42 protein-coding genes, 14 tRNA genes and 1 rRNA gene are annotated in these 50,084 nt (G+C 42.2%); 50 read left to right on the top strand and 7 right to left on the bottom strand.

Annotated elements, in window-relative coordinates:
- The 19 genes from rrf to EP57_RS02910 all read left to right on the top strand — a co-directional run.
- A 5S ribosomal RNA gene (gene rrf / locus EP57_RS16345) occupies positions 1-76 on the top strand; the annotation flags it as partial.
- A gap of 9 nt (positions 77-85) precedes the next feature.
- Positions 86-161, top strand: a tRNA-Asn gene (locus tag EP57_RS02825).
- Positions 162-165: 4 nt separating this feature from the next.
- Positions 166-254 (top strand) — tRNA-Ser (locus EP57_RS02830).
- Positions 255-278: 24 nt separating this feature from the next.
- A tRNA-Glu gene (locus EP57_RS02835) sits at positions 279-350 on the top strand.
- A gap of 19 nt (positions 351-369) precedes the next feature.
- A tRNA-Val gene (locus EP57_RS02840) sits at positions 370-445 on the top strand.
- 12 nt (positions 446-457) lie between these two features.
- Positions 458-531: transfer RNA gene (locus EP57_RS02845), tRNA-Met, on the top strand.
- 23 nt (positions 532-554) lie between these two features.
- Positions 555-630 (top strand) — tRNA-Asp (locus EP57_RS02850).
- Between the two features lie 7 nt (positions 631-637).
- A tRNA-Phe gene (locus EP57_RS02855) sits at positions 638-710 on the top strand.
- Between the two features lie 14 nt (positions 711-724).
- Positions 725-808 (top strand) — tRNA-Tyr (locus EP57_RS02860).
- A gap of 10 nt (positions 809-818) precedes the next feature.
- Positions 819-892, top strand: a tRNA-Trp gene (locus EP57_RS02865).
- A gap of 25 nt (positions 893-917) precedes the next feature.
- Positions 918-993, top strand: a tRNA-His gene (locus tag EP57_RS02870).
- A 12-nt stretch (positions 994-1,005) separates the two neighbouring features.
- Positions 1,006-1,077 (top strand) — tRNA-Gln (locus EP57_RS02875).
- A 7-nt stretch (positions 1,078-1,084) separates the two neighbouring features.
- A tRNA-Gly gene (locus EP57_RS02880) sits at positions 1,085-1,156 on the top strand.
- Positions 1,157-1,170: 14 nt separating this feature from the next.
- A tRNA-Cys gene (locus tag EP57_RS02885) sits at positions 1,171-1,244 on the top strand.
- A 40-nt stretch (positions 1,245-1,284) separates the two neighbouring features.
- Positions 1,285-1,368, top strand: a tRNA-Leu gene (locus tag EP57_RS02890).
- Positions 1,369-1,580: 212 nt separating this feature from the next.
- Positions 1,581-2,333, top strand: coding sequence for a DeoR/GlpR family DNA-binding transcription regulator (locus EP57_RS02895; protein WP_036084051.1), 753 nt, complete (start codon positions 1,581-1,583; stop codon positions 2,331-2,333).
- Positions 2,330-3,241, top strand: a complete 912-nt coding sequence (gene pfkB, locus EP57_RS02900) for a 1-phosphofructokinase (RefSeq protein WP_036084053.1) — start codon at positions 2,330-2,332, stop codon at positions 3,239-3,241. Before EP57_RS02895 ends, pfkB begins: the two co-directional genes overlap by 4 nt.
- A 15-nt stretch (positions 3,242-3,256) precedes the next feature.
- Entirely contained in the window at positions 3,257-5,128 is a 1,872-nt protein-coding gene (locus tag EP57_RS02905) for a PTS fructose transporter subunit IIABC (RefSeq protein WP_036084054.1), read from the top strand.
- A 106-nt stretch (positions 5,129-5,234) separates the two neighbouring features.
- A complete protein-coding gene (locus EP57_RS02910; protein ID WP_036084055.1) occupies positions 5,235-5,585 on the top strand; it encodes a helix-turn-helix domain-containing protein in 351 nt (116 codons plus the stop codon).
- A 56-nt stretch (positions 5,586-5,641) separates the two neighbouring features.
- Here EP57_RS02910 and EP57_RS02915 read toward each other — a convergent pair whose 3' ends face one another.
- Positions 5,642-6,277, bottom strand: a complete 636-nt coding sequence (locus tag EP57_RS02915; protein ID WP_052167506.1) for a competence protein ComK — start codon at positions 6,275-6,277, stop codon at positions 5,642-5,644.
- 274 nt (positions 6,278-6,551) lie between these two features.
- Here EP57_RS02915 and EP57_RS02920 point away from each other — a divergent pair, with 274 nt between their 5' ends.
- The 6 genes from EP57_RS02920 (at position 6,552) to EP57_RS02945 (ending at position 16,314) form a co-directional block, all read left to right on the top strand.
- Entirely contained in the window at positions 6,552-6,785 is a 234-nt protein-coding gene (locus EP57_RS02920) for an IDEAL domain-containing protein (protein WP_036084056.1), read from the top strand.
- A gap of 162 nt (positions 6,786-6,947) precedes the next feature.
- Complete coding sequence (gene addB, locus EP57_RS02925) at positions 6,948-10,412, top strand: helicase-exonuclease AddAB subunit AddB (RefSeq protein ID WP_036084058.1); 3,465 nt, start codon at positions 6,948-6,950, stop codon at positions 10,410-10,412.
- On the top strand, positions 10,409-14,128 hold the full coding sequence (gene addA / locus EP57_RS02930) for a helicase-exonuclease AddAB subunit AddA (RefSeq protein ID WP_036084059.1): 3,720 nt from the start codon (positions 10,409-10,411) through the stop codon (positions 14,126-14,128). The genes addB and addA overlap by 4 nt, the downstream gene beginning before the upstream one ends.
- Before the next feature lies 1 nt (position 14,129).
- Positions 14,130-14,990, top strand: coding sequence for a fumarylacetoacetate hydrolase family protein (locus EP57_RS02935; RefSeq protein ID WP_036084060.1), 861 nt, complete (start codon positions 14,130-14,132; stop codon positions 14,988-14,990).
- Positions 14,991-15,014: 24 nt separating this feature from the next.
- Positions 15,015-15,374, top strand: a complete 360-nt coding sequence (locus tag EP57_RS02940; protein WP_036084062.1) for a YisL family protein — start codon at positions 15,015-15,017, stop codon at positions 15,372-15,374.
- A gap of 34 nt (positions 15,375-15,408) precedes the next feature.
- Positions 15,409-16,314, top strand: a complete 906-nt coding sequence (locus tag EP57_RS02945; protein WP_036084128.1) for a YitT family protein — start codon at positions 15,409-15,411, stop codon at positions 16,312-16,314.
- A 159-nt stretch (positions 16,315-16,473) separates the two neighbouring features.
- On the opposite strand, the gene EP57_RS02950 is transcribed toward EP57_RS02945, so the two are convergent.
- A complete protein-coding gene (locus EP57_RS02950; RefSeq protein WP_036084065.1) occupies positions 16,474-17,283 on the bottom strand; it encodes a Cof-type HAD-IIB family hydrolase in 810 nt (269 codons plus the stop codon).
- A 174-nt stretch (positions 17,284-17,457) separates the two neighbouring features.
- On the opposite strand from EP57_RS02950, the gene yjfP reads away from it, so the two are divergent.
- A complete protein-coding gene (gene yjfP, locus EP57_RS02955; RefSeq protein WP_036084068.1) occupies positions 17,458-18,210 on the top strand; it encodes an esterase in 753 nt (250 codons plus the stop codon).
- A gap of 61 nt (positions 18,211-18,271) precedes the next feature.
- The gene (locus EP57_RS02960; RefSeq protein ID WP_036084071.1) at positions 18,272-18,580 is read left to right on the top strand and encodes a metal-sulfur cluster assembly factor; all 309 of its coding nucleotides are present in this window, start codon (positions 18,272-18,274) and stop codon (positions 18,578-18,580) included.
- A gap of 66 nt (positions 18,581-18,646) precedes the next feature.
- Here the strand turns inward: EP57_RS02960 and EP57_RS02965 are convergent, their stop codons facing one another.
- A complete protein-coding gene (locus EP57_RS02965) occupies positions 18,647-19,000 on the bottom strand; it encodes a PTS lactose/cellobiose transporter subunit IIA (RefSeq protein ID WP_036084074.1) in 354 nt (117 codons plus the stop codon).
- Between the two features lie 152 nt (positions 19,001-19,152).
- On the opposite strand from EP57_RS02965, the gene EP57_RS02970 reads away from it, so the two are divergent.
- Positions 19,153-19,350, top strand: a complete 198-nt coding sequence (locus EP57_RS02970; protein WP_036084077.1) for a hypothetical protein — start codon at positions 19,153-19,155, stop codon at positions 19,348-19,350.
- A 1,009-nt stretch (positions 19,351-20,359) separates the two neighbouring features.
- Positions 20,360-20,881, top strand: a complete 522-nt coding sequence (locus EP57_RS02975) for a type 1 glutamine amidotransferase domain-containing protein (protein ID WP_036084080.1) — start codon at positions 20,360-20,362, stop codon at positions 20,879-20,881.
- A gap of 44 nt (positions 20,882-20,925) precedes the next feature.
- Here the strand turns inward: EP57_RS02975 and EP57_RS02980 are convergent, their stop codons facing one another.
- The 3 genes from EP57_RS02980 to EP57_RS02990 form a co-directional block, all read right to left on the bottom strand.
- Positions 20,926-21,189 carry a hypothetical protein gene (locus EP57_RS02980; RefSeq protein WP_036084083.1) on the bottom strand — a complete coding sequence of 88 codons (264 nt, stop codon included), beginning with the start codon at positions 21,187-21,189 and terminating at the stop codon, positions 20,926-20,928.
- Between the two features lie 127 nt (positions 21,190-21,316).
- On the bottom strand, positions 21,317-21,736 hold the full coding sequence (locus EP57_RS02985; protein ID WP_036084086.1) for a DUF805 domain-containing protein: 420 nt from the start codon (positions 21,734-21,736) through the stop codon (positions 21,317-21,319).
- A gap of 129 nt (positions 21,737-21,865) precedes the next feature.
- Positions 21,866-23,155, bottom strand: a complete 1,290-nt coding sequence (locus EP57_RS02990) for an NCS2 family permease (RefSeq protein WP_036084089.1) — start codon at positions 23,153-23,155, stop codon at positions 21,866-21,868.
- 188 nt (positions 23,156-23,343) lie between these two features.
- Here EP57_RS02990 and EP57_RS02995 point away from each other — a divergent pair, with 188 nt between their 5' ends.
- On the top strand, positions 23,344-23,991 hold the full coding sequence (locus tag EP57_RS02995; protein ID WP_036084092.1) for an HAD family hydrolase: 648 nt from the start codon (positions 23,344-23,346) through the stop codon (positions 23,989-23,991).
- A gap of 27 nt (positions 23,992-24,018) precedes the next feature.
- Complete coding sequence (locus EP57_RS03000; RefSeq protein ID WP_036084095.1) at positions 24,019-24,324, top strand: hypothetical protein; 306 nt, start codon at positions 24,019-24,021, stop codon at positions 24,322-24,324.
- Positions 24,325-24,394: 70 nt separating this feature from the next.
- Here EP57_RS03000 and EP57_RS03005 read toward each other — a convergent pair whose 3' ends face one another.
- Positions 24,395-25,888, bottom strand: a complete 1,494-nt coding sequence (locus tag EP57_RS03005) for an AcpB/EbpR/MafR family transcriptional regulator (RefSeq protein WP_036084098.1) — start codon at positions 25,886-25,888, stop codon at positions 24,395-24,397.
- A 477-nt stretch (positions 25,889-26,365) separates the two neighbouring features.
- Between EP57_RS03005 and EP57_RS03010 the strand changes: the two genes are divergently transcribed.
- The 19 genes from EP57_RS03010 to EP57_RS03100 all read left to right on the top strand — a co-directional run.
- Positions 26,366-27,061 (top strand): Crp/Fnr family transcriptional regulator, encoded by a 696-nt coding sequence (locus EP57_RS03010; RefSeq protein ID WP_036084101.1) that lies wholly within the window; start codon positions 26,366-26,368, stop codon positions 27,059-27,061.
- 78 nt (positions 27,062-27,139) lie between these two features.
- A complete protein-coding gene (locus EP57_RS16350) occupies positions 27,140-32,719 on the top strand; it encodes a toxin Cry1Ac domain D-VI-related protein (protein ID WP_052167508.1) in 5,580 nt (1,859 codons plus the stop codon).
- A 71-nt stretch (positions 32,720-32,790) separates the two neighbouring features.
- Positions 32,791-33,417, top strand: a complete 627-nt coding sequence (locus tag EP57_RS03020; RefSeq protein ID WP_036084104.1) for a sugar transferase — start codon at positions 32,791-32,793, stop codon at positions 33,415-33,417.
- Between the two features lie 10 nt (positions 33,418-33,427).
- Positions 33,428-33,898 carry a hypothetical protein gene (locus EP57_RS03025; RefSeq protein WP_036084107.1) on the top strand — a complete coding sequence of 157 codons (471 nt, stop codon included), beginning with the start codon at positions 33,428-33,430 and terminating at the stop codon, positions 33,896-33,898.
- A gap of 11 nt (positions 33,899-33,909) precedes the next feature.
- Positions 33,910-34,560, top strand: a complete 651-nt coding sequence (locus tag EP57_RS03030) for a CpsD/CapB family tyrosine-protein kinase (RefSeq protein WP_052167510.1) — start codon at positions 33,910-33,912, stop codon at positions 34,558-34,560.
- 21 nt (positions 34,561-34,581) lie between these two features.
- Entirely contained in the window at positions 34,582-35,841 is a 1,260-nt protein-coding gene (locus EP57_RS03035) for an O-antigen ligase family protein (RefSeq protein ID WP_036084110.1), read from the top strand.
- Positions 35,838-36,503 carry a YveK family protein gene (locus EP57_RS03040; RefSeq protein ID WP_052167512.1) on the top strand — a complete coding sequence of 222 codons (666 nt, stop codon included), beginning with the start codon at positions 35,838-35,840 and terminating at the stop codon, positions 36,501-36,503. Before EP57_RS03035 ends, EP57_RS03040 begins: the two co-directional genes overlap by 4 nt.
- 24 nt (positions 36,504-36,527) lie before the next feature.
- Positions 36,528-36,761 carry a helix-turn-helix domain-containing protein gene (locus EP57_RS03045; RefSeq protein ID WP_036084136.1) on the top strand — a complete coding sequence of 78 codons (234 nt, stop codon included), beginning with the start codon at positions 36,528-36,530 and terminating at the stop codon, positions 36,759-36,761.
- A gap of 12 nt (positions 36,762-36,773) precedes the next feature.
- Positions 36,774-37,547, top strand: coding sequence for a glycosyltransferase family 2 protein (locus EP57_RS03050; protein ID WP_036084113.1), 774 nt, complete (start codon positions 36,774-36,776; stop codon positions 37,545-37,547).
- Entirely contained in the window at positions 37,544-38,866 is a 1,323-nt protein-coding gene (locus EP57_RS03055; RefSeq protein WP_114982954.1) for a UDP-glucose dehydrogenase family protein, read from the top strand. Before EP57_RS03050 ends, EP57_RS03055 begins: the two co-directional genes overlap by 4 nt.
- Positions 38,863-39,675 (top strand): glycosyltransferase family 2 protein, encoded by an 813-nt coding sequence (locus EP57_RS03060; RefSeq protein WP_052167516.1) that lies wholly within the window; start codon positions 38,863-38,865, stop codon positions 39,673-39,675. Before EP57_RS03055 ends, EP57_RS03060 begins: the two co-directional genes overlap by 4 nt.
- A gap of 1 nt (position 39,676) precedes the next feature.
- Positions 39,677-40,957: a phenylacetate--CoA ligase family protein gene (locus EP57_RS03065; RefSeq protein WP_036084115.1), complete on the top strand. Its 1,281-nt coding sequence runs from the start codon at positions 39,677-39,679 to the stop codon at positions 40,955-40,957.
- Positions 40,958-40,970: 13 nt separating this feature from the next.
- Positions 40,971-41,948, top strand: a complete 978-nt coding sequence (locus EP57_RS16355; protein WP_052167518.1) for a glycosyltransferase family 2 protein — start codon at positions 40,971-40,973, stop codon at positions 41,946-41,948.
- Entirely contained in the window at positions 41,945-43,099 is a 1,155-nt protein-coding gene (locus tag EP57_RS03075; protein ID WP_036084116.1) for a CDP-glycerol glycerophosphotransferase family protein, read from the top strand. Before EP57_RS16355 ends, EP57_RS03075 begins: the two co-directional genes overlap by 4 nt.
- Complete coding sequence (locus EP57_RS03080; protein ID WP_036084118.1) at positions 43,096-43,527, top strand: FAD synthase family protein; 432 nt, start codon at positions 43,096-43,098, stop codon at positions 43,525-43,527. The genes EP57_RS03075 and EP57_RS03080 overlap by 4 nt, the downstream gene beginning before the upstream one ends.
- A 21-nt stretch (positions 43,528-43,548) precedes the next feature.
- On the top strand, positions 43,549-44,967 hold the full coding sequence (locus tag EP57_RS03085; RefSeq protein ID WP_052167519.1) for a lipopolysaccharide biosynthesis protein: 1,419 nt from the start codon (positions 43,549-43,551) through the stop codon (positions 44,965-44,967).
- A complete protein-coding gene (locus EP57_RS03090) occupies positions 44,964-45,905 on the top strand; it encodes an NAD-dependent epimerase/dehydratase family protein (RefSeq protein ID WP_036084121.1) in 942 nt (313 codons plus the stop codon). The genes EP57_RS03085 and EP57_RS03090 overlap by 4 nt, the downstream gene beginning before the upstream one ends.
- Before the next feature lie 286 nt (positions 45,906-46,191).
- Complete coding sequence (locus tag EP57_RS16360; protein ID WP_052167520.1) at positions 46,192-48,330, top strand: MucBP domain-containing protein; 2,139 nt, start codon at positions 46,192-46,194, stop codon at positions 48,328-48,330.
- Positions 48,331-48,334: 4 nt separating this feature from the next.
- Positions 48,335-50,084 (top strand): leucine-rich repeat domain-containing protein (locus tag EP57_RS03100; protein WP_036084123.1); only part of this gene is annotated, 1,750 nt, incomplete at its 3' end.

Below are 50,084 nucleotides of genomic sequence, written 5' to 3' on the forward strand. Positions count from 1 at the left end.
CGAACACGGAAGTTAAGCTTTTCAGCGCCGATGGTAGTAGGGGGCTTCCCCCTGTGAGAGTAGGTCGTCGCCGGGCAAGGATTATTCCACAGTAGCTCAGTTGGTAGAGCAATCGGCTGTTAACCGATCGGTCGCAAGTTCGAGTCTTGCCTGTGGAGCCATTATGGAGAGCTGTCCGAGTGGCCGAAGGAGCACGATTGGAAATCGTGTAGGCGGTGAAAGCTGTCTCAAGGGTTCAAATCCCTTGCTCTCCGTTCTCTATGATGTGTTATTTTTATGGCCCGTTGGTCAAGCGGTTAAGACACCGCCCTTTCACGGCGGTAACACGGGTTCGAATCCCGTACGGGTCACTTTTTATTTGAAATATGTGGGGGCTTAGCTCAGCTGGGAGAGCATCTGCCTTACAAGCAGAGGGTCAGCGGTTCGATCCCGTTAGCCCCCACCATTATATTATTGTCGCGGGGTGGAGCAGTCTGGTAGCTCGTCGGGCTCATAACCCGAAGGTCGCAGGTTCAAATCCTGTCCCCGCAATTGTGACTTTTTATTATTTTTGTGGTTCCGTGGTGTAGGGGTTAACATGCCTGCCTGTCACGCAGGAGATCGCGGGTTCAAATCCCGTCGGGACCGCCATTTTTAAGGCTTGGTAGCTCAGTTGGTAGAGCACTTGATTGAAGCTCAAGGTGTCGGCAGTTCGATTCTGTCCCAAGCCACCTTAAGTTTATATGGAGGGGTAGCGAAGTGGCTAAACGCGGCGGACTGTAAATCCGCTCCTTCGGGTTCGGCAGTTCGAATCTGCCCCCCTCCACCATTTTTATTATAGGGGCATAGTTTAAAGGTAGAACTAAGGTCTCCAAAACCTTCAGTGTGGGTTCGATTCCTACTGCCCCTGCCAAGAAAAACAGGGAAATTAAATAATGGCGGATGTGGCGAAGTGGTTAACGCACCTGATTGTGGTTCAGGCATTCGTGGGTTCGATTCCCATCATCCGCCCCATTTTTTATACGGTGGGCTATCGCCAAGCGGTAAGGCAACGGATTTTGATTCCGTCATGCGTTGGTTCGAATCCAGCTAGCCCAGTTTTTTTGCGGAAGTAGTTCAGTGGTAGAACATCACCTTGCCAAGGTGGGGGTCGCGGGTTCGAACCCCGTCTTCCGCTTCTTTATTAAATGTGGCGCCATAGCCAAGTGGTAAGGCAGAGGTCTGCAAAACCTTTATCACCGGTTCAAATCCGGTTGGCGCCTCCATTGAAATTTATTAAAGAATGCATTATAATAATTATATTATGCCGGCGTGGCGGAATTGGCAGACGCGCTGGACTCAAAATCCAGTGATCTCACGATCGTGCCGGTTCGACCCCGGCCGCCGGTATCCAAGTAATCTCAACACTTTTTGATTGTGTTGGGATTTTTTTGTGCGCTTAGAAATGAAGAAAAGCTTCCAGAACGTTTTCATTTTTATGAGTTTCTGATTTCTGGATAGTCTTGTGTGCATATTTGTTTATGTTATAATTTTTTTTGAAAGAAAATGATTGATTTTGGCTGAAAATGATGTTATTATATCATTGTATAGGAGGGAACAATATGTTGAATGCGGACAGACATAACTTAATAATCGATCTTTTGAAACGCCGTGGTAGTGTTAAGTTGAAAGATTTAACGGAGCTAGCAGATTCTTCAGAGTCAACAATACGACGTGATTTAGCAGAGTTAGAAGAGAATGGTTTATTAAAACGTGTTCATGGTGGCGCAATATTAACGCAAGCGCGGACGATTGAAATGAGCATGGTAGAAAAATCAGTCAAAAACGTTCGAGAAAAGAAGGATATTGCGAAATTGGCGGCTTCTTTGGTTAAGGATGGAGATTGTATTTATTTGGATGCTGGGTCAACTACATTTGAGATGATTGATTTCTTAATCGGACGAGATGTGACGGTGGTTACGAATGGTTTGATGCATGTAGAGGAATTAGTTAGCTTAGATCTGAACGCGTATATATTAGGTGGGAAAATGAAAGCGAAAACAAAAGCGGTGATTGGCGGAATTGCAATGGAGAATATTGCGAATTACCGATTTGATAAAGCCTTTATTGGTGCTAATGGAATACATCTGAATGATGGTTATACGACACCAGATATGGAAGAGGCTTTATTGAAACGTAAAGCTGCAGAGCTGGCAGATGAGACGTTTGTTTTAGCGGATAATTCAAAGATGCATCACAGCCATTTTGCTAAAATGTTTGATTTGGAAGAAGCCACATTGATTACGGATTATATAAATGTTGAGGAAAAAGAGATATGGATGAAAAAAATTGATATTATGGAGGCGGAAAAATGATTTATACAATAACGTTAAATCCGTCCGTAGACTATATTGTAGAATTGGATAGTCTTGAGCTAGGTGCACTGAATAGGATGGAAAACAGTGTGAAATTGCCAGGTGGAAAAGGTGTGAATGTTTCACGTATTTTGAACCAGTTGCAATCTGATAATTGTGCGCTGGGCTTTCTAGGTGGGTTCACAGGAGGATTCATTCAAGATTGGCTTGGAGATGAAGGCAGTAAGAGTGCATTTACACAGATTGCTGATGATACGCGAATCAATATTAAATTGAAACACGGAGAAGAAACAGAGATTAATAGTATGGGCCCCAACATAACTCCCGTAGAGATTGCTCTTTTTTTTGAGAGTTTTGATGTAATGAAGGCAGGGGATATTGCGATTCTTTCTGGTAGTATTCCGCCGTCATTGGGAAGTGATTTCTACAATCGGATTATTGCAAAATGTGAATCTTTGGGCGTGGAGTTTATTATTGATACGACGGGAGCGAGTTTGCTTGATACGCTTGCTAGAAAGCCGTTTTTGATAAAACCGAATCATCATGAGCTTGCAGATTTGTTTGAGACAAGCTTTTCTAGTGTGGAGGATATTATTCCTTACGGGAAGAAATGCCTGGAACTAGGAGCGAAACATGTGATTGTCTCAATGGCTGGTGATGGTGCGCTGTTATTCGTCGGGGACAAAGTTTATCAATCGAATACACCTAAAGGTTCTGTAAAAAATTCAGTTGGTGCGGGTGATTCAATGGTTGCTGGTTTCGTTGGGACTTATGAAAAAAATAATGATGTGCTAGAAGCGTTTCGAGTGGCTGTGGCTACAGGTAGTGCGACGGCATTTTCAACGGATTTAGCGACATATGATGCTATTCAGAAATTGATTCCAGAAGTGGAAATCACAGAATTATAATTGGAGGGTTACATGATGAAAATCACAGATATTTTAAGTCAAGAGACAATGATTCTCTCGCTTAAGGCAACGTCAAAAGAAGCAGCTATTGATGAAATGATTGCTAAACTTGCCGATGAAGGTAAGATCAATGATGTCTCGCTTTTTAAATCAGAAATTATGAAACGTGAACAAGAAAGTTCGACGGGGATTGGTGATGGAATTGCGATGCCTCATGCGAAGACGAAAGCAGTAAATACACCAACTGTTGTTTTTGCGAAAAGTGAAGCGGGCTTAGATTATGATTCTTTAGATGGTCAACCGGCTCATTTATTCTTCATGATTGCAGCAACGGACGGCGCGAATCAGACGCATTTAGAGACGCTTGCGGCACTTTCTCGATTATTGATTCATCCTGACTTTGTTGCCAAATTGCGTAATGCCAAAACGACGCAAGAAGTGGTTGATTTATTTGATCAAGAGCAAGGAGCAGCGGAAGCTGAGCAAGGTGTTACTTCGCAGAATAACGAGGCGCCATTTGTTGTTGCGGTTACTGCTTGTCCAACTGGAATTGCGCACACGTACATGGCTGAGGACGCGTTGAAAAACAAAGCAAAAGAAATGGGCGTGGATATTCGAGTAGAAACAAATGGCTCGGATGGTGCTAAAAATAAACTAACGGCTGATGAGATTGAACGAGCTAGTGGTGTCATCGTTGCGGCGGATAAGAAAGTTGAAATGGCTCGTTTTGATGGTAAGCACGTTCTAGAAACACCTGTAAGTGATGGCATTAGAAAGCCAGAGGAGCTTATTAATAAGGCGATTGCGCAAGAGGCACCTGTTTATCATCATAGTGGTGAAAAAGATAGTGATGCATCGGACGGTAAGCGTGTCTCTATTGGTAGTCGTATTTATAAAGATTTAATGAATGGTATTTCTCATATGTTGCCGTTTGTTGTCGGTGGTGGTATTTTACTTGCCTTTTCATTCCTTTTAGAGCAATACTTCCCACAAGCTAAAACGCTGACTGATATGCTTGGAGCCATTAGTGGCGGGCAAACTGGGGCATTTATGTTCCTTATCCCTATTCTTTCTGGTTTCATTGCGATGAGTATTGCTGATCGTCCTGGTTTAATGCCTGGTATGGTCGGTGGTTTACTTGCTGCGACGTCCAACGCTGGGTTCTTGGGCGGCTTACTTGCTGGTTTCTTAGCAGGTTATGTGGTTCTTGGATTAAAAGTATTATTCTCAAAAATGCCAAAAACGTTAGAGGGCTTGAAGCCAATTCTAATTTATCCAGTGTTAGGTTTGCTTATTACTGGGGGATTGATGTACTTAATATTCGATCCGATATTTGCTAATATTAATACATTCTTAGTAGATCAATTACAATCGCTTGGAACGGCTAATGCTGTTATTCTGGGAACTGTACTTGGTGGTATGATGGCGATTGATATGGGTGGTCCATTCAATAAAGCTGCTTATACGTTTGCGATTGGTGTATTCACGACAACAGGGAACACAGATGGTGCGTTTATGGCTGCAGTTATGGCAGGTGGTATGGTGCCGCCTCTAGCAATTGCGATGGCAACATCCATTTTTAAAAAGAAATTTACGCCGGATGAACGTCAAGCTGGGTTAACGAACTACGTATTAGGACTTTCCTTTATAACAGAAGGGGCGATTCCTTTCGCGGCGGCTGATCCATTACGTGTTATTACGTCGTGTGTACTAGGTTCAGCAATTGCTGGTGGACTAACACAATTCTGGCACATCAATGTTCCGGCGCCTCATGGTGGTATTTTCGTAGTCGGATTGGCGAACCATGCAATTCTATTCTTATTGGCTATTTTAATCGGAACGGTTATTTCAGGACTTTTATACGGATTCTGGAAAAAAGAAATATAAAGCAAGATGCTGCTCTAGTGATAGGGCAGTTTTTTGCGTTGCGGGTCGAAATAATTGCGATTCATTGCTATAATGAAAGTAGCAGAAAAATGAGAGGGGTGCAGGTATGAATTTTGGAGAGAAATTAGTATCATTACGAAAAAAGCATCGATTAACGCAAAAGCAGTTAGCTGAAAAGATTGGTGTAACACCTTCGACGGTTAGTAAGTATGAGAACGATAACCACAAACCACCTATATTTATCCTTGCAAAGTTGGCTGATGAGCTAGGTACTACAACGGATTTCTTATTGGATGATGTTGCAGGACTTCGCGAGAAAAATTCAGTAAATGCCTTCCCCCTAATCGGAAATCCAGAGTTAGAGAAATGGTATTTAGAATTGCCATACTCCTATTCGGAAGAAGAACTCTTGCTCTTAAAAAGAATTTCAGAGGCATTGGGGAATAAAAATGTGTAAATAAAAGTTTAGAAGAGGACAGTCACTAACCGGAGAAATGGTGACTGTCCTTTGTTTTATTTATCTTTCTTATTTCGTGGGTCCTTCTCGATTTGACTGAAATCTAGTAAATCATCGTCTGACTCCTCCACTTCACCAATGTTATATGGTGCTCTATTCTCAGCGGCCAGCGGAGTGGGTGGAAATAGAAGATTAGAATATGGGTATTCTGTCTCCATACTGCGCATTTTTTGTGAGAATTTCATATGTAGCATCGAAACTCTAGCCATCTGATTATTAAATGTAGAGAAAGAAACGGATATTTTTATTTTTTGTTTATTATTAAAACGGATGGTTGTGCAGTTATAATGCGAATCATAGTACTCCGAAATGTGCTGTGGGAAAATCCAAATACAGTCATCTCTTCCGGCTGATGTTGTTGGAAAAGCATACATAGTACTAGCTGGGTCTACCATGATTGGTGGCTTGTGAGTAACACCTGTTAGGTATCGTGTACCTTCTCGTCTACCGTCATAACTTGAACCAAAATATTGGCAACTTGTTTTAATTAGAAATAATGGGGTAAAACTAGATATACGATGATCGTTTAATTCAAAAATCTCTGAGTGAACTCCCGTTTTGGTCTTTAAAGGTAAGATTATCATGGTATGAGGGTTGACCTCATACACTGGTGTTTTCATTTTCTTAGACATTTCTACAACTCCCTTATATATGTGTATAAGTAACCGCATCTTAGCTAAAAGTGATGAATTCTCCGGTTTAATTTTATTGAAAGCCAAGGTACAAGTTACAAAAGTAAAGCCGCCTGTCAGTTATTTGTAATATTTTCTACCTAGATTATAGCATAGCTAGTTCTTGAAGTCACTATTTTTTCTAAAAATTCTATTTTTATTAGGTTTGTAACTTTTTAACCCCTTATTTCTTGTTTTTAAGTAGTTATAAAAAATTATGAAGGAGTGAGCAGTCATGGAAATGCGAGATTTTTCAAGTTCATTAGTTAATCAAGTTGGAGTTCTTAAGGGAGAAAAAGAGTTAATGAATACTTTCATTGAATGCTACATGACAATGCTCCTTGACGAACATCGAATTCAGCAACTAAAAGATGAAATTGATGTTGCTTTAGATAATCAGGACAAAGAACAATTTTATCTTCTAACAGAGAAATTGAACGATATGCAGCTAGCGATGTTGCATCTATAAAATAGCTTCGATTAGGAAACTAGGGTCTTTTGGGCTCTAGTTTTTTATTTGTGGTTTGTTTGGTGTGAACGTGATAGACTGAAAAAGAGATATAATAGTGGTCGATTTGAAAATTATGTGTTATGATATTAAAAATAGAAACGTATGTTCGGTGGTGTAGAGATGGCTTTACAATTTATTTTAGGTCGCGCGGGTACTGGAAAAACGGCGCGGGTCATGGATTTATTAGAGGAACGGATACACGATGGGGCGAATTGTATTTTGTTAGTGCCTGATCAGATGACGTTGCAGGCGGAGACGGTATTTTTTGAACGTGAGCGTGTTGCGGGTTTATTAGAGACGCAGATTTTTAGTTTCAGCAGGTTAGCATGGCGGGTTTTGCAGGAAAGTGGTGGGTTGGCTCGGACTTTTTTGACGGATTCGGGATTGGAAATGATTATTCGCAAAATCTTAATTGAAAAGCAAGGGGATTTGCGTTTATTTGGCAGGACTGCTTCTAAGAAAGGCTTTATTAAGGAGCTGGAACAGGTTTTTAAAGAGATGAAACAGTGTTGCATTGAGCCGGAGAATTTACGTGGATTTGAGGGGCAAGGTAATATTGATTTGGATCATAAGATGGCGGATATTTCGTTGTTGCTTGATGCGTATGAAGACATGTTGTGCGGTAAGTATTTGGAGACGGAGGATTATTTGCGTTTATTGGTAGATGCGATTAAGTCGAGTTCGTTTCTGAAGGAGAGCGAGATTTTTATTGATGGTTTTTATGAATTTTCACCGCAGGAATATGCAGTTCTTGGTGAGTTGGTTGGGGTCTGTAGGAAAGTGACGATTGCGCTGACTGTGGATCGGGCTTATCAGATTGGTGAGCTGCATGAGTATCGCTTGTTTCAGATGACTGGGATGACGTATGCGAAATTGAAGGAGTTGGCGACAGATAGGTGTGATGTGTTGCCTGATATTATATTGGAGGATAGCAAGCGATTTCAACAGGAGGAATTGGCTTATTTGGAGCGGACTTGGTCGACGCTTTCTAATGATACCTTTGATGGGGAAGTAGATCATTTTGCGATTGATGAGGCGAGTAATCGGCGAGCTGAGATGGATGGGATTGCACGGCGGATTCGGCAGTTGGCTGCGGAGGGGTATCGTTATCGGGATATGGCAGTTTTGATTCGAAATATCGATACGTATGAGACGATTTTGCGGGCTTCTTTTGAGGCGAATGATGTGCCTTATTTCCTTGATGTAAAGCGAACGATGGCGAATCATCCGATGGTTGAATTTATTCGTTCTAGCCTGGATATTATTCGGACGAACTGGCAATATGAAGCGGTTTTTCAGGCGATTCGGACGGAGTTTTTCTTTCCAATGGATGTTCGGAGTAATGTGTATCGTGGGAAAGTCGATGTTTTTGAGAATTATGTTTTGGAAAATGGTATTTATAATAAGCGTCGCTGGATGGATAAGAAGCCGTGGATGTATCGGAAAATTCGTGGGTTGGATTTGAATCAAGGTGTGCAGACGGATGAGGAAAAAGAAGTTGAGACGGTTGTTAATGAAGTGAGAGAGCAGATTAAGCGTCCGTTAGTGCGTCTTGAGAAAGGCTTGAAGGGTGCGAAGACGGGGCTTGATTTAGCAGGTGTTTTATTCCAATTTATAGTGGATACGCGTGTGGATGAGCGATTGGATTTGTGGCGTCAAAATGCGGAAGATGCTGGGGAATTGGAGCTTGCAAGGGAGCATGAACAGGCTTGGAAGTCTGTGATTGGTTTGTTGGATGAGTTTGTGGAAGTGATGGGTGACGATGAGGTGACGTTGGACGTTTTCTTTGATGTGGTAAATACGGGTCTCGATGCGCTGGATTTCTCATTATTGCCACCTTCGCTTGACCAATTAGTTGTAACGGATATGGAGAATTCGCGTTTGCTGAATCGGAAGGTGATTTTTGCGGCGGGAATTAATGATGGTGTTTTACCGATGAGGAAGCAGGATTCTGGCATTTTGTCTGATGAGGATCGGGAACGGTTGAATCAGTCGGGATTTGCTGTGAGACCTAGTGGGAAGCAGATGCTTTCTAGTGAGGAATTTTTGGCCTATCGTTTATTTACGCTGGCTTCAGATAAATTATTTATTAGTTTTCCGAATGCGGATGAGAATGGGAAGGAATTGTCGGAGTCGAGCTATATTAGGCGGTTGGAAGCTGGTTTTCCGAAGCTTGCGCGGGGGCTTTATTTGAGTGATCCTTCGTTGTTAGCGGATGAGGAGCAGGCGATGTATATTTCGGCACCTAAGGCTTCGATTGGTTATTTGACGGCGCAATTGCAAATGAAGAAGAAGGGGTATGTGATGTCGCCGGTTTGGTGGGATGCATATACGTTCTTTCTTTCGAATGGTGAGTGGAAAGGGAAGGCTTCGCGTATATTAGAGAGTTTATTTTATCAAAATAAAGCGCAAAATATTTCAGGAGAGGCTGCTACAGCTTTGTTTGGTGAGGATGTACATGCGAGTGTATCGCGGATGGAGCGTTTTTATAGTTGCCACTTCCAGCATTTCGCGCAACATGGCTTGAAATTGGAGGAGCGGGCTCATTTTAAATTGCAGTCGGTGGATATTGGCGAGATTTTTCATGGTGCGATGGAATGGATTTCAGCGGAGTTGCGCCAACGTGATTTGGAGTGGGGCAATCTTTCGGTGGAACAGTGTATGGAGATGGCTGGTCTTGCGATGGAATATTTGGCGCCAAAATTACAACATGAGATTTTACTTAGTACGAAACGGCTAGAGTATATTAGGTACAAGTTGCTTAATATTATTATTCGTGCGACGCGGGTGTTGAATGAACAGGCGAAAATTAGCCAGTTTAAGCCGGTTGGATTGGAAGTCGATTTTGGTTTGAAAGGGGAAATTCCACCTTTGACGTTGCCGCTAAATGGTGGGCGTGAGCTTGTTTTGCAGGGACGGATTGACAGAATTGATGAAGCCGAGAAGGATGCGCGGACGTTTTTGCGGATTATTGATTACAAGTCGAGTGCGCATGATTTGCCGATGACGGAAGTGTATTATGGCTTGGCTTTGCAAATGTTGACGTATTTGGATATTGTGGTTGAGAATTCGGCTAAGTTGATTGGTAAGACGGCGGAACCTGCGGGTGTGCTTTATTTCCATATGCATAATCCACTTGTGAATGCGGAGAAGGAAATGACGGATGCGGAGCTTGAGAAGGAACTTTTGAAGAGTTTTCGGATGAAGGGGCTTGTGCTGGATGATGTGTTGGCGGTTTCGCTGATGGATGCGGAGCTTGAGGCTGGGAAGACATCAACGGTTATTCCAACGGGGCTTAAGAAGGATGGGAATTTTAGTGCGCATTCTGCTACGGCAACGAAGGCTGAGTTTGATACGATGCGACAATATGTGAGACAGCAATATGTGAAGGCTGGAAATAAGATTATTGAAGGAGAAGTAGCGATTAACCCTTATAAATTGAAGGATCGGACGCCTTGTCAATTGTGCCCGTTTCGTTCGGTTTGTCAATTTGATGCGTCGCTTGCAAGTAATCAGTATAGGAAGTTTGAGAGTCAGAATCGGGCAGATGTTTTAATGAAAATGAGAGAGGAGGGGCAAGAATGAAGGGCGAAATTCCAGTAAAACCAGCGGATGTGACGTGGACAAATGATCAGTGGAAGGCGATTCATGCGAGTGGTCAGAATGTACTAGTGGCTGCTGCTGCGGGATCGGGAAAAACGGCGGTGCTTGTTAATCGGGTTATTGAAAAAGTGATGAGTCCGGAGGCGCCGCTAGATATTGATGAGTTGTTGATTGTGACGTTTACGAATGCGTCTGCGGCTGAGATGAAGGCTCGGATTGGGAAAGCGGTAGAGAATGCGCTGTTGGTAAATGAGTCTTCGGATCATTTGAAACGCCAGATTGCGCTTTTGAATTATGCTTCGATTTCGACGCTCCACTCTTTTTGTTTAGATGTGATTAAGAAATATTATTATTTGGCGGATATTGATCCTGAGTTTCGACTGATTGAGCCAATTGAAAGTTCGATGGTTCGGGATGAGGTGATGGATCAGCTGTTGGAGGAACACTACGGAAATGTGGAGAATGTGCCATTTTTTGAGTTAGTGGATACTTTTTCGGGGGATCGGTCGGATGATGATGTTGGGCAGGTAATTGGAGCGCTGTATGATTTTTCGAGGGCGCATCCGGAACCAGAGAAATGGCTAGACGCGATTGTTGCCAATTATGATGTTAGTGCGATTCGTGATGTGACGGAATTGCCGTTTTATGCGATTATTTATAAGCAGTTATTGATGACTTTGCGACAAGCAGAGCAATTTTTGACGTATGCGATTTTTTTATGTGGGGAAACGGCTGGGCCGGAGCCTTATTTGGTGACGTTGGAGAATGATTTGATGCAAGTGCAGCAGGTGATGGCGGGACTGGATGGTAGCTGGGAAGAGGTTGCTGCGGTTTGGAAGGCTGTGAAATTTCAACGGATTGCTACGCTTAAAAATAAGGAATTGTATGATGAGGTATTGGTCAGCCAAGTGAAGAAGTTGCGGGATCAGGCGAAGAAGGCGATTGCTGATGCGGAGAGTGAATGGTTTTCGCGGAATGGCGAGAATTATTTGCTGGACTTAGAGAAGATGAAGCCGACGATTGGAACGCTAGTTGCGCTTGCGAAGGAATTTTCGATGCGGTTTTATCAGGAAAAAGTAGCGCGTGGGATGCTGGACTTTAATGATTTGGAGCATTTGGCATTGCGGGTTTTGCGTGATGTGGATGGTGCGCCTTCTAATGCGGCACTTGGTTATCGTGAGAAGTTTAAGGAGGTATTGATTGATGAGTATCAGGATACGAACATGGTGCAGGAGCAGATTCTAGCTCTAGTTACGAAAGATTCAGAAGCGGACGGGAATTTGTTTATGGTTGGTGATGTGAAGCAGTCGATTTATCGTTTTCGTTTAGCGGAGCCGGGATTGTTTTTGGCGAAGTATCAGCGTTATACGGGAGATGGTGCTGGGACTGGCTTGCGCATTGATTTGTCGCAGAACTTTAGGAGCCGCGCGGATGTGCTAGATACGACGAACTTTATTTTTAGGCAGTTGATGGATGCTGAGGTTGGGGAAGTTGCTTATGATAAGCAGGCAGAGCTTGTTGTAGGGGCGAATTTTCCGAAATCGGATAGTTCAGAGACGGAACTGGTTTTGATTGATATGGAGCAGGAGGACAAGTCTGAGGACATTGATGAACTTGCGCCGGAGCAGTTGCAGAAGCGGCAGGCGGAGGCGCGATATATTGCGAAACGGATTGCGTCGCTGATTCAGGAGAAGACGCCGGTTTTTGATAAGGGGACGAAGGAATATCGACCTATGGAGTATCGGGATATTGTGATTTTGTCGCGGGCGCTTACGAGTGCACCGGATATTGAGGATGCGATGAAAGAGTGGGGCATTCCATTTTATGCGAATAATAATTCGGGATACTTTGAGGCGACAGAGGTTGCGATTATGGTTTCTTTACTCAAAATTATTGATAATCCGTATCAGGATATTCCGCTAGCTTCTGTGTTACGCTCGCCGATTATTGGCTTGGACGAGGACGCGTTGGCTCGGATTCGGGCTGTTGGGAAAAATAAACCGTATTTTGAAGCTTTGGAGAGATATGCGGAGTCACAAGGTGATGCTTTGGCGTCGAGACTCAGTGCTTTTTTGAAGCAGTTGAGTGGTTGGCGTGAATTGTCGATGCGGGAGAATTTGGCGGATTTGATTGCGCGTATTTTTCAGGAGACTCACTTTTATGATTTTGTTGGTGGATTGCCTGGTGGAAAACAGCGTCAGGCGAATTTACGAGCGTTGTTAGATCGCGCGAACCAGTATGAGAAAACGGCTTTTCGTGGCTTGTTCCGCTTTATTCGCTTTGTGGAGAAATTGCAAGTGAAGGGGCAGGATTTAGGGACTGCGAAGACGTTGGGTGAAAAAGAAGATGTTGTGCGGATGATGACGATTCATGCGAGTAAGGGACTGGAGTTTCCGATTGTATTTTTGTCGGGATTGGATCGTAAGTTTAATATGCGCGATATTTATAATAAATATTTATTTGATAAGGATTTTGGCTTTGCGACGCGGTATAATGATCCTGTGAAGCGGCTTGTTTATCCATCGATTATGCAGCAGGCAATCAAGTACAAGAAGGTTGCGGAGATGATGGCTGAGGAGATGCGGGTGTTGTATGTTGCGCTGACTCGTGCGGAAGAAAAGCTAATTCTTGTCGGTACGGTTCCAAGTCTTGAGAAGGTGACGAAGGAATGGGAGCAGAACATAATGCAAAAGGACTGGATGTTACCAGCGAGTACGCGATATCAGGCGAAAACGTATTTGCAATGGATTGGTAGTACTTTGGTGAGGCATCCGGCTTATTTGGAACAGATGGATACTGGGAGAGAAGCGGCTGGTGTTGCTTTGGAGACAGATATGCGTTTGGTTATTGCCAAACATCATTGGCGGGAATTGATTGCTGTCGATGTTGCGGATAAGAAGGATTCGGACTGGCTTAGTGTCGTGCAACGCGGAGATAGTGCGCCGGAGCAGACGCCGTTTTATGAAGAGATTCAGAAGCGTTTAGGGTTTCAATATGGTTTTGCGGAAGCGACGAATATTAGGTCTAAGCAGTCTGTGACGGAGGTGAAACGTCAATTTTCTGTGGCGGATAGTTTTAGTGATACGCGGTTTACGAGGAATGCGCAGCCTGTTTCGCTCGAGCGGCCTAAGTTTTTGCAGGAGAAGAGAATGACGGCGACGGAGCGTGGGACGGCAATGCATACGGTGATGCAGGCGTTACCTTTAGACGGGAAGCCAACGCGAGAAAGTATTGCGAAATTATTGGATGATTTGCTTTTGCGTGAGGTTTTGAGTAAGAGCCAGCTGGAAGTGATAGAGATTGAGCCGATTTTGGCGTTTTTTGACACGGAATTAGGAGAGTTGATGTTGGCCAATGCTGGGAGTACGAAGCGTGAAGTGCCGTTTAGTTATCAGATCCCAGCGCAACGATTACACAAGGAAGCAAGCACGGAGGAGCAAGTGATTGTTCAGGGAATGATTGATGTGTTGGTAGATTTAGGCGAGGAACTTGTCATTATTGATTACAAAACAGATCAGATTACGAATAAATTTGAGAACGGCTGGCTTACTGGGGAGGCAATTTTGAAGAAACGGTATCAGGTGCAGATGGATATGTACCGGGAAGCTGTTGAAAAAATTACAGGTAGACAAGTGCGTCATATTTATTTATACTTTTTTGATGGGGACCATGTTTGTGAACTGACAGGGGGAAGATAAAATGAAATGGATTGCTTTTAAAGTTGGTGGCAGGGAGTCTTTTGGGATTGTAAAGGGAGATAAGATTATTGACATTAGTGCGTTTTTTGTAGAGTCAGAATGTCCGAAGAGCTTGGTGGAGCTTATTGCTGAACCGGAGAAGTTGGAACATATCATGAATCAACAGGAGACGATGAATGGGTCGATTTCATTGAAAGATGTGCAGTTTTTGCCGGCGATTGTTCCGCCAAATAATGTGTTAGCCGTCGGGAAAAATTATCGGAAACATGTGCTGGAAATGGGAAGTGTTGCGGATATTCCTGAGGCGATTATGATTTTCACGAAGAGTCGGAATACGTTGGTTGGAAATCGTGGACAGATTCCGTTGCATGCGGAAGTGACGCGTGAGTTGGATTATGAAGGGGAACTCGCAGTCGTTATTGGAAAGCAGATAACGAATGTGACGGAAGACGAGGCAATGGATGCGGTATTTGGCTATACGATTATTAATGATGTGACAGCGCGTGATTTGCAAGGAAAACACAAGCAGTTTTATATTGCCAAGAGCTTAGATGGGACGTGCCCAATTGGACCTTATGTAGTTACGAAGGATGCGATTCCTGATCCGAGTAAGTTGCGGATTCAGACGTTTGTGAATGAGGAGCTCCGTCAGGATGGGAAACTGGACCAGATGATTTTTCCGATTGCGATGATTATCGCAGAGCTTTCGAAGGGGCATACGCTTGTGCCAGGGGATGTGATTGCAACGGGGACACCAGATGGGGTTGGAAAAGGGATGAATCCGCCGAGCTTTTTACAGGCTGGGGATACGATTTCGGTAACGATTGAAGGTATTGGGACGCTTGAGAACCAGGTAATGTAGAATAAAGAGAAATGGGGAATTAATATGTGGTCATATGTTCATTTAATTTCGTGGGTTGGCATTGTTGTTTTTACGCTAGTCGCGATGGTGATTTATAAGAAATCGGCAAAAGTTTTTACGATTATGCAGATGTGTAATCGTGTGTTGTATATTACGGTTATTTTGAGCGGTATTATGATGATGAAGTATAGTTTTAGCGAGCATGTGGTAGTATCGATTTTTAAAATATTGTTAGGTATTGCGACGATTGGTGTTGTTGAGATGCTGTTAAGTTATCGTAAAAAGCAGAAGCCATCGACATTATTTTTATGGTTATTTATTATTTGTGTGATTGCAACGGTGAGCGTCGGCTTTTATTTATCGGGAGGAAGACCGTTGTTTTAAGTAGTCGTAATTTGTGAGAAAGTGGGAAAATGGATTGAATCAACGGCAAGTGTATATTGAAGGTACGAAAAAGTTTTTTATTGCTGTTTTGGCGGCGTTATTAAATGCGATTGGGATGAATTTCTTCTTAATTCCAGCGCATGTTTATGCGAGCGGATTGACTGGGGTAGCGCAGTTGACGTCAGATTTATTGCAGGACGGGATTGGTGTGTCGCTTTCGACAGGGATGTTGGTTTTGCTTCTGAATATTCCGGTGGCGATATTGGGCTGGTTTAAGGTTGGCCGAGCGTTTACGGTATTTAGTTTTGTAACGGTTGCCTTTATGTCGTTGTTTTTGATTGTGATACCGGTGCAGGAAGTGTCATCGGATATTTTGTTGAATGCGATTTTTGGTGGTGTGATAGCATCAGTGGGGATTGGTTTGGCACTGAAGTTCGGGATTTCTTCGGGTGGATTGGATATTATCGCGATGTATATTACGATTAAGACGGGGCGTTCTTTTGGTAAGTATTTCTTGATTATGAATGGCGTGATTATTTTTATTGCTGGGTTTACATATGAGTGGACGTTTGCGCTTTATACGCTGATTTCGTTATATGTATCGAGCCGCGTGATTGACACAATTCATACGAGACATCAGAAATTGACTGCGATGATTATGACGCAAAATCAAGAGGAAGTTATTAAGGGAATTCAGGATAATATGTTCCGCGGGATTACTGTGGTTGAGGCGCTTGGCGCATACTCGAGGGAAAGCGTGACGATGCTTGTCATTGTTATTACGCGGTATGAATTGTATGATTTGACGCATGTTGTGCAAGCTGTGGACCCGAAATGCTTTATTAATGTTATGGAGACTTCGAGTGTATTTGGTGATTTTCGTTCGGAGGCAGACCAGAAAATGGCGATGGAAATGTACAAAACAAGGATGCATCAGTAGGTCTTATTTAGGTTTTTTAGTAGAAGCTTTGATAAGCGCCCAAACGGCTGTAAAGGCGATTAGCCAAGCAATAATGATGATAATTGCGAGCATAATTTTTTACGTCCTTTCCAAATTTAAAAAGCTGGCTCATTAGAGATAATGGTCCAGCTTTTTTTACTATATACCCAGGTTTTCTTCTAGATAAACGGCGATACCATCGTCTTCATTGGAAAGTGTGACAGTATTTGCTACGTTTTTAAGTGATGCAATGGCGTTTCCCATCGCTACGCCAACGCCGGCATAGTCTAGCATTTCCATGTCGTTGTCTTCGTCGCCAAAGGCAATGATATTTTGGCGGTCAATTCCAAGGTAACGGCTAGCCGCTTGTACGCCAATAGCTTTATGCACGCCGAGCTTTGTCATTTCCATTGCTGGCCATTCTGCACCCCAGCTACGGTAAGTGACGATATTGGAAAGGCGTGAATCCATGTGGTTGCTTACTTCTTGCAATGTTTCGTGACTGGCGAAGAAAAGAAGAGATGTTGGGTCGGTTGTGATTGTATCACGCAAATCACCGATGAAAACATTGTCTTTTCCTTGGTGGAACATGTCTGGGACACTACTATTTCGTTCGCGTAAGAACACGCTGTCTTGTACTTCTGCCGCGATGTTGTCCAGCAGATAGTTTGTTGAGAAATCAAGTAGTTCGCGTGCTGTTTTTAAATCAATGGCTTGGTGATAAGCGTCGCTGAATTGTGTTTTTAGTGGGTGATGGAACACGGCGCCGTTGAAATTAACGATTGGTGTGTGAAGCCCTAATTCATGATAATACATGTGGCTCATCCGATATGGTCTACCAGTTGCAATCATGACTTCATGTCCTTGCTTTTGCGCATTGGCTAGCGCTTTTTTTGTACGATCGGAAATGGTTTGGTCACTTTTTAGGGTGGTGCCATCTAGATCGAGAACGATTAATTTTTTTGTCATATGGGTTCTCCTTATTTTTTGTAATTCGTATATCTAGTGCCGCTTTTAATAAAGTGTTAGAATAGGTGGTGTACTTCTTTGTTGTGTATCTTAATGATAGACGTTTCGGGCTATTTTGTAAACGCCTAGAGCTTTACAGAATATTAATAAACCATATAGGAATGAGGTCTCCCAATGATTCAGGTAGAACATAAATGGATAAAAGAAATTCCAGTGTTACATATTTTTGATGAAACGCGTGCGTCAGAGCAATTGCCGACGGTGTTTTTTTATCACGGTTTTCAGTCGCAAAAAGAGCTGTATTTGTCGTACGGGTATTTGTTGGCGCAGCGCGGGATGCGGGTGATTTTACCTGATGCGGCTATGCACGGGGAGCGTCATGGTGCGGAATCGGATACGGAGCAAGCGATTTATTTTTGGGATACGGTTCGTGGGAATATTGATGAACTGCCACAATTAGTGGAGGCGCTGAACGAAGAAGGCCTAGTGGACATGTCACGACTCGCTGTGGGTGGTTTTTCGATGGGGGCCATTACGAGCTATGGGATGCTGGCGCAGTATGAGTGGCTGAAAGTCGGTGTTTGTCTTGCGGGAAGTTCGTATTATGAGCATTTTGCGCGGGCGCTTGCGGATGGTGTTGCGAAACAGGGCATGGAGTTTCCATATGATGTGGACGAGCGGATTAACGAGCTTGCGCCATATGATTTAAGTGCGCAACCGACCAAATTAAAAAATCGACCGTTAATGATATGGCACGGAAAAGAAGACGATGTTGTGCCGTTCGCTTATAGTGAGAAGTTGTACGAGGCTTTAGTAGAGGAAGACATGTCTGATAATGTTGCTTTCATGGTTGATGAGAAGGCGAAACATAAAATTACAATTGAAGGTATGCTAGCCGCGGTTGGGTTTTTGGAAGAAAAATTATAATGAAAACAATTCTCAATTGTGGTACAATAAGTTTAGAAAATCAAAAGGAGGCTACTACTTCATGGATGCAGAACTAAAAGAAAATTTGATGGGTGCGTTAGAACAAGTAATCGACCCTGAGCTAGGTATTGATATTGTAAATATTGGGCTAGTGTATGACGTAGATTTGGATGAAGATGGGCTTTGTACGGTGACGATGACATTAACGACGATGGGATGCCCGCTTGCTGGGATTTTAACAGATCAAGTTCGTGTGGCGATGTCTGATATTCCAGAAGTTAAAGATACAAAAGTTGATCTTGTATGGACACCAGCTTGGACGAAAGACCGGATGTCACGTTATGCAAAGATTGCTTTAGGCATACGATAAAAAAGAAAAGATACGTGGAGGCTTGACGCATCGTTATGCGGCTAGTTTACCGTCGTATCTTTTTTATTAGTTATGTTGTTGTTCTAGTTTCTCGATGCGGGCTTCTAATTCGCTTTGTTTTTCGTATTGGCGAACGATTTGCTTCGCTAAATTCAGCTCGGCCTGCGCAGTCATCAAGTGATCCTGACCATGTACAAGCAAAATTGTTGGCGTTAAGCCATCCTCAGAGCTGCGGCGATTCACAAGCTTTGTCTGCCACGCATGACCTTCTAAAAATTGAACTTCGGCCTTTTGTAAAAGTGCAGTTGCTTCTTCAAATTGATAATTATGCGCTGCGTCGATTGCTGCATAAGCTTCTTTGCGTGCGTTTCCGCCATGAAGAATTAATTTAACAACGGCTTCTTCTGCATGAATATCCATTTTTCTACCCCCATTTCACTTCTCTTTTATTGTAGCAAAGCATACACAGAATTGCTATTATATTAATTGAATCAGACCGAGGTATGATGACGTGAGCGTGCCATCCGCGTTATAATGAACCTATTAAATGCTTGGGAAAAGAGGGAACTGTCATGGAGGAACGTTTGTATGATCTTGAGGACAAGGTGCAAGATTTAGAATTAGAAGTATTGGAACTACGCCGCCAAGTTAGCGATTTAGAACAACGGAAGCCAGAGAAGGCACACGGGGGTAACTGGACTTGGGGAATATGGGCATTGATTCCGATCGTAGCAATTATTTGTAATATGATTATAAAACTAGTAGACTAGAGTTACAGACAGATTCCCCGACTTTAATTTTCTGGGGAATTTTTTTGCGAGTATGTGTTCGCTCTTGTATTTATTAAAACATGCTTAAAAAGGGTGGATTTTAGCTGATATGGCAGGTATTTGATAGGATAAACCGCCTCCTTCACTCAAAATAGCACAAATATGAAAAATTTAGTCACAAAAATTACACAGTTTGTTCCCTTGCTTTTTTCGCCGAAGAAAAGTAAAATGTATATATACCTTGTTCGTGATGAAATTTCTTATTCTGACAAAAGGATACAAATAATTTGTTTGCTTTTGTGGGGATAAGACCCTATCATGGTTATAATGGAATTCGGTGTATCCATCTTCCAAATGATGAGTAGCAATATTTATCATATGATTTCGCACCGATAACCATTATTTGTTTTCATTCATCTCATTTGCCATGTAGTTTTCGTTTGTGCCTCATCCCGTTAAGCATAAACAACCGAACATGATGGCGTGCCCAGTCCTAGTGACTGGGCTTTTTTGTTGGGAGCGTTCGAGCAAAGCGAGTTACGCTCCCAATATAAGCGTGAGCGAAGCGATGGGTTAATCCATAAAAAAGAAGCGATGTTTTCTAAGTCCCATCTGAAAGAGAAGCCATAGTTTATCTCTTCCCACCATACTTTAGTAAATGTTTTTTAGAAGCGTTCGAACAAAGTGAGTTACGCTCCCAATATAAGCGTGAGCGAAGCGATGGGTTAATCCATAAAAAAGAGGCGATGTTTTCTAAGTCCCATCTGAAAGAGAAGCCATAGTTTATCTCTTCCCACCATACCTTAGTAAATGTTTTTTAGAAGCGTTCGAACAAAGTGAGTTACGCTCCCAATATAAGCGTGAGCGAAGCGATGGGTTAATCCATAAAAAAGAGGCGATGTTTACTAAGTCCCCATCTGAAAGAGAAGCCCTCACAAGCAAATCCCTACCTATCCCCACCTCCAAATTGTTATACTAAAACCAAGCAATATCAAAAGGAGGAAACAAAATGACACTACAAGGCAAAAAAATTATCGCCCTAATCAGCGACGATTTCGAAGACCTAGAGCTTTGGTATCCTGTTTTACGAGTACAAGAAGCAGGAGCACAAGTCCATTTAGTCGGGGAAGAAGCAAACAAAGTATATCACGGGAAATATGGGGTTCCAGCAACAAGTGATTACAGTTTTGAAGATATTAAAGTCGAGGATTACGATGGCATTCTTGTTCCTGGTGGTTGGTCGCCAGATAAGCTACGCCGTTTTGATAAAGTGATTGAATTTGTGCGTTATTTTGATGAGCAAAAGAAGCCAATCGGTCAAATTTGTCACGCAGGCTGGGTTCTGATTTCAGCAGGAATTCTTAACGGTGTGAATGTCACAAGTACACCTGGAATTAAAGACGATATGACAAATGCCGGCGCAATTTGGCACGATGAAGCGGTTGTTACAGACGGCCACATCATCTCTAGCCGACGCCCACCAGACTTACCTGAATATGTACCCGCTTTTATCGAAGCATTCAAGCATTAAAATAAGCCGGAGAATCGTGTTTCATGACGATTTTCCGGCTTTTTTCATGTGAAGTAGTAGCTAATAACGAAACCAATAAATGATGGAATCGCCGCTACAGCAAGTAAAATACTCCAGCGCAATTGTACTTTTCGGTTTGGATTTTGCGATCTACCAATGGATACGAGTGCCGAACAAATAATCGACGCAAAAATCAAGACCATCAACACAAAAGAAAATAGTGATGACATGCTGTACCCAGTAGTGACTAAACTAAAAATAATAACTAACGCGGCAATCCCAACCCCGCTAAAAAATGCTTTCCACAAATGGCTCACTCATTTCTATTTTCAACTATCACTTACATTTATAGCAGATTTGTTAGTCATATGTCTAATGAAAAGTAAAAAAGAAGCGAAACACCAAATTTTCAGGGTGCTTCACTTCTTCGTAGTATTAAAAATCGTAGTTTGTCCCGAAGGAATCTTCACTTGGCAAACACATGAAGACAAGCATAATAATACTTCCAACAAATGGTATTAAACCAAGCAAGATAAACCACGGGCTCTTGTTGGAATCGCGTAAACGACGAACCATTAGGCTAAGCATTGGTATAAAACAAGCTAGGCCGTATAGCCACATTAATAGTAGTACGAACAACATTGGACCAGCGGTGAATAACACACTGAGATCCTCACCATTCGTAAATGATGCTGTTGTGACTGTTGTAACTGCTAATACCAAAACAACGATATAAAATAGTGCGATAATAATGGCGTTCCACAAAACGACGTACCAATATGCAGAACGTGGCGCGCGGTCCGTGAAATTCACATAATTACGCCAAAATGATTTGTATGCCTCTAAAAATCCCAAAATAAAATCCTCCCTTTTTATAGTACTATTGTAGTATATCATGGATTGGAGACGGAAGGTTTGTCAATTTTGTGAATAATTTTTGCTATGAAAAAGGCTATCCAGAAATGATGGATAGCCGATTTTGTATTAATGTGGTAAGAAAGCGACCAAGATGAAGAATAGAACCGCGATAACAATAAGGAACCAGTTGAGTTCGCGCCATTTTCCTGTGAATACTTTCAAAATTGGGTAAGAGATGAAACCGAATGCTAGGCCAATGGCGATACTTGATGTTAATGGCATCGCTAGAATAACAAGGAAAGCTGGGAATGCTTCGTCCAACGTGTCCCAATCGATTTCTTTTACTGCGCCGATCATCATGCTACCAACGATAATAAGTGCTGGTGCGGTGATTGCGGAGATTCCAGATACAGCGCCCACCAATGGAGCAAAGAAGGCTGAAACGATGAAAAGTCCGGCAACAGTTAATGTTGTTAAACCTGTACGTCCGCCTGTTGCAACGCCTGCTGAAGATTCGATGTAGGCACTTGTTGGTGTTGTACCGAACATAGAACCAACGCTTGTTGCGACTGCATCGGCTAGTAGTGCGTGTTTGGCATTTGGTAAGCTTTCGCCTTTCATTAAGCCTGCGCGTTTTGCGACACCGATCATTGTTCCTGTTGTATCGAAAATAGTAATAAGAAGGAACGAGAGAACGACGCCGTAAAGGCTGTACGTGACTACATCGCCAAATGCGTGAATTGGGTTTGTGATAACTAGGTCAGGCATGGATGGCATTTTGACAAAGCCGTTGAATTTTAACTCGCCAGTGAAGAAGGCGATAATTCCTGTGGCTATCATACCGATGAAAAGTGCGCCTTTGACGTTTAATGCTAGGAAAATAAGTGTGATAAGTAAGCCGGCGATGGCAAGTAGTGCTTCTGGAGAATGTAAATCGCCAAGTCCGACTAGGTTGGAGTCGCTTTTAACGATGATACCGGTCATTCGGAAGCCAAGGAAGGCGATGAAAAGACCGATACCAGCTGTGATTCCTGCTTTTAATGTGTGCGGAATGGCTGTGATTAATTTTTCCCGGAAAGGGGTTAATGATAGCAGTAAGAAAATAATACCGGCCACGAAAACGGCGGTGAATGCTGTTGTGTAGTCTAGTTTTTGCGTTGTGACTACGGTGACGAAATAGGCGTTCATACCAAGTCCTGGTGCGATGGCGATTGGGTAGTTGGCGAAAAGTGCCATCCAGAGCGTCCCGATAACCGCTGAGATAATTGTCGCCATGAAGACGGTGTTAAATGGTACGCCAGCTGCTGAAAGGATTGCTGGGTTGACGACGATAATGTAAACCATGGTTAAGAAGGTTGTAAATCCTGAGATAACTTCGGTTTTGACGTCTGTGCCATTTGCTTTTAGTTGAAACATAATTCCACTCCCTTTAAAATAAAGACGTTTATAACGCCTGATTACGAACGTTTAAAACCACAATTACAATAATATTCGTTTTTTAACTAAATTGCAAGCTTAATTTGGAGAAAATTAATCTTTTTAAGGATGAATGGGTTGGATGTGGTATAATGAAGGTGTTGAAATAAGCGAGTTGGAGGAGAATCATGAAGGCATTTGTTTTTGATTTCGATGGTACGATGATTGATACGGAAGCGGTTTGGTTTGATGAGACGAAGAAATATTTGCGAGCGGAGTACGGGTTGGATTTGCCAATGGAGGTATATGAGAAGGTTGTTGGCAGTTCGGATGAGCCGTTACTTCTTTATATGGCGGAGGCGACGAATGGAAAGTTTGACGCAGCGGCTTTTCAAAAGTACATAGATGTGGCGGTTCATAGTGGTCGTGATAAGCTGGAGATGCGTGACGGGTTTATGCGTGTGTATCAGTACGCTAAAGATAATGGGTACAAAATTGGTCTTGCAACGAGTTCGGCGCGTGCTTGGGTGGAACCGATTTTGGAGAAGTTCGGGATTTTAGCTGATTTTGAAACGATTCAGACGGCGGATGATGTGGAGGTTATTAAACCTGACCCTGCGCTTTATCGTCAAGCTGTAGAGGCTCTTGGTGTGAAACCGGAAGAAGCGGTGGCCGTGGAAGATTCGCGGAACGGTTCGTTGTCGGCAATTGGCGCGGGACTTCATACGATTGCGATAAAAAACGAAGTGACGAAGGGCATTGTTTTCCCGGAAGGCGTTACGGTGTATGATTCATTTGCAGATGTGGATTTAGATGCCTTTTTAGCGGGTAAGTAAAGAAGGAAATGAGAAGGAGCGATTACGATGATTGAAAATACGATAAAAGAAGTCGAGTTATTTGAGCAAATGAAGCATGGCGAACCGGTGCTGTTTGTGACGGCGATTGGGTATATTATTGGCATCACGGATATTCCTGATGAAATACCGCACAGTGTTGTGAAGCTAAAAGACGTGTATATTAACTGTGTGTCTGCTTCACGTGTGAATCGTTTTTCAAAAGGATTGACGATTTCTGTGGATCAGATTATCGGGTTTAATGTGTTGACTGAAGAAGAGCGATTGCAAACGGTGACGAATTGGCAAGTGTCGATGGCGCCGAGTATTGGTTAAGTAAGCCATAATAAAGACAGAAGACTTTCCCGTTGATGCGGATGAAAATCTTCTGTTTTTTTGTATGGAATTAGGCATTGAATTTCAGTGAGGCTTGGAAAATGAGTTCTTTTACAACGCCCCAGTCTTGTTTAGAGGGGATATGATTGGTTTGATAAACGCAAATATGAGGGCATTTTTCTAGGTCAAATGGTGATTCGTAGTTAAGAACGAGAATATCTACTTTGGACTCGCGCAAGATTTCTTTTGTGATGTGCCGATTTGGAATGAAGGATATTTTCATATTATTAGCGCTATAATTTTTGGCTAATGTGGATAGGTAATTTAAGAAAGCATTGCGACCATCGAACGAAAATAAAATATGTTTTTTCTCCATATTATTGTCATAAAAAATCGAACGGGTCAGCATCGTCAAGTTCACAGCGATATCTTCTGTATAGATGCCTTTTATTTTTTTCAAAAAAGGACTATCACTTGCTGTTTTTAACCATGTTGCAAAAATGGAAGGGTGTTCTTTTTTAATGTAGCGATTTACTTCGTAGGTATTTGTATGAAGAAGTGGGGTAAGTCTGCTCATGGAATATACATAGTAAAAATAATTTTCATAAATTAGCAGGTCATCGTTTGTTGGCATTGGGAGGTTTAGCGCAGTGAAGGATTCTTGTAGAAAATGTAATACATCTTTTTGCTGTGTATATTCATCGCCGTATACGACTTCTCTGAGGTCCTCTTTTTTATAAATCAAGGTGTCGTAGAAAATGATACTGAAATAAGCGGTCTCGTCTTGTGTATTTACTGGCAAATCAAATTCCTCTGCCCAAAAATGCATATACTTGTCGAAGTAGTGGTAAACGGGTTTTGTTTGTTGATAGGCTTTTATGTCATCAGGCATTTGGATAGTGTGACCGAGGCTGACACGCTGATTAATAACCATAATCCAATATAAAAAGCGGTGATATTGAATATCTATATTAGCATGCTCATATTTCTCGAAGCGCTTGAGTGATTTTTCATGGAACGTGTAAATTTGTTTACTAGGGACTTCCATTTTTGGCGAATTTTTGGCGTTGTAGAAGTAGTTGAAGTAAAAATAGCGAATATCTTCTTCTTTTCCGACGATATCGACAGGAGTTAAGGAGAGCTTGAGGTTGAAGGGTACTAATAGTTTTTTCAGTGTATTTAAGTGTCTGTATAAAGAGGATTGGGAGCTGAACAATTCCAACGCCCAGTCGTGGATATCTAGTTGAATGCCATGATAAATCGAATCGATGATTGTAAAAAGTAAAGATGATTCTGTAAAAATTCCAATCACATCTTTTAATGTGACGTCATGTGGTAGTTTTAGTTCGTAACTTGTACTAGATATTGTGATAATATGAACATTTTTAGGCAATGAATTTTGTATTTCAAGGATATCTCGTTGAATGGTCTTAATAGAAACACGCAGGTGATCCGACAATTCATCGACAGTCAGTGGATATTTACTATTATAAATATAGGAAATAATCTCGATATGGCGCCTATTCTTCTTCTCAATAACTAGTTCTAAATGTAATCTATCCAAACTCTCACTCCATTTCTTTTTTTCGCACAACGATTGGTTGATTTCGCAACTAATTACTATGTGATTTAATTAGTATATAGGTTTATGTGTCTTTTTTCTAGTTAAAATCGTAAAAAAGTAAGAAAAATACTAAATTCAATATAAAATGTCACAAAAAGTTCATTAATAGAGCAAAAACTATGGAAACCTATCATATGTTGATGATTTTTCGTATGGTAATCTTATTTTTAGTAAGCCGAATATAAAGAATTTCACTTTTGTCTAGAAGTTAGACAACGTTGGTTTAAGCAGACTTTGAATACATGGTTTAATAAGTATAGAAGGTCACAACGGCGTTTTACATCGAAAGTTCCAAATCTAGAAGTAATGACGAAAATGTCACAGAAAGTTCAACTATACTGTTAAATGTGTGGAAGGCTACAGTATTTTACGGGAATCTCATATGATAGTCTTATTATTAGAAGGAGTGATTATTAGATGTATCAGTTCGAGCAATTATACAATGTTGATACTTTAGACCAAGATTTTTCAACTAGGAAATTTTTACAAGTATTGCTTGATGATAGCTATTATCCAATTGAGCATAAATATAAAACTTACAATAAGAATGAAAAAATCTATTTTCCAGATAAACAAAAAAATGACTCTAACATATTTATTATTGAAGACGGTGTAGGAGGATTTTATTCGAATAAGGAACTAATTTCATTCGTTGGAAAAGGAGAGTTAGCAGGGCTTCATAATCTGGCAACCAGAGAAGGAGAGGCTCAGGAAGAATATGTGAAAGTGCTAACGGAAACGATAACACTGTGGGAATTTAGTAAAAGTGACATATTAGGAAAGATTATCAATATCCAAGATGGCTACTTATATCACTATCTAACAATGAAGAAAATTCTAGATCAGATGTTGTCACGGTATTTGATGGAACATAAAGCTTCAGAGGAAAGGGTAATGTATTATCTGCACGATATCGCTAGTAGATACGGAGAACATCATGCTGATACTAATTATCTAAAAATACCACAATTTTTATCGCAAAATTCAATTATTAATTACATCGGAGTTAGCAACAAGACATTTTACAAAATACTTAAAAAATTATGCAGTGATGGAATTGTTCGCATAAATGAAGAAGGGATGTTTGTAGACGCTAGGTATGTAATGGAATGAACAGGAAAGGATGTGTTGACAATGTAACGCTTGCTAACGAATCCCAACATAAAACTTTTAAAATTAAAGGAGATTATAATGAAAAAATCAAGTAAAAAAATATTAACAAGTACGGCTGTAGCGGTATTGGCTCTATCAACCGTAGCAACGCCAGTAACAACAATTCTAGCAAATCCTTTAGAGGCTAAAGCAACTGGAGTTCGAATAGTATCCGCTGAATTTAAGTTAGATAGCATCGGACCATATGTAAAGGTGAAGTATATATATGCTTATGGAGATTTTTTGATAATAGGTGATAGTTGGCAATTAGGGGTCGATACTTCAGGAGAAAAAATTTATCGTCTCCCTAGCAATAAGAGTTGGAAATACGGCGATCAGATATTCGTAGGTTACTATAATTCAACGGGGAGTCGTCTAGATGCTGCTATGCTTACAGGTTACTTCAACTATGTCGGAACAGATGAACTTGCTCAAATAGAAAAGCAAAAAGATGCTAGAAAAGCAGTTAATGAATTATTTAAGTCAGATACGCCAACTTCAGGAGCCATTAAAGACTCAACGGATCAGAATGCTATTAATGCAGCTCAAAAGCTTGTTGATACAGTTACAGATGCAACTGTAAAAAAAGAGTTGCAGGATTATATTAATACAGCACAAGCCCTTTTAGATAAAAGACCAGCAGAACAACAAGCTGAAAAAGAACGCCAAGAAATAGCAGAAAAAGCAGTTAATGAGCTATTCAAAGATAATCAACCGACAACAGGAATTATCAAAGATACAACAGATCAAGCAGCTATAGATGATGCACAGAAATTGATCGATACTGTTTTAGATGAAAAGGTAAAAGAAACCTTACAAAATAATTTGGATGTTGCGCAAGACTTATTAGAAGCGAAAAAAGCAGCCGAGAAAGAGCGTCAAACAACTGCGGAAAAAGCAATTAATGAACTTTTTAAAGATGACCAACCATCCACTGGTATTATCAAAAACACGACAGACCAAGCTGCAATTGACGCAGCTCAAAAATTGGTGAATGAAGTCCAAGATCAAGTAAGCAAAGATGCGTTACAAGCTAATTTAGACAAAGCAAAAGAGCTATTGGCAGAAAAAATTGCTCGTGAAGCTGTTAATAATCTGTTTGGAAATAAAGATCCTCAAGGCACGATTAAAACAGATTTAGCACAAACTGATATTGTGAAAGCTCAAGACTTGGTTAACCTAGTAAAAGACCCAGCTAAAAAAGCAGAATTACAATCGGATTTAAATAAGGCTCAAGCACAACTAGATGCCAAAATAAAAGCAGAACAAGAGCGTCAAGCAGCAGCGGACAAAGCAATCAATGAACTTTTCAAAGATAATAAACCGTCCACAGGTGAAATCAAAGGCACAACCAATCAACAAGCGATTGATGATGCTCAAAAATTAGTGGATGCTGTCGAAGATGTAACAGCTAAAAAAGAATTACAAGCTAACTTAGATAAAGTTAAAGAACTACTAGATGCTAAAATCGCGGCTGAAAAAGCAGCTAACGACGAAGCAGCGAAAAAACTTGTAGACGAGCTGTTCACTAATGATAACCCAGCAACAAACGCAATCAAAGCAATCACGAATCAACAAGCAATTAATGATGCCAAAGCAGCCGTTTCTAAGGTAACAGATCCAGCTCTAAAAGCAATATTAGAAGAGAATATCGAACTTGCACAAAAACTTCTAAATGAGAGAACAGTTTTGGAAGAAGAAGATAAAGGACAACAATTAATCGCATCATTCTTAATAAAACAGCTATACCAAAATAACGATCCTAAAACAGATGCAATCAAGAGTACGACAAACCAACTAGCAATCGACACAGCACAAGAACAAGTGGATCTTATTAGAGACCCAGAAGTAAGAGCACAATTACAAAAAGAAGTTGACCGCGCCCAGGAGTTATTGAACGCAAGACTACAAGCTGAAGATGAAGCCAATCAAGCAGTAGCGGACAAAGCAATCAATGAACTTTTCAAAGATAACAAACCGTCTACAGGTGTAATCAAAGATACAACGGACCAGACCGCAATTGATGCTGCACAAAAAGCAATCGATGCTATCAAAGATCCAGTTGTAAAAGATGCGCTACAAGCTAACTTGGACAAAGCGCAAGAATTGTTAAACGCGAAAAAAGCAGAAGAAAAGGCAGAGCAAGATCGTCAAGCAGCAGCAGACAAAGCGGTTAACGAACTTTTCAAAGATAATAAGCCGTCTACAGGCGCAATCAAAGATACAACTGATCAAGATGCAATTGATGCTGCACAGAAAGTCATCGACGCCGTGAAGGATCAAGCAACCAAAGACGCGCTACAAGCTAATTTGGACAAAGCACAAGAATTACTAAATGCTAAAAAAGCGGAAGAAAAAGCAGAGCAAGACCGCCAAGCAGCAGCGGATAAAGCAGTGAATGAGTTATTCAAAGATAACAAACCAGCAACAGGCACAATCAAGGATACAACCGATCAAGCTGCAATTGATGCTGCACAAAAAGTGATCGATGCTGTCAAAGATCAAGCAACCAAAGACGCGCTACAAGCTAACTTAGACAAAGCACAAGAATTACTAAACGCGAAAAAAGCAGAAGAAAAAGCAGAACAAGACCGCCAAAATGCAGCGGACAAGGCAATCAATGAACTTTTCAAAGATAACAAACCGTCCACAGGCGTAATCAAGGACACAACGGACCAAAAAGCGATTGACGAAGCGCAAAAGCTAATCGACGCAGTTACTGATCCAACGATGAAACAAGAACTACAAAACAACTTAGATAAAGTTCAAGAACTACTAGACGCGAAAAAAGCGGAAGAAAAAGCAGAACAAGACCGTCAAGCAGCAGCGGACAAAGCAGTCAACGAACTTTTCAAAGATAACAAACCAGCTACAGGTGCAATCAAAGACACAACGGATCAAGCTGCAATTGATGCTGCACAAAAAGTGATCGATGCCGTCAAAGATCAAGCAACGAAAGACGCGCTACAAGCTAACTTAGACAAAGCACAAGAATTACTAAACGCGAAAAAAGCAGAACAAGATCGTCAAAACGAAGCGGATAAAGCAATCAATGAACTTTTCAAAGATAATAATCCTGCAACGGGCGAAATCAAAGACACAACAGACCAAACAGCAATCGATGAAGCGCAGAAAATCATTGATAAAGTCACAGATCCAGCAGTAAAACAAGAATTACAAAACAACTTAGATAAAGCCCAAGAACTGCTAAACGAAAAGAACTCCACAGAAAAAGAAGATCAAGCAGCTGCAAACAAAGCAGTGAACGAGCTATTCAAAGACAATGATCCAAAAACAGGCGCGATTAAAGATACGACAAATCAAGGCGCCATTGACGCTGCACAAAAATTAATTGATGCTGTCAAAGATCCGGAAACAAATGCAGCATTACAAGCTAACCTAGACAAAGCGCAAGAATTACTCGACGCAAAAACAGCAGCAGATAAAGCAGAACAAGCACGCCAAGCAGCCGCTGAAAAAGCAGTCAACGAATTGTTCAACAGCAACAAGCCATCAACAGGAATCATCAAAGATGCAACGGACCAAACAGCTATAGATGCCGCACAAAAACTAATTGACGCTGTAACAGTTCCATCTGTGAAGAAAGAACTTCAAACAAACCTAGATAATGCACAAAACTTATTAGATACAAAATTCTTCAACGCAGCCCAAGAAGCTGTCCAAGGCTTGATGACAACACTTGTAAGCTTTGGTCAAAAAACAGATGCGTATGGCGCAATCAAACTAGATACAACGCAAGAGAAAATCTATCAAGCACAAGATAAAGTCAGCCTAGTACCAGACAGAGTTGCCGAAAAAGCGAACTTAATCGCGCAACTAGATAAAGTACAAGAACAACTAATCGCACGTAACAACGAACAAATCGGAAACAAAGTAAACAATGGTAATTTTGACAGCGCGCTTAACGGTTGGAAAACATGGATTGGTTCAGGTTCGGTAGCACCAACAGTGGCAGCAACAGAAGGACCAGCAACTAAAACAGTGAAATTGGCATCGAATTCAAGCGTAGAACAAACGATTCAAGGTTTGAAGCCAAACACGAATTACGTCATCACATTCTACGGTAAAGTAGACGACGGAACATTCTTATCTGCAGGTATTAAAAACCACGGTAACACACAACAAAGTATTCGTGTGACAACTACAGATTACAGTAAAGGTCAGATTGCCTTCACTACAGGAGCAAGCGCAACATCAGCTACTTTCTTCTTAATGAAAGGTGCAGGAACAGGAAATGGTTTTGGCGACTTTGTTATCTCAAAAGCAGATAATGGCGAAGACTTAATTCCAGAAGTTATTGAAGCAACAAACAAAGTAGATAACTTATTCACGAACCTATCCGTAACAGGTGTCAATGATACAACAGCAACACTTTACAAAAATGGTGCCTTGAAACTAGCGGTAAAACAAGCAGATATCGATGCAGCGATGGCAGTTGTCAATGCAATGCAAGATAGCTACGAATCAAAAGCTGATCTTCTAGCAACATTGAAAACAGCACAAGATCTTTGGAATGACCGTACAGTAGAACAAACTGATAACTTAGTGAAAAACAGTGAATTTGACAGCAGTATTGCAAACTGGAAACCATGGAATGGCGCAACATCTACAACTCCGGTGACAGTAAAAGAAGATAGCAATAACGTCTTGAAACTAGCTGGAAGTTCAAGTGTTGAGCAGGTTATCTCCGGTTTGAAACCAAACACAACATACACACTTGAAATCTACGGTAAAGCTGACAACAATGGCTACGTAAGTGTCGGCGTGAAAAACTACGGTGGTACGCAAAAAACAGCACGTGTTAGTGGCGCAGATTATACGAAAGCAAGTGTAACAATCCGCACAGGTGCAACGAATACAACGGCAACAGTCTTCTTACTAAAAGGTGCAGGAATCAGTGCCGGTTCAGTAGATACAGTCCTATTCAAAGACTCCACACCAGAAAGCGAACGCCCAGAAGTAATTGCAGCAAACGAAGCATTGACAGCTTTATTCACATCAAGAACATCCGTTAGCACAGAATTTTTAACACCAGTAACAACGAATAACGGTGCTATCAAAATGACAACAACAGAGGAAGACCTAGCAGCAGCAACAGCCGCAGTAGAAGCAGTACCAACAGGATTAAAATCAAAAGCTATTTTTGAAGCAGAACTAGCTCGCGCAACTACTTTGTTCACAGCACTTAAAGCGTCTCAAACAGATAACCTAACGAAAAATGGTGCGTTTGACACGAACTTAACAAGCTGGAAAACATGGAAAGCAGCAACAGCAGAAACACCAGTTGTCGTAACAGAAAATGATAACAAAGTCTTGAAACTAGAAGGAAACTCAAGTGTGGAACAAACAATCACAGGCCTTCTTCCAAACACAACATATACCGTTTCCACGTACGGTAAAGTAGAAAACGGTGCACGCTTGTCTGTCGGCGTGAAGAGCTATGGTGGCGTGCAAGCCAATGCCTTTGTCACATCTACAGATTACGGTCAAGGAACATTGACGTTCACGACTGGTGCAACAAACACAAGCGCGATTATCTTTTTAAGTCAAGGAGTAGCAGGCGGAATTGCTTACGCTGACCTTGTAGTTACAAAATAATTTTGATTAGAGGTATGAGATATGCTAGCCAGTTCTAGCGTATCTCAACCTATATTGGAAGGACGGGAAACATGGAGTATGAATTTAGATTTGAACATACAAAAACGAAGAAGAAGTCTGCTGTATTTCAAGCAATGAAACGTTTATTCGATCTCGTTTTTGCCATCATTTTGTTAGTGATTACGGCGCCTATTATGTTAGTGACAATGTGTGCGGTGAAACTAGAATCTTCTGGACAAATTATCTATAGACAACAACGAGTTGGTCTGTACGGTGTGCCATTTACAATTTATAAAATTAGATCGATGACAAGCGATGCCGAAGTGAACGGCGCCAAATGGGCTGAAAAGGATGATCCTCGAGTTACGAAAGTTGGTTGCTTTATTCGGAAGACGCGCATTGATGAATTACCTCAGCTTTGGAATGTATTAAAGGGCGAGATGAGCATTATTGGCCCACGTCCCGAACGTCCGATTTTTATGAAAGAATTCCAGACACTTTATCCTAATTTTACGCGACGTCTAGTTGTTAAACCGGGCTTAACTGGATGGGCTCAGGTCAATGGTGGCTATGATATTTCCCCGAAAGAAAAACTGAAATTTGATTTAGAATATATTCAAACGATGTCGGCATTTAACGAGGCACGAATCTTATGCCGAACGGTCAAAGTCATTATGAGCGGTAGCGGCGCACGATAAGGAGAATGAGATGAAGAAAATAATCATATCTGTAGTTGTAATATTAACAATTTTCGCAATAGGATGTTCGAACGATGCGGAACAAGCGAAACCAATCACTTCTTGGAAAAACGAAGATAACGAAGTCAGCAAACAAGAATTCGCAGAGCTAACGAAAAACAATAATGCGCTGGAGTATAAGGATGGCGAATTCGTGATTCATGATAAAAAGGCAGTCATTAAGAGCAGAGCAGATGATGCAACGACTTATTTTGTACAGAACGCGTATATTCCAATCAAGGTGGCTCAAGCAATTGTGAAGAAGGAAGATTGGACGAAAGACGAATTGCTGACGAAATATGCTGGCGCGGCGCAAAATATAACGGAAAAAGGCAAGACGGTGGAGGCTTTCTTTATTACTGGTCCACGTGGTTACGGAGAGCTACGCGTGACGTTTGATGGCGATAAAGTGAAGTCGATGACAAATACGTTTCAAGAATAGGTGAATGATAGATGAGAACCAAGGAAATGTTAAATGAAAACCTCTTTTTTCAAGAACAAATGGCGCATATTAGAACGACGATTGAGTTGTCTGAGCATCAAGCTATTCAAGCGATAAGCGTCACATCGTCTTTATCTAGTGAAGGCAAGAGCTCGATTGCGATTGGGATGGCGAGAAGTTTTGCTGAAGCGGGGAAGCGTGTGTTGTTAATTGACAGTGATTTCAGGCGGCCTTCTGTGCACAAAAAATTAGGTTTATCGAACGCTGTCGGCTTTTGCGATGTATTGAAAGAAGAGTATCGTTTGGCGGATTGCTTGAAAGATATTGGTATACAAGGGTTGGCGGTTTTGACGAGTGGATTGGTGGAAGATGCGCCGGGGACACTTTTTGATGCGGCGAGGTTGAAGAAATTTATGTTACAGGTGAAGCAGGAGTATGACTTGATTATTGTTGATACGCCGCCTGTGTTGCTCGTTCCAGAGGTGAAGACGATTTTGAACCATAGTGATGCGACATTGCTTGTTGTGAAATACGATGAGGTCCGAAAAGAAGAGATGGATCGAGCTCAGCGGGTGTTGAATCAAGTATCAGCAACGTGTCTGGGAATTGTATTTAATCGTGTTCAAGTGAAAGTGCGAGATAGGTATCGTTATTATTACTAATACGGGATGGGATAAAAATTGATGGATTATAGAAATGACTGGACATGTGATTATCCTAACAATGTTGCCCGGCGCCATTCTAAAAATCAGATTTTATTGCTGACGGGAATGTTGTTTTTTCTAAGTATTGGTAGTGCGTTCAATGTGCAGATAGGTCTTGCTGTGAAGCCGTATATGATGATGTTACTGCTACTCATGTTTTATTATTTGTCCAAAATTACGATAGAGAAGCTGCTGTTTTTTGAAATGGCGTTTGTGGGCTTTTATGTTTACTATGACTTGCGTGGGGTGATTACGGCATATCCGACGGCGGCGCTCCGAGCGATGGGTGCTACGTTTATCTTACTTGTTTTTTACTTCTTTTGTCGGTATTGGCTGAATCAGATTCGGTGGAAAGATATTGAATGGGCGATTATTATTTCGGGGTTTGTGTTTAATCTTTTGAGCCTTGGTTATTATGTGATGGGGCTTGTGAATTTAGGATTTAACATGCACGGAAATGGCATTCGAGAGCTGGGTGTAATGATTGATCGTGATTTTGCGAGATTGCTTGGTTTGACGAATGATCCGAATATCTTTGTTTTTATTAACATGTTATTCATTGCTTATTTCTTAACGCATCGGGAAAAATGGTGGAACTTGCTTGGCGGGTTTATCGGCATTCTATGTGTCATGCTAACGTTGTCGCGTGGTGCGATTATCTCGTTAGTCATTGTGCTCGTACTGTGTTTACTCGTTGGTAGCGTGAGGTCAAAACTCATGATGGTGTTAGGAGCGGTGGGATTTTTCTTGCTAGCAAATCTCTTTTTTGATCAGTTTATGGAAGTGTCTTTGTGGGAGTTGTTGTTGGAGCGGTTTGGCACGGTGAGTGAGGATGGTGGAAGTGGTCGGTTTGATATTTGGACGGATGGGCTGGCTTATTTTATGGATAAACCGCTGTTTGGGATTGGCTCGTTCAATTTTCAGGCGTATCATTCCTTTGCTGCGGGAAAAGCGATTTTTATGCATAACTCGTTTCTAGAAATATTAGTGGAAACAGGGATTGTTGGAATGATGTTTTATGTGACAGCAATTGTGACGCTGGTTTGGACGCTAGTGAAGGCGGCTTTGGTAGATAAAGAACAATGGTGGTTATTGATAGCGCTCATCGGTTATTTATCGATGATGACATCTTTGTCTCTCATTTTGAACGAAATATTTTTCTTCTTCTTTGCCCTCGTGGCTAGAAGTTTGAAGGAAAAAGAACGAAATATAGAACGACGAAAAGGATGGAGAACATGAAACGAGAATTGTCCTTGGTAAGTATAGTGGCTATTATGCGTAAAAAAATAATGATTAGTTTAATTATTGCGATTTTAGCTACGTGTTTGGTGGGTGTTGCTAGTTATCAATTTATGGCGCCGAAATACGATGCGTCGATACAGCTTCTAATTAACCCGAAAGTAACGAATGAACAGACAGGAACGTACCGTAGTACAGATTCAAACACGCAATTAGTCAATACGTACAACGTGATTTTGCGAAGTAAAGTGATTTTGGCGGACGTTATTGAGCGGCTAGATTTGCCAACAAGTGTTTCGGGACTGCGTGAAGTGATTAGCGTGCAAAACGAGAAAGAATCGAAAGTCATTTCCATTCACGTCGAACAAGAAAATCCTGAAATGGCTAAAAAAATTGCAGAAACACTTGCTTTGTCTATGGAAAAAGAAGTACCGAAATTAATGAATATCGATAATGTCAACATTTTATCAGACGCGGAACTTAGCGGGAACTTAACCACGTCGCAGATTCGAATTTATATGATTTTAGCGTTTGTGATGGCGTTATTTGTAAGTTTAGCTTGTTTTGTCATTCGCGAGTCTTTAAAAAATACATTTAAGACAGTGAAGGATTTTGAAGACATAACAAGTTTGCCTGTCATTGTAACAATTCCGGAAATATAAAGGGGTGAGTATGGGAAGATGGCAATGAAAAACTATGAAGAACAGTTAAAAGTACTCAATAACCTATTTTTATCGACACAAGAAGCGATTGATTCTTTAGGTGTTTCCAAACAATGTTTTCATTCACTTGTGGCACGGGGGAAAATCCAGAAGATACGAAAAGGTTCTGCGGTGCTTTATTACGCGGACGAAATCAAAGAACGAAAACAGCAACAACCATGGCTACGACAAAAATATCGACCATTTCAAGACGGATAGGAACGATTATTCATGATAAAAAAATATCAAACAGATTTAGTAAGCATTGTTATGCCAACGTATAATAGCGAAGGCCAACTGCATGCGAGCATTGCGAGTATTCAAAAACAGACTTACAAACATTGGGAGTTGCTCGTTGTAGACGATTGTTCGAGTGACAAAACCGTGGAACATTTACAAAAATTAGCAAAGCAAGATGCGCGTATCAAGACGATTTTTCTCCCGGAGAATCGCGGTTCTGGTTTTGCGAGAAATGAAGGGATTAGCCAAGCGCAAGGGCGTTATATCGCCTTTTTGGATAGTGATGATCTTTGGCATCCTGAAAAATTGAAGAAGCAGCTCGACTTTATGAAGACGCATGGCTATGGCTTTTCTTTCACGGCGTATCATGTGTTTGAGCAACACCCAGCTGAGCAGAAACGTACGGTTAGAGTACCTGAAAAAATCAATTATCGGCAACTGCTGAAAAACACGATTATTGGCTGTTTAACTGTCATTATTGACCGTGAAGAAGTCGGTGATTTTCGGATGCCATTGATGCGGGCGAGGCAAGACACCGCCACGTGGCTGACGATTTTAAAACAACATGCGTACGCCTACGGTTTAAATGAGCCGCTCGCCTATTACCGAGTGAGTGTTGCCTCCTTATCCAGTAATAAATGGCGGATGCTTCAAAAAAATTGGCACATGTACCGCGAGCAAGAAAAGCTATCGTTTTTAGATACAAGTTATGTTTTTAGTTGCTACGTATGGAATGCTTTATGGAAGAGGAGAGGACAAAAATGATGAAAATTGCAGTTGCAGGTGTTGGCTATGTCGGTTTGGTGACGGCGGTAGGTTTCGCGCATCATGGCCACATGGTTACAGCCGTGGATTTAGATACACAGAAAATCGCAGGACTTACAAAAGGCATTTCACCCATTTACGAGCCAGGTTTAGAGACGTTATTACAAGAACAATTAGCGGCAAACCGGATTCAGTTCACGACAGATGGCGCGAGCGCTTATGCAGATGCAGACGCTATCGTCATTGGCGTAGGAACTCCAGAAAATGAGGATGGCTCTGCGAATTTAAGCGCGATTTATCAAGTGGCACGTGAAATTGGCCAGAGCATTCAAAAAGATTGCCTCGTCATCGTGAAATCGACCGTTCCTGTAGGGACAAACGACAAAATTGAGACGATTGTGCAGGAAGCATTAAAGCATGCCGTACACGTAGACGTTGTTTCCAATCCGGAGTTTCTGGCACAAGGTAGTGCGATATACGATACGCTCCACGGTTCACGTATTGTGATTGGCACGGAATCTAGAGCGGCAGAAGAAAAAATGCGGGAACTTTATGACGCATACGGGCAACCAATTTTAGCTGTATCACGTAGAAGTGCGGAATTAGTAAAGTATGCAAGTAACGATTTTCTCGCACTCAAGATTTCTTTTGTGAATGAAATTGCGAATTTGTGTGACATTTTGGGAGCAGATATTGAAGAAGTCACAGAAGGAATGGGATATGATCCGCGAATCGGCAATAGTTTTTTACGGGCGGGGATTGGTTACGGTGGTTCGTGTTTTCCAAAGGACACAAAAGCGCTCCACTGGCTGGCAGAAGATCATGGTTTTGTGCTTCGAACGATTGAAGCTGCAATAAAAATCAATGAGAAGCAAAAATACGTGTTGATGCATAAGTTGCGAAAAGAGCTACCGAATTTGGCAGGCAAGAAAATCGCCGTGCTAGGCCTAACATTTAAGCCAAATACCGACGACTTACGAGAAGCACCATCGATTCCAAACATGCGTGTACTGCAAAAAGAAGGCGCGATAATTCAAGCATATGACCCAATTGCAATGGCAAAAACGGCCGAAATATTAGGAGATGCTACGATAATGAAAAACTCCGTCGAAGAAGCACTGGATGGAGCCGACGCGTGTTTGATTTTCACTGAATGGAATGAGATTTGTGCGACATCGCCCGACACGTTCAACAACTATATGGCAACTCCGCTCGTGTTAGACGGTCGGAACTGCTTTGATAAGCATGCGATGGCTTTAGCCGGTATCACGTATCAATCGATTGGGCGCCCACTGGCCAAAGTAAGGCAATTACAATGAGCGAACCTGTCATTTCGGTCATTGTGGCAACGCTAGGAACACGATTCACCGAGTTAAAAAGAATGCTAGAAACGCTAGAAAACCAGACATATAAACACTTCGAAGTTATCATTGTTTTGCAAAATGAACAAGATCATTGGAGCGATATTCTGGCAACCTATCATGTACAAACAAAGCTCGTCATCACGTCAAAAAGAGGTCTTTCGAAAGCTAGGAATATCGGCTTATCACATGCTACAGGTGATATTGTCACGTTTGGCGATGACGATTGCTGGTATGACGCAGCGACGTTCTCCCATGTGGTAGCTTCCTTTCAAACAGGAAAAGATGTCATCAGCCTCAACATGTACGACCCAGATCGCCAGAAATTTGGACGAAGGCAGCGTATCCAAACCGCGACCTATTTAACGAAACGCGAATTAATGAGTCGTTCTTCGATAGAAATTTTTGTGAAGAGGCGTTGTTTGGAGGCGAATCAGCACGGACCGAGGATTCGATTTGATGAGGTTTTTGGTTTAGGTGGTGATTATATTTCGGGAGAAGAGAACATTTTTTTAGCGGACTTGCATCGCCAATCTTACCGCACGTATTTCCATCCTGAACTACTTGTCTACCACGCAGTACAGCCGAGATTAACAAGGCTCACCACGGAACAAGTTGTAAGCAAAGGCCCGCTTTTTAAACGAATGTATAACACGCCAACAGCATTTGTTCTTTTATCCGTATTCTGTTTGAAAAAAAGGCAGACAAAACTATTCTGGAAAGTCCTGAAAGAAATGTGGAACTACCAGCCAAGAGGTGAACGTTAAGATGTATCAATGGATTTACAAACAAGGCGTGAAGCGTCGTAATCCAGTATTACCAGAAGCAGAACAATTTTTACAAGAAACAGACAGGTGGTCGCGAGCGGAATTAGAAGCGTATCAGCTAGCTAAATTACAAGAACTCGTGCACTGGGCCTATACGAACTCCCCGTATTATCAGAAGTTATTCAACGAGGCAGGCATTCATCCGATGGACATTCAAGAACTGGCAGATCTTCCACTCATTCCTCCAATAACAAAAGAAACCCTAATCCAAGAAAATGAAGCGATTCATGCCACTGCTACTTTTGACAAACTGTTCTTTTCGGAAACGTCGGGTAGTACAGGAACTCCGCTCACATTCCAGCGCGATTTAGAATGGGACGCGAGGCACCGTGCAGCTATTCATCGCGGTTACAGTTGGTATGGCATCAAGCCTTGGGATAGAAACGGCTATTTCTGGGGCTACAATTTGGCTATTAAAAAGCATTGGAAACTTAAACTAATGGATCGCCTTGTCAACCGATTCCGAATTTTTTCTTATGAGAAGCATGAAATTAATAAGTTCATTAAGAAGTTGGAGCGTGCCGATTATTTGGAAGGCTATTCGTCGATGATTTACCATGTCGCGCGCAAAATCGAACAAGAAAAGCTCCCAGTCCAGACGCATTTGAAAATGATTAAAGGCACGTCTGAGAAAATTTTTGATGCGTATCAGCCGACCGTGGAGAGAGTATTTGGACGTAAAATGATTAGCGAGTATGGCGCCGCGGAAACGGGAATTATCGCGTTCGAGTGTCCGGAAGGCAAGATGCATATGACGATGGAGAATGTGATTGTGGAAGTAATAGATGGCGAAATTTTGGTGACCAATCTGTTTTCGAAGGCATTCCCGATTATTCGTTACAAGTTGGGCGATTATGTAGAACTAGACACGGAGAGCCAGTGTTCTTGCGGGCGGGCGCACACGATTGTGAAGTCTGTTATGGGACGCATCGGCAAAGAAATTTTTGGTGAAAAAATGACGTATCCGAGTTTAACGTTTTATTATATTTTCAAAAATATCGTGATGGACAGTGGGTCCGCGATTCATTACCAAGTGTTGCAACATCGAAAAGGACATCTTGAATTTCGCATGGAGCAGCAACTTACAGCAAAGATGCGCCAGCAACTCGAAGCGGAAATTAAAAAATATTTTGCGACAGATATGACTTACGAAATAGTGGAGCAGGCATTTTTTCATCGTGATGGTGGCAAGTTGAAAGATTTCGTATCGTTTGTTGAATGAAAAGGAGAATAGGATGGAAGCAGTGAAGGTATCAATTATTATTCCGGTATATAACATTGAGAAATATGTGGAACGGTGTCTAGACTCCATTTTAGCGCAGACGTACCCTCATTTTGAAGTGATTGTTGTGGATGATGGGGCAACGGACAGGAGCGCTCAGCTGGCGGCGAAATATGTATTGCGCGATACGCGGGTGCGGCTACTACACAAGACGAATGGCGGTCAGGCGAGTGCGCGTAACTTGGGGCTGGAACAGGCGAACGGCGACTATCTTTTGATGGTAGATGGCGATGATTATCTTCTGCCAGATTTACTAGAGAAATGTGTTGAAAAATTGGAACTCGGCGCAGATATTGTTGCTTTTGATTATTTCAGTTTAAATCACAAACAGCAGCAAAACTATGTGGCGGTGGGAACTTCGGCGATTACAGCTGGAACGGCACCGTGGAATAAAATGTACCGCCGCGCATTGTGGCAAGATGTTTTTTTCCCAGAGGGGTTGTGGTATGAGGATTTGGGTGTGGTTCCGTTCGTGTTAGCGAAGGCGGAAAATGTGTGCAAAATAGACGAGGCTTTCTATGTATACGACCAGTCGCGTGAGGATTCGCAAACGAATACCGTGAACACCGTGCGTTACAAAGATATACTGCAGGTTTTAGCGCACTTGCAGCGACAAATAGCGACACTGCCGGATGTGCAAACGGACTTGATGGCGGGCATGTATTTAGAGCAATTAGGCTATGTCATGACATTGAGCAAAAGTAGCACAATCAAAAACAAGAGTGAGCGACGCTTCTTCCTTCGAGTCATGCAACAAGAACTGGAAAAAGTATGCCCGCATTGGGTGGAATTAACACATAAACCCGAGTCCCGTCAATTAAAGAAAATCCGCCGTTTAGCGATGCGCTGCTACTTCCGAGGCTATTTTCTACTGGGCGACATGCTATACGTATGGCCTAAAAAACTAAAACAGATAGGAGTTAACGAATGAAACGCTTGATGTATATTTTGGTGGGATTATTCCGCCTACTTCCAGTGAAAAATATTGTCCTCTTTGAGAGTATGTCTGGATTTCAAGATAACTCTAAGGCACTTTTTGAAGAGATGATGCGGCAGCGTTTGAATCAGAAATACAAGATTATCTGGTTTGTCGCGGACCCTAAACGGATGAACAATCTCGGGTATGACAAAGTGCGATTCATGAAAAAATCTGGCATAACTAGAAAATCGATTCGCTATTTGTATTATAGTTGCGTCGCGAAATATTGTTTTTATACGCATGAAGTATTGGGATATCGCAAGGATGGCCAGCAAATTCGGTTTTTCCTAACGCACGGGACGCCATTAAAGGATAGTCGTGGTTGTTTCGGAGAGGTGGATGCGCACACATATATTCTTTCGACGTCCGAATATGCGGCTACATTGCGCGCGACTTCCTTACTCGGTGGAGAGGATAAGATGCAAATTCTTGGCTTTCCGAGGAACGATAAGCTGTTTTGTGAGGATGCTGGTACGGCGCGTTTTCTTGCTAAATATGAGTACACGAAATTAGTTGTTTGGTTGCCGACGTTTAAACATATTCGTAATAGTGACCGGGTGGATTTTGCGACGGATAGTGCGACCGATGTATCGCTGATGAGCCCTACGTTTTTCGAGCAGTTGAATGCGAAGTTGGTGGCAACTAAAACGCTACTCGTGATTAAATTTCACCCCAATCAAGATCTTCGGTTCGTACCGTTTTATCAAATGTCGAATATTGTGACGCTTTCGAATGTGGAGATGTTGCAGGAACGAATCGATTTATACGCCTTATTGGGCCAATCTGACGCGCTTATTACGGATTTTTCTTCGGTGTATTTTGATTATTTGTTGCTGAATAAGCCGATTGGGTTTGAGCTTGGAGACATGGCGAATTATAGCTCTGGCCGCGGTTTTCTTGTCGATGAGCCGTTGGATTATATGCCAGGAACGAAGATTCATACAGAAGCGGATTTTCTACAGTTTATCGAGGAGTTAGCGGTGAATAACGATGCGTATGTGTTGGAACGCGCCAAGTTATGTACGAAAATGAATCGATTTTATGATAACAATGCAGCGAAGCGAATTTTAGAATTTTTAGAAATGGATGGTACGACTTTATGAAAAAATATAAATTAGGCTACACTTCTGGTGTTTTCGACTTATTCCATATCGGACATCTCAATATTTTAAAAAAAGCCAAGGAGCAATGCGAACATCTCATTGTCGCGGTGAGCACAGATGAGTTGGTGCAGAGCTATAAAAATAAAACACCAGTCATTCCATTTGCTGAGAGGTTAGAAATCGTCCAAGCCATCTCCTTTGTCGATGAGGTCACAGCCCAAACAACGCGTGACAAAATAGCAGCGATGGAGAAATTCCAGTTTGACGTCATGTTTGTTGGCTCTGATTGGAAGGGAAGCCCTTTGTTCACAGAAACAGAACGCATTTTAAAAGCGAACGATGTGGATGTGGTGTACTTTCCTTATACGAGCAACACGTCGTCCACCTTGCTAACTCAAACATTGAATAAAATTGTCCAAACACACTAAATTAAGAAATGAGTCGAGTGAATGAGCAGTAAATACAAAAAATTATTTCAAAATACCATCCTTTTCTCGATTGGGAGTATGGGAAGTAAGCTGATTAGTTTACTACTCGCTGTGGTTTTCACGCATCATTTAAATCCGCAAGAATACGGTGAGGTTGAGCTGATTTCGGTCATTATTAATCTGTGTTTGCCTTTTGTGACGCTATCTATTTATGACGCGGTACTTCGGTTTGTTATGAAAGAGGACGAGAACCAGGGCAGTGTCTTGCTGAATGGACTTATCATCTGTGCGTTTGTCGGTTTGTTTTTCCTGTCGGGAAGCGTGATTGGTATTCTGTTTTTCGGGCTTGAGATGGACACATTAGTAATTGCGGCGATTATTTTTGCACAGGCGACAAATCTAGTGTTTGCACAATATGCACGAGGAACGGGTCGCATCAAATTATACGTGATCAATGGGCTTTTGACGGCGATTATGATTTTTTCTATTGTGAGTGTTTTGATTGTGTTCTTTCACGTTGGAATTATGGGTTATTTCATTGGCATGGTGATTGCGTTTACGCTTAGCAATATAATGTTGTTCAGTTTTAGTGGAAACATAGCCAAAAAACTAGCCGGTTCTCCGCGAGATGGAGCGCTAATGAAGCGAATGTTGGCGTATAGTTTGCCACTCATTCCTAATACGTTGATGTGGTGGGTAATGGATACGTCAGATCGGCTCATTATCCAGTCCGTATTGGGGCTTACGGCCAATGGTTATTACGCGGTGGCCAATAAAATACCGGTTATTCTGAACACGCTCAGTTCGATCTTTATGCAAGCATGGCAACTAACGGCGATTGAAGAAGGTAGTCAAAAAGACCGCGACCGCTTTTATTCCAGTGTGTTTAACGCTTTAGCTTCGTTCATGATTATTGCTGGGGCACTGATTCTCTCTGTTTTAAAATGGGGATTTGGCGTCGGATTAGGCAGTGCCTTTTTTGAAGCTTGGAAGTTTGTTCCGATTCAGTTGTTTGCCGTGATGTTCGCTAGTTTTTCAGGATTTCTTGGTGTGATTTATGCCGTGCAAATGCGTACAAATCAGGTTTTCATCACATCTTTAGTCGGTGCATTGCTGAACGTTGGGCTGAATCTTGTGCTCATTCCGCGGATTGGGCTTTATGGGGCGGCCATCGCAACGACTGTCAGTTTCTTCTTCGTATGGCTCGTCCGACTGGTGCAAACCCGCAAATACGTCAAAATCCGCATTCAATACATCACACTAATACCAGCCATCTGCGTCTTAGCCATTCAAGCCTTATTTCTATACCAAAGCAAAGTCCCAGAACTACTAAGCAACACGCTGGCAGTCAGCTTACTGCTCCTCATTAACCTCCGAAATCTCCAATTTATCATACAAAACGTGCGACTAAAAAAACGAAGAAAGAGTGATATAGCATGAAAAAAGAAACAGTTCTAGTTACTGGCGGCGCAGGATTTATAGGTGGCCACCTCGTCGAGAAATTACTTCAAAAATACCATATTGTCGTACTAGATAATTTGAGTACAGGTACCATGATGAATCTCCCGGAAAGTCCTCATCTCGATTTTGTTTTTGGCGATGTTAGTCAAGAAGAAGACGTGGCGCAAGTATTTGCAACCTATACTTTTACGTATATTTTTCATTTAGCAGCCGTGGCCAGTGTTGCGGCATCGATTGAAAATCCAGTGGAGACACACCGTATCAATATGAATGGCACGATTTATTTACTACACGCAGCACAACAACAAGCGGCTCACATTCAAAAATTTGTTTTTGCGTCGTCGGCTGCGGTGTATGGGAGTGAGCCAACGCTTCCTAAAAAGGAGTCGTCGATTATTGCGCCAATTACTCCGTACGGCATTGATAAATGGGCGTCCGAAAGCTATGTCATTACGTATAGCCAATTATTTGGCCTAAAAAGCAGTGCGGCTCGCTTTTTCAATGTGTATGGGCCAAGGCAAAACCCTACATCCCCGTATTCTGGCGTGCTTTCTATTTTGACGGATTGTTTCCAGCGAGTGAAAGCAGGCGACGAAACAGCGAATTTCACACTTTATGGAGACGGCTCGCAAGTTCGTGATTTTGTTTATGTAGGCGATGTGGTGAATGCTTTAATTTTGCTGGCAGAATCAGAAGAAAGTACTTCTGAGGTGTACAACATTGCCTCCGATCAAAGGCACACCTTGCTTGAAGTGATTGGCATGTATGAAACCATTACTGGTGAAAAATTACCGCTGACATACCAAACCGCAAGAGCCGGCGATATTCAAAAATCATATGCGGATATTGAGAAGATAAAGAAACTGGGGTTTGTGGTGGAAGATTCGTTGGAGACGGGGTTGCGGAAGTATTATTAAAGTCATTCACCTAAAAAAAGATGCGCAAATACGTGTGTCTTTTTTTGTTGGTGGCGTGGTAGCCGACCTTCTTAAAAACGTCAATTTGGCCAGTAGGTTGGAAATAGTTTAAAGAAAGCGCTATCTTACTATTTTTTTGAAGAAAAAATGTCTTATTATGTATACAGCAATTACATGTGAAAACAGATACAATTGAAAAATGGAGGAGCCATGAGGCTGTTACAAGGTCTTTTCAATTCAATAAAATACGAGGAACAAGAAGTGTAATAAAGGAGGAGTGGAGTCAATGTCAACTAATCAAAAAGGAAGGAAGCGCCAAGTGTGGATGAGCATAGGGCTTGCAGGAGTGCTAGTCACGAATGGCTGTTTACCTTATGCTGTGCCCGCAAATGAGGTTCAAGCAGTGGAAACAACGCAAACAGAAAGGGAAACGAAAGTAACCACCATACCAGCAGGAAGTACTTTTGCGAGTATTTTTCCAAGTTCCAAATTAGCGTTGCAAGTGGCGATGGAAATCTATCCACAAACGCACCCAAATAACATAGATGTAAAAAAAGAGGTCACACAAGCAGAATTAGATCGAGTGACAATCATCGAAGATGATCCTGCTCTGGGCGATCCTATCGGTAATATCGAGGGGGTCCAGTACCTTCGAAATCTAGAGGATTTATGGGTTGGCACAACAAGTGGTTTTAGTGGATATATAGAGAATCTAGACGTACTTTCCAACCTGACTAAACTGAAAGTATTAGCGGTAAAAAACCAAGCAATTTCAGATATTTCAGGAATAAAAAACTTAACCAATCTGACGTATCTAAATTTAAGTGAGAACAAAATCACAGATGCTAGCCCGATTGCGGGATTAACGAAACTAGAACATATCGATTTTGCGAGAGAAAACCGCATTCAAAGCTTGGCCCCTTTTCGTCAATTGACGCACCTGAAGAAGTTATTTTTGAGCTCCACTGTGAGTGATTTTCGACCGTTACAACACTTACCCTTGATTCAAGATCCGAATGCTACGTGGGTCCTTGTAGGAAATATTACTCTCCCAGATGCCTATGTTGGGGAACCTGTTTTTATGCAGGCTTTTGATCCCACAGGAGAGCAGGTGCTGTTTGGTGGGGTCATGGTGGATGGAAAGTGGGAAGGTATGAAAGCGTATGATGGCCAATATGCCACGTATAGTAAGGTTGGGATGGGAAATGTTACTTTCACACAAAGTCTATCTGAGCCAAGCGGTACCGATCGCTACATTAGGGTAGATTTTAAGCAGCGAGTGCTTCCTGCCAAAGCAACCGTCCAACCCGTCACTGTCCGTTATGTGGATGATCAAGGCGAAGTTTTAGCTCCAGAGGAACGTCTAACGGGAGTGCTGGGCGAAGCGTATGAAGCCAAAGCTAAAACAATTGACGGGTATCAGCTAATCGAAGAACCGATTAATCGGGTAGGAAATTTCGGCACCGAGGCGCAAACGGTGACTTTTGTCTATACCAAGGAAGCCGTCCCTGTCAGCCAAGCAGTCACAGTGCGCCATCTAGATACCGAAGGGAAGGTCGTAGCATCAGAAGAAGTGTTGACAGGAGCTTTAGGGGATACGTATGAAGCAAAAGCCCAAGCTATTGCAGGGTACCGTCTTGTCACGACACCAGCCAATCAAACGGGCACTTTTGGTACAGAAGCGCAAACGGTGACCTTTATCTATGCACAAGAGACAGCCCCACCTACGGCGCAACCCGTCACGGTGCAGTATGTCGATGACCAAGGGCAAGCCCTAACACAAGAAGAAACCTTGACTGGAGCATTGGGTGCCCCATATCAAGCCGAGGCTAAAACGATTTCAGGCTATCAACTGACGAGCCTGCCAAATAATCATACCGGGACCTTCCAAGCGGTGGCACAAACCGTTCGCTTTGTCTATACCAAACAAGCGTTGCCGGTAGCCCAACCCGTCACAGTACAACATGTGGATGCCCAAGGGAAAGCCGTAGCGGAAGAAGACATCCTGCAGGGATACGCAGGGGAGACGTTTCACGCGAAAGCTAAAGTGATTCCAGGGTACCATGTCTCCGAACACCCAGCGAACGCGACGGGAATCTTTGGCCCATCCGGGCAAACGGTACGCTTTGTCTATGCCCCAGACGAGCCCATCGAAGCGATGGATCCAGTAGAGGAGGGACACACCACGCCACCGAAGCCTTCCCTACCATCTCCTGTGATAGAAGATACAAGGACGCCATCCGTCTCTTTACCGACGCAAGTATCCTCCGAAACAAGTCCATCGGTGGTGCCAGTTGTGTCAGGAACGACCCTGCCCTCATTGGGAGAGCGTACCACGCATGCCATCGGATGGGGATTCACCTTGTTGCTAGTAGGCACTTGGCTACTCCTTCGTTATCCATCAAGTAAGTGTAAAAGGAGTTAAATATATGTCAAAGAAAAGAACATGGATCAAAAAAGCAAGTTATGGTATGTGCCTCGGTACCTTATTATTCAGCCCAGCGGAGAGCTGGCTAGAAGGTCAGCACCCCATCGAGGCAGTGACGCAAGCGGAAATCGAGATGTCCTTTCAGGAGCGATTTCCAGATCCACACCTAGCACACGCGGTGTATCTAGCGTTATATCCAGAAAAAACGTTGTTTCCCGAACGAGTCAACTTAGAAGCGCCTGTGTCTGCGGAGCAATTAGCGACAATCATCACCTTAGCAGATACCGCCGAGCGACCGATAGCAGATTTGACGGGCATTCAACAGTTGTCCCACTTAAAAACCCTGCATGTAGAGGGGAATGAAGGGGGGCGGATTCAACAGCTAGCACCATTGGCGTTGATGAAAAGCTTAGAGCATCTGACCTTGCGAAATGAATTCATCCAAGACTTAACCCCATTAGCGAAGCTCACGCAGTTACAGAGCTTGGATCTCTCCATGAATCGGATTACCTCGGTACAAGCGTTGCAAGGATTGACGCAACTACAAACATTACGGCTGACAGGGAACCAAGTGACCGATTTTCGGCCATTAGAGGCGCTACCAGCTGTACAGGCAAAGGATACAGCGCATTTTGAAGCGCTCGCCCAAACGATTCAGGCCGAAGAGACAAAGACGACGGGAGAGACGAGTCAATTAAACGTATATACACCGGAAGGAGAAAAAATCCCTGCGACCGTGGCTAGCTCACAGGGAGAAGTACAAGCAGAGGATGGCGTTAAATGGCTCCAACCAGGCGAACAACAGATTCAGTATCAGGATACAGAAGGGCAGATTGTGGCGTTTTTACAACAAGAAGTAGTGGGCGACAAGATACGAACGACATCAGTAAAGCCTAGGGCAATGACAGGAATGTACGCGATTCAGATACTGGATGCACAAGGGAATATTATAGATCAAAGCTCGTACACGATGATGTCTGGATCTATGGATGTTGCTAAATTAGCCAATTCTGACATGATTGAAGAAGCTATCAAACGGGCAAACCAGGAACTTCCTAATACACAGAAGCAACGTGGAACGGTGCGTTTACCTAATGGAGATTGGTATGTAAAGAATAAAATAAGTCTCCTAGAAGGAGTGGCTCTAGAAGGGCAGGGAAAAACAACGCTTTATCGAATAGTTGGTGATTTTATCCAATCGTCAATAGCGCATATTGATGGAATACGCTATTATGACGCCTTGATTGACATGGAAAGTAATACAAAGATACGTAATTTGACTTTAGATGGACTGCAATCCCCAGATAAAGTAACTACTGATATTCAAGGTGGTATCACAGCCAAAGGAAATTATGGGGAAGGTTCGAATCCCCAGGCACCGACAGCAAAGGATTATCTTCAGAATCTGACCATTGAAGACGTGGATATCCAAAATATGGCTGGAAGCGGGGTAACAATTGATTTGGCTAAAAACGTCACGATTCGTGGCACAACAGCTGTTACCGCACCCAATCATGCGATGAAAGTCGAGAATGTGAAGGATGATGGTATTATTGGTTACTCGGTGGAAAATATGCGAGTAGAAAATACGCTTACAAGAACTATCGGACATATGGAATCAGCTGGGAAACCAGCACAGCGATACAATGTTTGTGCCACAATGCGCAAGATGCAGCACCCTGACCCAGGTCTGGCTTATTATGTCCGTTACCCCAACAGTCGAGATGTGACCTTCCAGCACAATGTTGTCC

This window comes from Listeria booriae, assembly GCF_000766865.1.
Taxonomy (GTDB): domain Bacteria; phylum Bacillota; class Bacilli; order Lactobacillales; family Listeriaceae; genus Listeria_A; species Listeria_A booriae.

What these genes read in the sequence shown, in the direction of transcription:
- EP57_RS03085 (WP_052167519.1), top strand. Translation starts at nt 43,549, where the DNA reads ATGAGCAGTAAATACAAAAAATTATTTCAAAATACCATCCTTTTCTCG.
- EP57_RS02995 (WP_036084092.1), top strand. Translation starts at nt 23,344, where the DNA reads ATGAAGGCATTTGTTTTTGATTTCGATGGTACGATGATTGATACGGAA.
- EP57_RS02940 (WP_036084062.1), top strand. Translation starts at nt 15,015, where the DNA reads ATGTGGTCATATGTTCATTTAATTTCGTGGGTTGGCATTGTTGTTTTT.
- EP57_RS16350 (WP_052167508.1), top strand. Translation starts at nt 27,140, where the DNA reads ATGAAAAAATCAAGTAAAAAAATATTAACAAGTACGGCTGTAGCGGTA.
- EP57_RS03035 (WP_036084110.1), top strand. Translation starts at nt 34,582, where the DNA reads ATGGATTATAGAAATGACTGGACATGTGATTATCCTAACAATGTTGCC.
- EP57_RS02935 (WP_036084060.1), top strand. Translation starts at nt 14,130, where the DNA reads ATGAAATGGATTGCTTTTAAAGTTGGTGGCAGGGAGTCTTTTGGGATT.
- EP57_RS03065 (WP_036084115.1), top strand. Translation starts at nt 39,677, where the DNA reads ATGTATCAATGGATTTACAAACAAGGCGTGAAGCGTCGTAATCCAGTA.
- EP57_RS03010 (WP_036084101.1), top strand. Translation starts at nt 26,366, where the DNA reads ATGTATCAGTTCGAGCAATTATACAATGTTGATACTTTAGACCAAGAT.
- addA (WP_036084059.1), top strand. Translation starts at nt 10,409, where the DNA reads ATGAAGGGCGAAATTCCAGTAAAACCAGCGGATGTGACGTGGACAAAT.
- yjfP (WP_036084068.1), top strand. Translation starts at nt 17,458, where the DNA reads ATGATTCAGGTAGAACATAAATGGATAAAAGAAATTCCAGTGTTACAT.
- EP57_RS02895 (WP_036084051.1), top strand. Translation starts at nt 1,581, where the DNA reads ATGTTGAATGCGGACAGACATAACTTAATAATCGATCTTTTGAAACGC.
- EP57_RS03090 (WP_036084121.1), top strand. Translation starts at nt 44,964, where the DNA reads ATGAAAAAAGAAACAGTTCTAGTTACTGGCGGCGCAGGATTTATAGGT.
- EP57_RS03080 (WP_036084118.1), top strand. Translation starts at nt 43,096, where the DNA reads ATGAAAAAATATAAATTAGGCTACACTTCTGGTGTTTTCGACTTATTC.
- pfkB (WP_036084053.1), top strand. Translation starts at nt 2,330, where the DNA reads ATGATTTATACAATAACGTTAAATCCGTCCGTAGACTATATTGTAGAA.
- EP57_RS03060 (WP_052167516.1), top strand. Translation starts at nt 38,863, where the DNA reads ATGAGCGAACCTGTCATTTCGGTCATTGTGGCAACGCTAGGAACACGA.
- addB (WP_036084058.1), top strand. Translation starts at nt 6,948, where the DNA reads ATGGCTTTACAATTTATTTTAGGTCGCGCGGGTACTGGAAAAACGGCG.
- EP57_RS02975 (WP_036084080.1), top strand. Translation starts at nt 20,360, where the DNA reads ATGACACTACAAGGCAAAAAAATTATCGCCCTAATCAGCGACGATTTC.
- EP57_RS02915 (WP_052167506.1), bottom strand. Translation starts at nt 6,277, where the DNA reads ATGTCTAAGAAAATGAAAACACCAGTGTATGAGGTCAACCCTCATACC.
- EP57_RS02910 (WP_036084055.1), top strand. Translation starts at nt 5,235, where the DNA reads ATGAATTTTGGAGAGAAATTAGTATCATTACGAAAAAAGCATCGATTA.
- EP57_RS16360 (WP_052167520.1), top strand. Translation starts at nt 46,192, where the DNA reads ATGTCAACTAATCAAAAAGGAAGGAAGCGCCAAGTGTGGATGAGCATA.
- EP57_RS03025 (WP_036084107.1), top strand. Translation starts at nt 33,428, where the DNA reads ATGAAGAAAATAATCATATCTGTAGTTGTAATATTAACAATTTTCGCA.
- EP57_RS02905 (WP_036084054.1), top strand. Translation starts at nt 3,257, where the DNA reads ATGAAAATCACAGATATTTTAAGTCAAGAGACAATGATTCTCTCGCTT.
- EP57_RS02965 (WP_036084074.1), bottom strand. Translation starts at nt 19,000, where the DNA reads ATGGATATTCATGCAGAAGAAGCCGTTGTTAAATTAATTCTTCATGGC.
- EP57_RS03030 (WP_052167510.1), top strand. Translation starts at nt 33,910, where the DNA reads ATGAGAACCAAGGAAATGTTAAATGAAAACCTCTTTTTTCAAGAACAA.
- EP57_RS02990 (WP_036084089.1), bottom strand. Translation starts at nt 23,155, where the DNA reads ATGTTTCAACTAAAAGCAAATGGCACAGACGTCAAAACCGAAGTTATC.
- EP57_RS02960 (WP_036084071.1), top strand. Translation starts at nt 18,272, where the DNA reads ATGGATGCAGAACTAAAAGAAAATTTGATGGGTGCGTTAGAACAAGTA.
- EP57_RS02950 (WP_036084065.1), bottom strand. Translation starts at nt 17,283, where the DNA reads ATGACAAAAAAATTAATCGTTCTCGATCTAGATGGCACCACCCTAAAA.
- EP57_RS03020 (WP_036084104.1), top strand. Translation starts at nt 32,791, where the DNA reads ATGGAGTATGAATTTAGATTTGAACATACAAAAACGAAGAAGAAGTCT.
- EP57_RS03000 (WP_036084095.1), top strand. Translation starts at nt 24,019, where the DNA reads ATGATTGAAAATACGATAAAAGAAGTCGAGTTATTTGAGCAAATGAAG.
- EP57_RS03055 (WP_114982954.1), top strand. Translation starts at nt 37,544, where the DNA reads ATGATGAAAATTGCAGTTGCAGGTGTTGGCTATGTCGGTTTGGTGACG.
- EP57_RS03050 (WP_036084113.1), top strand. Translation starts at nt 36,774, where the DNA reads ATGATAAAAAAATATCAAACAGATTTAGTAAGCATTGTTATGCCAACG.
- EP57_RS02920 (WP_036084056.1), top strand. Translation starts at nt 6,552, where the DNA reads ATGGAAATGCGAGATTTTTCAAGTTCATTAGTTAATCAAGTTGGAGTT.
- EP57_RS03040 (WP_052167512.1), top strand. Translation starts at nt 35,838, where the DNA reads ATGAAACGAGAATTGTCCTTGGTAAGTATAGTGGCTATTATGCGTAAA.
- EP57_RS03045 (WP_036084136.1), top strand. Translation starts at nt 36,528, where the DNA reads ATGAAAAACTATGAAGAACAGTTAAAAGTACTCAATAACCTATTTTTA.
- EP57_RS02970 (WP_036084077.1), top strand. Translation starts at nt 19,153, where the DNA reads ATGGAGGAACGTTTGTATGATCTTGAGGACAAGGTGCAAGATTTAGAA.
- EP57_RS03075 (WP_036084116.1), top strand. Translation starts at nt 41,945, where the DNA reads ATGAAACGCTTGATGTATATTTTGGTGGGATTATTCCGCCTACTTCCA.
- EP57_RS16355 (WP_052167518.1), top strand. Translation starts at nt 40,971, where the DNA reads ATGGAAGCAGTGAAGGTATCAATTATTATTCCGGTATATAACATTGAG.